The organism is Cryobacterium sp. 10S3, from assembly GCF_034344045.1.
In the GTDB taxonomy this organism is placed as follows: Bacteria; Actinomycetota; Actinomycetes; order Actinomycetales; family Microbacteriaceae; genus Cryobacterium; species Cryobacterium glucosi.
On record NZ_CP133773.1, the window covers coordinates 288,358 to 345,847 of the forward strand.

50 protein-coding genes, 2 pseudogenes and 1 riboswitch (2 of these 53 running past the window's edge) are annotated in these 57,490 nt (G+C 67.5%); of the genes and pseudogenes, 25 read left to right on the forward strand and 27 right to left on the reverse strand.

Going from position 1 to position 57,490, the window contains the following annotated elements; all coding sequences use genetic code 11:
* The 3 genes from RHM57_RS01285 to RHM57_RS01295 form a co-directional block, all read right to left on the reverse strand.
* Positions 1–623, reverse strand: the 5' portion of a protein-coding gene (locus tag RHM57_RS01285; protein WP_322189416.1) for a riboflavin synthase. 10 nt of this gene lie to the left of the window's left edge; 623 of the gene's 633 nt are visible here — the first part of the coding sequence; the start codon lies at positions 621–623; the stop codon falls past the left edge of the window.
* A 1-nt stretch (position 624) separates the two neighbouring features.
* Positions 625–1,683, reverse strand: a complete 1,059-nt coding sequence (gene ribD, locus RHM57_RS01290; RefSeq protein WP_322189417.1) for a bifunctional diaminohydroxyphosphoribosylaminopyrimidine deaminase/5-amino-6-(5-phosphoribosylamino)uracil reductase RibD — start codon at positions 1,681–1,683, stop codon at positions 625–627.
* A 93-nt stretch (positions 1,684–1,776) separates the two neighbouring features.
* A riboswitch (FMN riboswitch) is annotated at positions 1,777–1,907 on the reverse strand.
* A gap of 78 nt (positions 1,908–1,985) precedes the next feature.
* A complete protein-coding gene (locus tag RHM57_RS01295) occupies positions 1,986–2,957 on the reverse strand; it encodes a sugar-binding transcriptional regulator (RefSeq protein ID WP_255454143.1) in 972 nt (323 codons plus the stop codon).
* Between the two features lie 153 nt (positions 2,958–3,110).
* Here RHM57_RS01295 and RHM57_RS01300 point away from each other — a divergent pair, with 153 nt between their 5' ends.
* From RHM57_RS01300 to glpK, 3 genes are all read left to right on the forward strand, one after another.
* The gene (locus RHM57_RS01300) at positions 3,111–4,826 is read left to right on the forward strand and encodes a glycerol-3-phosphate dehydrogenase/oxidase (protein WP_322189822.1); all 1,716 of its coding nucleotides are present in this window, start codon (positions 3,111–3,113) and stop codon (positions 4,824–4,826) included.
* 152 nt (positions 4,827–4,978) lie between these two features.
* Positions 4,979–5,743 (forward strand): MIP/aquaporin family protein, encoded by a 765-nt coding sequence (locus RHM57_RS01305; protein ID WP_322189418.1) that lies wholly within the window; start codon positions 4,979–4,981, stop codon positions 5,741–5,743.
* Positions 5,744–5,856: 113 nt separating this feature from the next.
* On the forward strand, positions 5,857–7,371 hold the full coding sequence (gene glpK, locus RHM57_RS01310) for a glycerol kinase GlpK (RefSeq protein ID WP_322189419.1): 1,515 nt from the start codon (positions 5,857–5,859) through the stop codon (positions 7,369–7,371).
* A 128-nt stretch (positions 7,372–7,499) separates the two neighbouring features.
* On the opposite strand, the gene trpS is transcribed toward glpK, so the two are convergent.
* The 8 genes and pseudogenes from trpS to RHM57_RS01350 all read right to left on the reverse strand — a co-directional run bounded on the left by trpS (position 7,500) and on the right by RHM57_RS01350 (position 15,633).
* On the reverse strand, positions 7,500–8,504 hold the full coding sequence (trpS, locus tag RHM57_RS01315) for a tryptophan--tRNA ligase (RefSeq protein WP_322189420.1): 1,005 nt from the start codon (positions 8,502–8,504) through the stop codon (positions 7,500–7,502).
* A gap of 56 nt (positions 8,505–8,560) precedes the next feature.
* Positions 8,561–9,424, reverse strand: coding sequence for an exodeoxyribonuclease III (locus RHM57_RS01320; RefSeq protein ID WP_322189421.1), 864 nt, complete (start codon positions 9,422–9,424; stop codon positions 8,561–8,563).
* A 9-nt stretch (positions 9,425–9,433) separates the two neighbouring features.
* Complete coding sequence (locus RHM57_RS01325) at positions 9,434–10,516, reverse strand: YihY/virulence factor BrkB family protein (RefSeq protein ID WP_322136429.1); 1,083 nt, start codon at positions 10,514–10,516, stop codon at positions 9,434–9,436.
* Between the two features lie 378 nt (positions 10,517–10,894).
* The gene (locus tag RHM57_RS01330) at positions 10,895–11,653 is read right to left on the reverse strand and encodes a succinate dehydrogenase iron-sulfur subunit (RefSeq protein WP_134449415.1); all 759 of its coding nucleotides are present in this window, start codon (positions 11,651–11,653) and stop codon (positions 10,895–10,897) included.
* The gene (gene sdhA / locus RHM57_RS01335) at positions 11,654–13,468 is read right to left on the reverse strand and encodes a succinate dehydrogenase flavoprotein subunit (protein ID WP_322189422.1); all 1,815 of its coding nucleotides are present in this window, start codon (positions 13,466–13,468) and stop codon (positions 11,654–11,656) included.
* A 16-nt stretch (positions 13,469–13,484) separates the two neighbouring features.
* On the reverse strand, positions 13,485–13,937 hold the full coding sequence (locus tag RHM57_RS01340) for a succinate dehydrogenase hydrophobic membrane anchor subunit (RefSeq protein ID WP_322189423.1): 453 nt from the start codon (positions 13,935–13,937) through the stop codon (positions 13,485–13,487).
* A gap of 11 nt (positions 13,938–13,948) precedes the next feature.
* Positions 13,949–14,364, reverse strand: a pseudogene (sdhC, locus tag RHM57_RS01345) (succinate dehydrogenase, cytochrome b556 subunit).
* A gap of 114 nt (positions 14,365–14,478) precedes the next feature.
* Entirely contained in the window at positions 14,479–15,633 is a 1,155-nt protein-coding gene (locus RHM57_RS01350; RefSeq protein WP_322189424.1) for a glycosyltransferase family 1 protein, read from the reverse strand.
* A 99-nt stretch (positions 15,634–15,732) separates the two neighbouring features.
* Here RHM57_RS01350 and RHM57_RS01355 point away from each other — a divergent pair, with 99 nt between their 5' ends.
* The 10 genes from RHM57_RS01355 to RHM57_RS01400 all read left to right on the forward strand — a co-directional run bounded on the left by RHM57_RS01355 (position 15,733) and on the right by RHM57_RS01400 (position 26,150).
* Complete coding sequence (locus RHM57_RS01355; protein ID WP_322189425.1) at positions 15,733–16,854, forward strand: mannose-1-phosphate guanylyltransferase; 1,122 nt, start codon at positions 15,733–15,735, stop codon at positions 16,852–16,854.
* 185 nt (positions 16,855–17,039) lie between these two features.
* On the forward strand, positions 17,040–18,143 hold the full coding sequence (locus RHM57_RS01360) for a BMP family ABC transporter substrate-binding protein (RefSeq protein ID WP_322189426.1): 1,104 nt from the start codon (positions 17,040–17,042) through the stop codon (positions 18,141–18,143).
* A gap of 108 nt (positions 18,144–18,251) precedes the next feature.
* Complete coding sequence (locus RHM57_RS01365; protein ID WP_322189427.1) at positions 18,252–19,772, forward strand: ABC transporter ATP-binding protein; 1,521 nt, start codon at positions 18,252–18,254, stop codon at positions 19,770–19,772.
* Positions 19,769–21,058 (forward strand): ABC transporter permease, encoded by a 1,290-nt coding sequence (locus RHM57_RS01370; RefSeq protein ID WP_322189428.1) that lies wholly within the window; start codon positions 19,769–19,771, stop codon positions 21,056–21,058. The genes RHM57_RS01365 and RHM57_RS01370 overlap by 4 nt, the downstream gene beginning before the upstream one ends.
* Positions 21,055–22,365, forward strand: coding sequence for an ABC transporter permease (locus tag RHM57_RS01375; RefSeq protein ID WP_416173101.1), 1,311 nt, complete (start codon positions 21,055–21,057; stop codon positions 22,363–22,365). Before RHM57_RS01370 ends, RHM57_RS01375 begins: the two co-directional genes overlap by 4 nt.
* A 50-nt stretch (positions 22,366–22,415) precedes the next feature.
* A complete protein-coding gene (locus RHM57_RS01380; protein WP_322189824.1) occupies positions 22,416–22,829 on the forward strand; it encodes a cytidine deaminase in 414 nt (137 codons plus the stop codon).
* On the forward strand, positions 22,826–24,136 hold the full coding sequence (locus tag RHM57_RS01385) for a thymidine phosphorylase (protein WP_322189429.1): 1,311 nt from the start codon (positions 22,826–22,828) through the stop codon (positions 24,134–24,136). Before RHM57_RS01380 ends, RHM57_RS01385 begins: the two co-directional genes overlap by 4 nt.
* Positions 24,137–24,244: 108 nt before the next feature.
* On the forward strand, positions 24,245–25,363 hold the full coding sequence (locus tag RHM57_RS01390; RefSeq protein ID WP_322189430.1) for an adenosine deaminase: 1,119 nt from the start codon (positions 24,245–24,247) through the stop codon (positions 25,361–25,363).
* 41 nt (positions 25,364–25,404) lie between these two features.
* Positions 25,405–25,881: a PTS sugar transporter subunit IIA gene (locus tag RHM57_RS01395; RefSeq protein WP_322189431.1), complete on the forward strand. Its 477-nt coding sequence runs from the start codon at positions 25,405–25,407 to the stop codon at positions 25,879–25,881.
* Positions 25,878–26,150, forward strand: coding sequence for a PTS sugar transporter subunit IIB (locus tag RHM57_RS01400; RefSeq protein WP_322189432.1), 273 nt, complete (start codon positions 25,878–25,880; stop codon positions 26,148–26,150). The genes RHM57_RS01395 and RHM57_RS01400 overlap by 4 nt, the downstream gene beginning before the upstream one ends.
* Positions 26,151–26,177: 27 nt before the next feature.
* Here RHM57_RS01400 and RHM57_RS01405 read toward each other — a convergent pair whose 3' ends face one another.
* Positions 26,178–27,998: a phospho-sugar mutase gene (locus RHM57_RS01405; protein ID WP_416173113.1), complete on the reverse strand. Its 1,821-nt coding sequence runs from the start codon at positions 27,996–27,998 to the stop codon at positions 26,178–26,180.
* 332 nt (positions 27,999–28,330) lie between these two features.
* Entirely contained in the window at positions 28,331–29,164 is an 834-nt protein-coding gene (locus RHM57_RS01410) for a purine-nucleoside phosphorylase (RefSeq protein ID WP_134560705.1), read from the reverse strand.
* Positions 29,165–29,345: 181 nt separating this feature from the next.
* Here RHM57_RS01410 and RHM57_RS01415 point away from each other — a divergent pair, with 181 nt between their 5' ends.
* Positions 29,346–30,779 (forward strand): NAD(P)H-quinone dehydrogenase, encoded by a 1,434-nt coding sequence (locus RHM57_RS01415; RefSeq protein WP_322189434.1) that lies wholly within the window; start codon positions 29,346–29,348, stop codon positions 30,777–30,779.
* A gap of 100 nt (positions 30,780–30,879) precedes the next feature.
* Here RHM57_RS01415 and RHM57_RS01420 read toward each other — a convergent pair whose 3' ends face one another.
* The 4 genes from RHM57_RS01420 to RHM57_RS01435 all read right to left on the reverse strand — a co-directional run bounded on the left by RHM57_RS01420 (position 30,880) and on the right by RHM57_RS01435 (position 35,288).
* Entirely contained in the window at positions 30,880–32,181 is a 1,302-nt protein-coding gene (locus RHM57_RS01420; RefSeq protein WP_322135197.1) for an ISL3 family transposase, read from the reverse strand.
* A 151-nt stretch (positions 32,182–32,332) separates the two neighbouring features.
* The gene (locus tag RHM57_RS01425) at positions 32,333–32,686 is read right to left on the reverse strand and encodes an MmcQ/YjbR family DNA-binding protein (RefSeq protein WP_322189435.1); all 354 of its coding nucleotides are present in this window, start codon (positions 32,684–32,686) and stop codon (positions 32,333–32,335) included.
* A 54-nt stretch (positions 32,687–32,740) separates the two neighbouring features.
* The gene (locus RHM57_RS01430; protein ID WP_322189436.1) at positions 32,741–34,510 is read right to left on the reverse strand and encodes an acetyl/propionyl/methylcrotonyl-CoA carboxylase subunit alpha; all 1,770 of its coding nucleotides are present in this window, start codon (positions 34,508–34,510) and stop codon (positions 32,741–32,743) included.
* Between the two features lie 109 nt (positions 34,511–34,619).
* Positions 34,620–35,288, reverse strand: coding sequence for a nucleoside triphosphate pyrophosphatase (locus tag RHM57_RS01435; RefSeq protein WP_322189437.1), 669 nt, complete (start codon positions 35,286–35,288; stop codon positions 34,620–34,622).
* A gap of 57 nt (positions 35,289–35,345) precedes the next feature.
* On the opposite strand from RHM57_RS01435, the gene RHM57_RS01440 reads away from it, so the two are divergent.
* The 4 genes from RHM57_RS01440 to RHM57_RS01455 all read left to right on the forward strand — a co-directional run bounded on the left by RHM57_RS01440 (position 35,346) and on the right by RHM57_RS01455 (position 39,824).
* A complete protein-coding gene (locus RHM57_RS01440) occupies positions 35,346–36,659 on the forward strand; it encodes a class I SAM-dependent RNA methyltransferase (protein ID WP_322189438.1) in 1,314 nt (437 codons plus the stop codon).
* A 117-nt stretch (positions 36,660–36,776) separates the two neighbouring features.
* Positions 36,777–37,481, forward strand: coding sequence for a response regulator transcription factor (locus tag RHM57_RS01445; RefSeq protein ID WP_322189825.1), 705 nt, complete (start codon positions 36,777–36,779; stop codon positions 37,479–37,481).
* Positions 37,468–38,784 (forward strand): sensor histidine kinase, encoded by a 1,317-nt coding sequence (locus tag RHM57_RS01450; protein ID WP_322189439.1) that lies wholly within the window; start codon positions 37,468–37,470, stop codon positions 38,782–38,784. The genes RHM57_RS01445 and RHM57_RS01450 overlap by 14 nt, the downstream gene beginning before the upstream one ends.
* Entirely contained in the window at positions 38,784–39,824 is a 1,041-nt protein-coding gene (locus RHM57_RS01455; protein ID WP_322140663.1) for a hypothetical protein, read from the forward strand. The genes RHM57_RS01450 and RHM57_RS01455 overlap by 1 nt, the downstream gene beginning before the upstream one ends.
* Before the next feature lie 254 nt (positions 39,825–40,078).
* On the opposite strand, the gene RHM57_RS01460 is transcribed toward RHM57_RS01455, so the two are convergent.
* Positions 40,079–40,342 (reverse strand): hypothetical protein, encoded by a 264-nt coding sequence (locus RHM57_RS01460; protein ID WP_322189440.1) that lies wholly within the window; start codon positions 40,340–40,342, stop codon positions 40,079–40,081.
* Between the two features lie 9 nt (positions 40,343–40,351).
* The gene (locus RHM57_RS01465; protein ID WP_416172932.1) at positions 40,352–41,965 is read right to left on the reverse strand and encodes an acyl-CoA carboxylase subunit beta; all 1,614 of its coding nucleotides are present in this window, start codon (positions 41,963–41,965) and stop codon (positions 40,352–40,354) included.
* Positions 41,966–42,140: 175 nt separating this feature from the next.
* Here RHM57_RS01465 and RHM57_RS01470 point away from each other — a divergent pair, with 175 nt between their 5' ends.
* Positions 42,141–43,022: a biotin--[acetyl-CoA-carboxylase] ligase gene (locus RHM57_RS01470; protein ID WP_322189441.1), complete on the forward strand. Its 882-nt coding sequence runs from the start codon at positions 42,141–42,143 to the stop codon at positions 43,020–43,022.
* Between the two features lie 7 nt (positions 43,023–43,029).
* Positions 43,030–43,590 (forward strand): PH domain-containing protein, encoded by a 561-nt coding sequence (locus RHM57_RS01475; RefSeq protein WP_322136415.1) that lies wholly within the window; start codon positions 43,030–43,032, stop codon positions 43,588–43,590.
* On the opposite strand, the gene RHM57_RS01480 is transcribed toward RHM57_RS01475, so the two are convergent.
* The gene (locus RHM57_RS01480) at positions 43,546–44,070 is read right to left on the reverse strand and encodes a GtrA family protein (protein WP_322136414.1); all 525 of its coding nucleotides are present in this window, start codon (positions 44,068–44,070) and stop codon (positions 43,546–43,548) included. The genes RHM57_RS01475 and RHM57_RS01480 overlap by 45 nt on opposite strands.
* Before the next feature lie 122 nt (positions 44,071–44,192).
* Here RHM57_RS01480 and RHM57_RS01485 point away from each other — a divergent pair, with 122 nt between their 5' ends.
* The 3 genes from RHM57_RS01485 (at position 44,193) to RHM57_RS01495 (ending at position 47,259) form a co-directional block, all read left to right on the forward strand.
* Positions 44,193–45,329 carry a 5-(carboxyamino)imidazole ribonucleotide synthase gene (locus RHM57_RS01485; protein ID WP_322189442.1) on the forward strand — a complete coding sequence of 379 codons (1,137 nt, stop codon included), beginning with the start codon at positions 44,193–44,195 and terminating at the stop codon, positions 45,327–45,329.
* A 104-nt stretch (positions 45,330–45,433) separates the two neighbouring features.
* On the forward strand, positions 45,434–45,901 hold the full coding sequence (gene purE, locus RHM57_RS01490) for a 5-(carboxyamino)imidazole ribonucleotide mutase (protein WP_322137349.1): 468 nt from the start codon (positions 45,434–45,436) through the stop codon (positions 45,899–45,901).
* A complete protein-coding gene (locus RHM57_RS01495; RefSeq protein ID WP_322189443.1) occupies positions 45,898–47,259 on the forward strand; it encodes an LCP family protein in 1,362 nt (453 codons plus the stop codon). Before purE ends, RHM57_RS01495 begins: the two co-directional genes overlap by 4 nt.
* Before the next feature lie 116 nt (positions 47,260–47,375).
* On the opposite strand, the gene RHM57_RS01500 is transcribed toward RHM57_RS01495, so the two are convergent.
* Genes RHM57_RS01500 through rfbB form a run of 3 tightly spaced genes read right to left on the reverse strand, consistent with a single transcriptional unit; the run spans position 47,376 to position 50,358 of the window.
* Positions 47,376–48,521 (reverse strand): glycosyltransferase family 1 protein, encoded by a 1,146-nt coding sequence (locus RHM57_RS01500; RefSeq protein ID WP_322136411.1) that lies wholly within the window; start codon positions 48,519–48,521, stop codon positions 47,376–47,378.
* Positions 48,518–49,372, reverse strand: a complete 855-nt coding sequence (gene rfbD, locus RHM57_RS01505) for a dTDP-4-dehydrorhamnose reductase (protein WP_322189444.1) — start codon at positions 49,370–49,372, stop codon at positions 48,518–48,520. Before rfbD ends, RHM57_RS01500 begins: the two co-directional genes overlap by 4 nt.
* A complete protein-coding gene (gene rfbB, locus RHM57_RS01510) occupies positions 49,369–50,358 on the reverse strand; it encodes a dTDP-glucose 4,6-dehydratase (protein ID WP_322136409.1) in 990 nt (329 codons plus the stop codon). Before rfbB ends, rfbD begins: the two co-directional genes overlap by 4 nt.
* 74 nt (positions 50,359–50,432) lie before the next feature.
* Between rfbB and RHM57_RS01515 the strand changes: the two genes are divergently transcribed.
* Both RHM57_RS01515 and rfbA read left to right on the forward strand, forming a co-directional pair.
* Positions 50,433–51,041 (forward strand): dTDP-4-dehydrorhamnose 3,5-epimerase, encoded by a 609-nt coding sequence (locus RHM57_RS01515; protein ID WP_322189445.1) that lies wholly within the window; start codon positions 50,433–50,435, stop codon positions 51,039–51,041.
* Between the two features lie 3 nt (positions 51,042–51,044).
* Entirely contained in the window at positions 51,045–51,911 is an 867-nt protein-coding gene (rfbA, locus tag RHM57_RS01520) for a glucose-1-phosphate thymidylyltransferase RfbA (protein ID WP_322189446.1), read from the forward strand.
* Between the two features lie 471 nt (positions 51,912–52,382).
* Here the strand turns inward: rfbA and RHM57_RS01525 are convergent, their stop codons facing one another.
* The 4 genes and pseudogenes from RHM57_RS01525 to RHM57_RS01540 form a co-directional block, all read right to left on the reverse strand.
* A complete protein-coding gene (locus RHM57_RS01525) occupies positions 52,383–52,952 on the reverse strand; it encodes a hypothetical protein (protein ID WP_322189447.1) in 570 nt (189 codons plus the stop codon).
* A gap of 1,546 nt (positions 52,953–54,498) precedes the next feature.
* Positions 54,499–55,248 carry an ATP-binding protein gene (locus RHM57_RS01530; protein WP_322189448.1) on the reverse strand — a complete coding sequence of 250 codons (750 nt, stop codon included), beginning with the start codon at positions 55,246–55,248 and terminating at the stop codon, positions 54,499–54,501.
* Positions 55,245–56,665, reverse strand: a pseudogene (gene istA / locus RHM57_RS01535) (IS21 family transposase). The gene RHM57_RS01530 and the pseudogene istA overlap by 4 nt, the downstream one beginning before the upstream one ends.
* A 313-nt stretch (positions 56,666–56,978) precedes the next feature.
* Positions 56,979–57,490 carry the 3' end of a hypothetical protein gene (locus tag RHM57_RS01540; protein WP_322189449.1) on the reverse strand. 616 nt of this gene lie beyond the right edge of the window, so 512 of the gene's 1,128 nt are visible here — the last part of the coding sequence; its start codon lies off the right edge, out of view — the gene reads right to left on this strand; its stop codon occupies positions 56,979–56,981.

Genomic DNA, 57,490 nt, shown 5'->3' on the forward strand with positions numbered 1-57,490 from the left:
CTCCTTCGTGATCCTGCGTCCGCGACGGCGAGCATGCGCTCGACGTGGCGGGCCAGGATATCGGTTTCGATGTTGACGTGCTCTCCGACCGTTCGTTTTCCGAGCGTGGTGGCCGTGAGGGTTTCGGGGATGAGGGAGACTTCGAACCACTGCTCGGGTTCGGTCGCCGGGCTGATCGTGCTGACCGTGAGGGAGACCCCGTCGACGGCGATCGAGCCCTTGTTCGTCACGAGGGGCGCGAGTTCGGGGGAGAGGCTGAACCGCAGCACCCGCCAGGCGTCGCCAGGGGTGACCGCGAGCAGCTCGCTCGTGCCGTCGATGTGGCCCTGCACGATGTGCCCGCCGAGGCGCCCGCCGACGAGGGCGGCGCGCTCGAGGTTGACCGGTGTTCCCGGCCCCGCCTCGGAGAGGGTCGACATGCGCAGGGTCTGCGCCATCACGTCGGCGGTGAACGTTTCCGGCGTGCGCTCCACGACGGTCAGGCAGACGCCGTCGACGGAGATCGAGTCGCCGATCGCGGCCCCGGACACGGCGAGAGGCCCGCGGACGGTCAGGCGCACCGCATCCGTGCCCTGTTCGACCCGGTCGACGGTGCCGAGTTCCTCGATGATTCCGGTGAACATGTCAGATCCTTGTCTCTGTGTGTGCGGTTTCCGCGTGCGGGAAGTCCAGGGGCCGGGCGATCACGAGCAGGTCCTCGCCGAGGCGCCCGATGCCCTCGACCGCGAGCCGGCGTTGCTGGTCGATCCCGGTCACGCCGATGTCGCCGAGGGCGAGCCGGCCGCCGCCGAGCAGGGTCGGAGCGAGGTAGACGAGGTATTCGTCGACAAGCCCGGCCTCGACGAAGGCGCTCGCGAGTCCCGGTCCGCCCTCGATGGATGCGCTGCGGATGCCGCGGGTGTGCAGGTCCTGGAGGATTCGGTTCAGGTCGGGGCCGGGGTAGAACAGCGGCGGATGCGGGTGGTGCCGGATCGCGGCATCCGCAGGCACCGCGCGGGTGCCGATCACCACGGGGATCGGCTGGTTGGGGAGCAGGCTTCCGTCGGCGGCACGGGCCGTGAGGGCCGGGTCGTCGGCGAGCACGGTGCCGGTGCCGACGAGGATCGCGCCTGCGGCCGTGCGCCGCCGGTGCACGTCGAGGCGGGCATCCGGGCCGGTGATCCAGCGGCTCGAGCCGTCGGCCGCGGCGGTCCGGCCGTCGAGGCTCGAGGCCCACTTGAGCGTCACGAACGGGCGGCCGAGCCGCGCGGCGACGAGCCAGTCGGCGAGGAAGGCTTCTCCCTCGTCGGCGAGCACCCCGCCGACGACTTCGACGTCGGCGGCGCGGAGTCGCTCTGCGCCGCCGGACGACGCGCGGCCGGGATCGGAGACGGCGAAGACGACCCGGCTCACGCCCGCTTCGATCAGGGCGACGGCGCAGGGGCCGGTGCGGCCGGTGTGGTTGCACGGTTCGAGGGTGACGATGACGGTCGCGCCGCGGGCGGATCCGGCCGGGAGGTGCGACAGGGCGTCGACCTCGGCGTGGGCAGTGCCGGCGCCGCGGTGCCAGCCTTCTGCCAGGACGACGCCGTCCGGGTCGACGATGACGCAGCCGACCCGCGGATTCAGTCCGGTGGCCGGGCCATTGGCGGCGAGGGAGAGGGCGCGCCGCATGAGCATGTCACGCTCGGTGTCCTGGATCATTCCCGCCCCATTCGTTTCTGCAACGAACTCCGGGGGTGGACTGTGGGTACGCGTACGCCACAATCCTTCGGCGGGCCCCGAAGGTCCAACCGAATCGTGCGCCTCTCATCCGGACTTTAACCGTCGGTGCTGGAATTTCACCAGCTCAACCGTTTCGCCCTGGGGCGGAACGGGTCGCGGACTTTCACCGCCGGTTCGGATTTACACCGACCCCGGAGCACGTTTCTTGCTTCTAGTTATAGCCCAACGCCACCACTCCCGGATAATTCCCTCCCGGCCCTGTGCAGGATTTGGACGTTTTCTTACGACCCGACCAGGGCCCGGGCGGTGCCCTCGTCGATGAACAGGTCGGTGATGAGGCCGGCGGCCAGCGCGCCGCGCAGGCTGTCCACCTTGGAGGTGCCTGCGACAACGCAGATGCGCCGCGGGGTGCGGCGCAACACCGACAGTTCCGGTCCGGTCCCGCGGTCGTTGAGCGGGATGCCGTCTGTCGAACCGTCCGCGCGGTAGAAGACTGTCGCAACGTCGCCGACGACCCCGGCGTCGCTGAGCGCCGTGAACTCCTCGTCGTCGAGGTAGCCGCCGACATACACGTGACTGGGAACCATGGAGAAGGGCGATCCCACGCTGAAGAGGGCGACATCCATGTTGCCCTGCATTTCCAGCAACCGGCGCAGTCCGCGTTCACGCCAATAGGCCGTGCGTGTGGCCGGGTCGTCGAAGAAGGTGGGAACCGGGAACTGCTCCAGGCGGGCGTCGAACGCGTTGCTGAATCGCCGCAGGATCTCATTGGCGTAGTCGAGGCCCGTGCTGCGGGTGTTTCCGGCGCCGTTCAACTGCACGATCTGCGCGTTGTGGGTGCGCTTCGGTGTCAGGTGGCGGCTGACGGCATTCATCGTGGAGCCCCAGGCGATGCCCATGATCATGTTCGAGTCGAAGAATTCGCCGAGAATCCGTGCAACGGACAGGGCAACTCGCTCCAGCCTGTCGACGTCGCTGGCATAGTCGGGCACCGGCAGAACGTGCGCGGTGACCTGGAACCGGTCCAGGATCAGCTTCTCGACCCGGCTGGGAGCATCGAGCGGAGAGCGGATCTGGATGTCGACCAGCCCGCTGGCCCTGGCCTGGCTGAGCAGGCGTGACACCGACGAACGGGAGGTGTGCAGCTCCTGCGCGATGGCCTCCATCGTGAGGTCCTGCACGTAATACAGCTGCGCCGCGGTGAGGGCGTCCGAGGTGCGGTCGGACAGGGGCGGATCATTCGGATGGATCACGGCGACTCCTTGCACATATGTTCACGGTTCTTGACCGTTTGTGTAGAACTTAGCAGGGTAGGAGAAGTCTCCCGTCCCGCATAGTTTCCCAGCCGCAAAGAAGTGAGCGAATCAGTGCCGTCAACTCCCGATCAGTCATCCTCCGCCCGTCCGCTGTCCGGAGCCGCCGCCCAGGCCGCCCTGCAGCAACTCCCCCGGGCCCAGGTGCTCATCATCGGAGCCGGGATCAACGGCATCGCGACCTTCCGTGACCTGGCGATGCAGGGCATCGACGTCGCGATCGTCGACAAGGGCGACTACGTCTCCGGCGCCTCGTCGGCCTCCTCCCACATGATCCACGGTGGTGTGCGCTACCTCGAGAACGGGGAATTCCGCCTGGTCAAGGAGTCGGTCGAGGAACGCAACAGCCTGCTGAAGATCGCCCCGCACTACGTCAAGCCCCTCAAGACGACCATTCCGATCTACTCCACCTTCTCCGGGGTGATGTCGGCGCCGATGCGCTTTCTCACTCACCGCCAGGCTGCGGCCCAGGAACGTGGCGCCTTGCTGATCAAGATCGGCATGATGCTCTACGACTCCTTCTCCCGCGACGGCGGCACGGTGCCCCGGCACGAGTTCCTCGGCAGGAAGGCCTCGCTCAGACTGCTGCCGCGCCTCAACCCGGGCCTGAAGTACACCGCCACGTACTACGACGCCTCGATGCACGACCCCGAGCGCCTCGCGCTCGACGTGCTGGCCGACGGCCTGGCCGCCGGTGCGCACGCGCGCAGCGCCAACTACATCGAGGCCATCGGCATGGATGCCGCGGGCGTGCGTCTTCGGAACGCGGTCACCGGCGCCGAATTCAGCTTCGAGGCCGACATCGTCGTCAACACGTCCGGGCCCTGGACCGACCTCACAAACACGGCCCTCGGTCAGACCAGTACGTTCATGGGCGGCACCAAGGGGTCGCACATCGTGCTCGACAACCCGGAGCTTCTCGCGGCAACGGGTGGCCGCGAAATCTTCTTCGAGCACAAGGACGGCCGCATCGTGCTGATCTACCCGCTTGCGGGTCGGGTGCTGGTCGGCACCACCGACCTCGAACACGACATGACCCAGCCCGCGCTCTGCACGGAGGGCGAGGTCGACTACTTCTTCGATCTCGTCAAGCACGTCTTCCCGGATGTGGCCGTCAACCGCTCAGAGATCGTCTTCCGGTTCGCCGGTGTGCGCCCGCTGCCCCGGCACGACGACGAGGCGCCGGGGTTCGTCTCCCGCGACTACCGCATCGAGTCCCGTCCACTCGGTGCCCGACCGGGCACCCTGCTCAGCCTCGTCGGCGGCAAGTGGACGACGTTCCGGGCCCTCGCCGAGCACCTGAGCGGTGACATCCTCGCCCTGCTCGGCCGCACCCGGGTCGTGTCGACGGCCGGCCTCCCCATCGGCGGCGGCCGCAACTTCCCGGCGACGGATGCCGCGCACCGGGTGTGGATCGTCGCGAACGGCGACGAGGTCGGCGCCTCGAGGGCCGACGAGCTGCTGACCCGCTACGGCACCCGCGCGGTCGACGTGATCGACTTCATCACCGCGGAACCGGACGCAGTGCTCCAACACCACGCCGACTACTCCCGTCGCGAGATTGAGTTCCTCGCGGCCACAGAATCCGTGGTGCACCTGACCGACCTCGTGCTGCGACGAACGAGCATGGCCTTCCGTGGTGAGCTCAGCCTGGCGCTGCTCGAAGAACTCGCCGGAGTCCTCGCTCCCGTCCTCGGCTGGGATTCCGCGCGCGGGGCAGCCGAGCTCGACCTCGCCGTTGACGTGCTGCGCGACCGGCATGGTGTCGACCTCACCACGGTCGACGCGGCATCCGCTTCACGCGCGTAGGCGACGATCTGCACAAACGTGCACGCGTGGATGCACCATTGGCCGCGCTGAGCCGATAGGTTTCTCGAGATTCGTTTTGCAGCCATAACCGGCCCAAACACTGTCTCATCTCCAGCGTCAACAATTCGGCTTCACTGAACAAGGGTGTCAATGTGGACAATCTCGGTATCGTTTTCCTCTCGGAGCTGGTGGGCACGGCCTTGCTGGTCCTCCTTGGTTGTGGGGTGGTGGCCAACGTGGCCTTGGCCAAGAACAAGGGCCTGGGCGGCGGTTTCCTGATGGTGACGGTCGGGTGGGGCCTCGCGGTCTTCTCCGGCGTCATCGTCTCCTACAACTCGGGGGCGCACCTGAACCCCGCCGTGACCCTCGGCCTGGTCGCATCCGGCGCCACTGAATTCGGCTCCGGGGTCCCGGTGAACTTCCTGTCGGTGCTGACCTACATCGGGGCGCAGCTGCTTGGAGCCATCATCGGCGCCGTCTTCTGCTGGCTGGCGTACAAGCAGCACTTCGACCAGGAACCGAACCCGGCGAACAAGCTCGGTGTCTTCTCCACCGGTCCGGCCATCCGTTCGTACGGCTGGAACCTTCTTACCGAGATCATCGGCACGTTCGTGCTGGTGTTCGTGATCATCGCCTTCGGCGGTGGCCGCCAGGGTGTCAACGGCGGGCTTGCCGCGCTCGGCCCGCTCCCGGTCGCCCTGCTCGTCATCGTGATCGGCACTTCGCTCGGTGGGCCGACCGGCTACGCGATCAACCCGGCCCGTGACCTCGGTCCGCGAATCGCGCACTTCATCCTGCCGATCAAGGGCAAGGGCTCGTCCGACTGGGCGTACTCCTGGGTGCCGGTTGTCGGCCCCATCGTCGGCGGGGTGCTGGCCGGCCTCGTCTCGACCGCGCTCCTGCCGATCCTGGCCTAGCGCGGCATTCGTCGGTGGCGCCGGCGGGGGCGGATGCCTCCCCGGACATTCCCACACAGCTTTCACCTCACCCGCTTAACCTGACACACACACGAATAACAAAGGAGTTATCAATGGCTGACTACGTCATCGCGATCGACCAGGGTACGACCAGCACCCGGGCGATCATCTTCGACAAGGCCGGTTCGATCGTCTCGAACGGCCAGCTCGAGCACGAGCAGATCTTCCCCCGCGCCGGCTGGGTCGAGCACGACCCGATGGAGATCTGGAACAACACCCGTGAGGTCATCGGGCAGGCGCTGTCCAAGGCGAACCTGACCCGGCACGACATCGCCGCGGCCGGCATCACCAACCAGCGCGAGACCGCCGTGGTCTGGGACCGCACCACCGGGCTCCCCGTCTACAACGCGATCGTGTGGCAGGACACCCGCACCCAGCCCATCGTCGACCGCCTCGCCGCCGACGGCGGCGTCGAGCGCTTCAAGAAGCAGGTCGGCCTGCCGCTCGCCACGTACTTCTCGGGCACGAAGATCGTCTGGATCCTGGAGAACGTCGAAGGCGCCAGGGCCAAGGCGGATGCCGGCGAGCTGATGTTCGGCACGACGGACTCCTGGGTGCTCTGGAACCTCACCGGCGGCCTCGAGGGCGGCGTGCACGCGACCGACGTCACCAACGCGAGCCGCACGCTGTTCATGGACCTCGAAACCCTGCAGTGGGACGACGACATCCTCGCCGCCTTCGACGTGCCCCGGTCGATGCTGCCCGAGATCCGCTCCTCCTCCGAGGTCTACGGCATCGCGAGCGGCCACAGCCTGCTGCGGGAGACCCCGATTTCGGGCATCCTCGGCGACCAGCAGGCCGCGACGTTCGGCCAGGCCGCGTTCGACCAGGGCGAGGCGAAGAACACCTACGGCACCGGTAACTTCCTGATCTTCAACACCGGCACCGAGATCGTGCACTCCCAGAACGGGCTGCTCACGACCGTGGGCTACAAGCTCGGCGACGGCGAGACGCACTACGCGCTCGAGGGCTCGATCGCCGTCACCGGAGCCCTGGTCCAGTGGCTGCGCGACAACCTCGGCATCATCGGTTCGGCCTCAGAGATCGAAGCGCTCGCCCTGTCTGTGAAGGACAACGGCGGCGCCTACTTCGTACCGGCGTTCTCCGGCCTGTTCGCGCCGTACTGGCGTGCCGATGCCCGTGGTGCACTCGTTGGACTGACCCGCTTCGTCAACAAGGGCCACATCGCCCGGGCAGCACTCGAGGCGATCGCGTACCAGTCGCGTGAGGTTCTCGACGCGGTCAACGCTGACTCTGGCGTTCCGCTCACCGAGCTCAAGGTCGACGGCGGCGCGGCGGCCAACGACCTGCTGATGCAGTTCCAGGCCGACATCCTCGGAGTCTCGGTGGTGCGCCCGGTCGTGGCGGAGACGACCGCCCTGGGCGCCGCGTATGCGGCCGGCCTCGCGGTCGGCTTCTGGAACGACCTCGACGAACTCCGCGCCAACTGGCAGGAGGACGCCCGCTGGGAGCCCCAGCTCGACGTCGCCGAGCGTGACCGCCTCCTCCGCAACTGGAAGAAGGCCGTCACCAAGTCCCTCGACTGGGTGGACGAGGACGTCCTCTAGCTCACTGCGCTCGAGCGATACCGGCGTATGTGGCCGATTCGGACAGTTGCGGCCCGCGGGCCGGCAACAGTTGTCCGAATCGGCCACAGTCGTCTCGGCCGTGTGCCTCAGGGCGCGCGGGCGGGTGGTCAGCGGGGCGGGAGCAGGCCGACGCGGTCGTACGCACGGGCGAGGGTGGCATCGGCAACGGATGCCGCCCGCGCGGCGTTGACGGCCAGCAGGCGGTCGAGCTCGGCCGGGTCGTCGAGCAGCTCGATCACCCGGGCGCGGATCGGACCGAAGGTACCTGTGACGACCTCGGCGAGGCCCTTCTTGAGGTCCCCGTAGCCGCGGCCGGCGTATTCGTCCTCGAGGGACTGGACCGTGCGCCCGGCCATGGTCGAGTAGATCGTGAGCAGGTTGGCCACGCCGGGCTTGTTCTCCCGGTCGAAGACCACGCCGCCATCGGCATCCGTCACCGCGCGCATGATCTTCTTGGCGGTGACCGAGGGCTCATCGAGCACCCAGATCACGCCGGCGTGCGACTCTGCCGACTTCGACATCTTCGACAGCGGGTTCTGCAGGTCGTAGATCTTGGCGGTCTCCTTCTGGATGGAGGCCTCCGGCACCACGAACGTGTCGCCGAATCGCGCGTTGAACCGCGCCGCGATGTCGCGGGTCAGCTCGACGTGCTGGCGCTGGTCCTCGCCGACGGGAACGACGACCGTGTCGTAGAGCAGGATGTCCGCGGCCATCAGGATCGGGTACGCGAACAGTCCGACCGTGGTGCCGTCGGAACCCTGCTTGGCAGACTTGTCCTTGAACTGGGTCATCCGGCTGGCCTCGCCGAAACCGGTGATGGTGTTCAGCACCCAGGCGAGCTGCGCGTGCGCGGCAACGTGCGACTGCACGTAGAGCGTCGAGGCGTCGGGGTCGATCCCGCTCGCGATGTACTGCGCCGCGGTGCGGCGGGTGTTCTCCCGCAGCTTGGCCGGGTCCTGCGCGACGGTGATCGCGTGCAGGTCGACGATCGAGAAGAACGCGTCATGCGTCTCCTGCAGCGACTTCCAGTTCAGCAGGGCGCCGATGTAGTTGCCGATCTGCAGCGATTCGGCCGACGGCTGCATGCCGGAGTAGAGACGGGGCTTGTCCATGATTCAGATCTTTCGTAGCGTGTGGCCGCGGGCCGGAGCCGGAGGCGTGAAATGGGTCAGAGCGCGTAGTCGACGACGACGGGGGAGTGGTCCGACCAGCGCCGGTCGTAGGCATCCGCGCGGTCGACCGTGTAGTCGACGACGGATGCCGCCAGGAGCGGGGTCGCGAGCTGGTAGTCCAGTCGCCAACCGGTATCCGTGTCGAAGGCCTTGCCGCGCTGCGACCACCACGTGTACGGCCCCTCCACCTCACCGGCCCACTTGCGGCCGACGTCGACCCAGCCGAGACCGGCGCCGGCGTTGTAGCCGGCTTCGTCCTCCGCGCCGAGGATGCGGTCGAAGTACGCCCGCTCCTCCGGCAGGAACCCGGCGTGCTTGCGGTTGCCGCGCCAGTTCTTAATGTCGAGGGTGCGGTGCCCGACGTTGAGGTCGCCGAGCACGACCGCGCGTTCACTGTGCGCCGCGAGCTCGGGCAGCCGAGCGAGCATCGCATCGAGGAACTTGTACTTCTCGACCTGCTTCGGGGTGTCGGTCTCGCCGGAGTGCACGTAGGTGCTCACGACGGTCACGATCGTGCCGTTCACCTCGTAGTCGGCCTCGAGCCAGCGCCCGGCGCTGTCGAAGTCCTCCGCGCCGAGTTCGACCCGGTGAATGGATGCCGTCGACCGGCTCGCGAGGGCGACCCCGGCCCGTCCCTTGGCCGTCGCGGCATCGTGGAGAATGCTCCACTCCGGCCCGAGCAGGCCTTCGAGGTCCTCGGTCGAAGCGCGGACCTCCTGGATGGCGAGGATGTCGACGTCCCGTCCGGCCAGCCAGTCGCCCATCCCCTTACGGTAAGCAGCGCGCACCCCGTTGACGTTGATCGAGGCGATGCGAAGCGGCTGGGCAGACGGCGTTGAAGCTGCAGGCGTAGACGGCATGAACCAAGTCTAGGTCGGCGGGGCGAAGGGGGCTGCGCGCTTCTCGGCGGCGCGCAGCCGGCGAGCGGATGCCCAGCGCCGGCCCCAGGAGGACGCCTCGTGGGCCGCCCTGGCATCCCGCAGCTCCGCGAGCGCGGCGATCCGCCGCGCCTCGAGCTCGCGGGCTTCCGCCGCCGCCGCGGCCTCGTCCGGGTTCACCGGCTGCGGCGGGATGCCCGCGTCCTGCATCCCGACCGAGATCCAGGAGGCGGTGAGGAGGATCACCGTGTTCATGAAGTTGAACCAGATCAGCAGCCCGATCACGACGGCGAAGGTCGCGAGCAAGGGGTTCTTGCCCGCCCCACCGAGGAGGGCGCCGCCGAGCACCTTGAGCCCGCCGAGCGCGACCCCGCCGAGCAGGGAGCCGGACACGAGCTTCCGGAACGGGATGTGCACCCGGCTCAGCACCCGGAACAGCACGGCGAGTGTGACGGTGTCGATGAGGAGCACGACGAGCAGCCCGATCGTGCGCGCCCCCACGATGAACCCGAGCGAGTCCCGCGAGACGCCGAGGAAGCCGAGGATGCCGCCGAGGGCCTCCGTGCTCGCGAGGGAGATCAGCGCGGAGACGATGAGCGCGAGCCCGAAGCCCGCACCGAGGCCGAGCTCCCTGAGCTTGACGAGCAGGAAGAAGGTGCCGTCGCGCGGCATCCCGAAGATGCTGCGCACGGCCTGCGCGGTCGTCGAGAGCCAGCCGAGGGTCGTGCCGATCAGGCCGACGAGGGCGATCGCACCGGTCCAGGTCAGCGCCCCCGGGCTCGCGAGCTGGGTCGGGTCGATCACTCCACCCTTGCCGATCAACCCGGGGATGGACTGGTTGATCAGGGAGTACAGCTGGTCGAGGAGCGCCGGGTTCGAGGTCAGCCAGAGCCCGGCGATCGAGAAGCCCACCCAGACCGCCGCGAAGATCGCGAAAATAGCCTGGTAGGTCATGCCCCCGGCGAGGATCGCACCGCTGCTTTCCCCGAAGTGCGTGAATGCACGCACGGGCCGCCACTGCATGATGCGCTTGGACAGGGTCGTCAGTCGGTTCACGAATGCGGGCGGTTTCACCGCATAAGCCTAACGATTTCCGCAAACGCCCACGAATACCCCCAGTTCGGGGGCGCAATCACTCGTGAGACTCCCTCACCTCTTGCGCCCGACCGCCCGGATCTGCGACGATCCGAGAGTCCACCCGTCCAGACCGGTCATCCGACACCCGAAGCGGATGTCCCGGCCGGGCCCGATCGCCTCGCTCCGGCGCGGCGCTCCCGGGTCCAGAACGGCTCGTTCGGCACTGTCCGAGCCGGGTCGATCTGGCTCGTGGACTGAGCGACGGTCACTCGACCCGGCCAGCCGCCGGCTCGCGCGACCAGCCGGTGGCGACGAAACCCGAGTCGGCGCCACCGGCTACTCCGGATGAGATTCGTGCGTGTGAGACTCCTGCGCTCAGGCCTTGCCGCGCAGGATCGCCTGCTTGACCTCGGCGATCGCCTGCGTCACCTGGATGCCGCGCGGGCACGCCTCCGAGCAGTTGAAGGTCGTCCGGCAGCGCCAGACGCCCTCCCGGTCGTTCAGGATGTCGAGGCGAACGGCTGCGTTCTCGTCGCGTGAGTCGAAGATGAAGCGGTGCGCGTTCACGATCGCGGCCGGGCCGAAGTACTGCCCGTCCGTCCAGAACACCGGGCAGCTCGAGGTGCACGCCGCGCAGAGGATGCACTTCGTGGTGTCGTCGAAACGCTCGCGCTGGGCGACGGTCTGGATGCGCTCCTTGCCGCCGACGGGCGCGGTGTTGGACACCAGGAACGGCTGAACGGCCCGGAACGATTCGAAGAACGGCTCCATGTCGACGATGAGGTCCTTCTCGAGCGGAAGTCCCTTGATCGCCTCCACGTAGACCGGCTTGGTGATGTCGAGGTCCTTGATCAGCGTCTTGCAGGCCAGGCGGTTGCGGCCGTTGATGCGCATCGCATCAGAGCCGCAGATACCGTGCGCGCAGGAACGCCGGAACGACAGGGAGCCGTCCTGCTCCCACTTGATCTTGTGCAATGCGTCGAGCACCCGGTCGGTCGGGTACATCTGCACGTCGAAGTCTTCCCAGTGCGGCTCGTCGTCGACCTCCGGGTTGAAGCGTCGGATGATGAGCGTGACGGTGAAGGACTGAATCTCCTCGGGCACGACCGGGGCGTCTGCGAATGCGGTGCTCACTCAGTACTTCCTTTCCATCGGCTGGTAGCGCGTGATGGTGACTGGCTTCCAGTCCAGCGCAATGTGGTCTGCGGCATCCGCTGAGAGCGGGTCACCGGTGAGGTACGCCATCGTGTGCACGAGGTAGTTCACGTCGTCGCGCAGGGGGTAGTCGTCGCGCATGTGGCCGCCGCGGCTTTCCTTGCGGTTGCGGGCGGAGTACACGACGACCTCGGCGAGGTCGAGCAGGAAGCCGAGTTCGACGGCCTCGAGCAGGTCGGTGTTGAACCGGCGGCCCTTGTCCTGCACGCCGATGTTCTTGTACCGGTTGCGCAGCGAGTGGATCACCTCGGTGACCTCGGAGAGCGACTCGTCGGTGCGGAAGACCTGCGCCTTCGCATCCATCGTCTCCTGCAGTTCCTTGCGCAGCACGGCGATGCGCTCTGTCCCTGTCGACGAGCGGATGCCCTCGAGCAGTTCGCGCACCGTCCCGGCCGGGTCATCGGGCAGCGGGGTGAACTCCGCGGTCTTCACGTAGGCGACGGCGTTGTTGCCCGCGCGCTTGCCGAAGACGTTGATGTCCAGGAGCGAGTTGGTGCCGAGCCGGTTCGAGCCGTGCACCGAGACGCACGCGCACTCGCCGGCGGCGTAGAGGCCGGGAACGACGGTGGTGTTGTTGCGCAGCACCTCGGCGTTGACGTTGGTCGGGATGCCGCCCATGGCGTAGTGCGCCGTCGGCATCACGGGCACCGGTTCGGTGACCGGGTCGACGCCGAGGTAGGTGCGGGCGAACTCGGTGATGTCCGGCAGTTTGGTCTCGAGCACTTCGGCGCCCAGGTGGGTGCAGTCCAGGTACAGGTAGTCCTTGTTCGGTCCGGCGCCGCGGCCCTCCGCGACCTCCTTGACCATGCAGCGCGCGATGATGTCGCGCGGGGCGAGGTCCTTGATCGTCGGGGCGTACCGCTCCATGAAGCGCTCGCCTGAGGCGTTGCGCAGGATCGCGCCCTCACCACGGGCTCCCTCGGTGAGGAGGATGCCGAGGCCGGCGAGGCCGGTCGGGTGGAACTGGAAGAACTCCATGTCCTCGAGCGGAAGGCCCTGGCGCCAGATGATGCCGACGCCGTCACCGGTGAGGGTGTGCGCGTTCGAGGTGGTCTTGTAGATCTTGCCGAAGCCGCCGGTCGCGAAGATGAAGGCCTTGCCCTGGAAGACGTGCAGTTCGCCGCTCGACAGGTCGAGTGCGACGACGGCGGACGGCTGGTCGACACCGTCGACCGGGGTCATCACGAGGTCGAGCACGTAGTACTCGTTGAAGAAGTTGATGCCGCGCTTGACGCAGTTCTGGTACAGGGTCTGCAGGATCATGTGGCCGGTGCGGTCGGCGGCGTAGCAGGCGCGGCGCACGGGCGCCTTGCCGTGGTCGCTCGTGTGGCCGCCGAAGCGGCGCTGGTCGATCTTGCCCTCCGGGGTGCGGTTGAAGGGCAGGCCCATGTTCTCGAGGTCGATGACCGCGTCGATGGCCTCCTTCGCGAGGATCTCAGCCGCGTCCTGGTCGACGAGGTAGTCGCCGCCCTTGACGGTGTCGAAGGTGTGCCACTCCCAGTTGTCTTCCTCGACATTGGCGAGCGCTGCGGCCATGCCGCCCTGGGCGGCTCCCGTGTGCGAACGGGTCGGGTAGAGCTTGGAGATGACCGCGGTGCTTGCCCCTGGTCCGGCCTCGATGGCTGCGCGCATCCCTGCGCCGCCTGCTCCCACGATCACGATGTCGAACTTGTGGTAGTGCACGCCGTCGATCACGGTGGATTCGGTCGGTGCGGTGTTTGATACATCCGTCATGTGCTGGTGTGAGCTCCTAGATGGCCGGGCAGAACGTGGGAAGAAGGTCGGCGGGCGAACCGGCCGGGCAGGGGTCGAAGGTGAAGACCACGAGCGTGCCGAGCACGATCAGGATCACGACGGCGGCGAGGATGGCCCACTTGAAGATGCCGCGGGTGACCCGCTGGGTCGCGTAGTCGTTCACGATCGTGCGCATGCCGTTGCCGCCGTGGATCAGGGCGAGCCAGAGCATCGCCACGTCCCACCACTGCCAGAACGGGCTCGCGAGCTTGCCGGCGACGAAGCCGAAGTTGAGGGCGTCGACGCCCTTGCCGATCATCAGGTTCACGAAGAGGTGACCGAAGATGAGCACGATGAGCACGACGCCGGAGCCGCGCATGTAGATCCAGCCCCATTTTTCCCAGTTGGTGCCGCGCTTGCCCGTCGGGCGCGCGTATGGGCTCCTGGGGGAGTCGAGTGTGGTTGCCATGGCTGCTCCTCCTAGTGACTGAAGACGTTCATGAGGTGGCGGGGGCGAAGCCCAGCATCGTGACGACCCAGAGGCCGATGACGACGTAGAACATCACCTTCTGGTACTTCGCGCTCCAGAAGTCGATCAGGATGATCCGGATCCCGTTGAACGCGTGGAACACGATCGCCGCGACGAGCGCCGTCTCGCCGAGACCCATGATCGGCGTCTGGTAAGTCGAGATGACCGCGTTGTACGCCTCGGGGCTCACGCGCACGAGCGCCGTGTCCAGAATGTGGACCAGCAGAAAGAAGAAGATCGCAACACCGGTGATCCGGTGGAGGACCCACGACCACATACCCTCGCGGCCCCGGTACAGGGTTCCTGCGGGGCGGCGTGACGTGGTCTTCTGCTGGGATGTCAATGTCCGTGCCGATTGCTGAGGCATGACCAACCTTCCCTGGCTGAATGAGCGGCCTCGAATAGTGCAGGCCGGCACTGCGCTGGTGCGCGTGCAACCATCCTAAGTGTCTCTAGGCCGAGATATTATCCGCGAGGGCCCTCAGCGCTGCATTGACAGCGGAACCGCCGTCATCACGCGGATGGCGGCACGTTCGTCGATGACTTTGTCGTAGTAACCGACAAGGGTTTCACAGACGTTCTCCCACGAGCGGCCGAGCACCGCCCTCCTGCCGGATTCGCCCATCCGCAGCCGGAGCGGCGCGTCATCCACGAGCCGCGTGACACAGCGCCGCAGATCGCGTTCGTCGTCTGGAGTGAAGAGGAATCCGTTGTCGCCGTGCGCGACGAGGTCGATCGGGCCGCCGGCGTGCGGGGCGACGACGGGGAGCCCAGCCGCGTGCGCCTCCTGGATCGTCTGGCCGAAGGTCTCTTCGGTCCCGGCGTGCACGAAGACGTCGAACGCGGCGTAAGCGTCGGCGAGGGCGGACCCGGAGAGCCGGCCGAGCCACGTCACCGGCACGCCGGCGAGTTCGCGCTGGATGAGCGGCACGGACGGCCCGTCGCCGACGAGGGCGACACGGATGCCCGGAACGCCCCTGAGGGCACGGAACCGTTCGACCTGTTTCTCCGGCGCCATCCGGCCGACGTAGCCGACCACGACCTCACCGTTCGGGGACAGGCGCTTGCGCAGCTCGGCGACGGCCGGTTCGCTCCTCCGGTTCGGGTGGTAGCCGACGAGGTCGACGCCGCGCGTCCACCGGGCGAGCCTGCGCACGCCGACCCGTTCGAGGTCCGCCATCGAGGCAGAGGAGGGCACGAGGGTGAGGTCGGCGCCGTCGTGGATCCACTTGACGAGGCGCCAGGCGACCTTCGTCGCCTGGCCGAGCCGGTTGCGCCTGGCGTAACCGGCGACATCCGTCTGGAAGATCGCGACGCTCGGGATGTCGAGGCGGTTCGCCGACGCGATGCCTTGGGCGCCGAGGAGGAACGGGGAGGCCGCGTGCACGACGTCCGGGCCGAAATCGGCGAGCAGGCGCTGCACGTGCGGGCTCGGCATCCCGACAGGGAACTGGCGGTAGGAGACGGCGGGGACGCTGAACACCGGGAAACCCGCGTATTCGGAAGGAGCACCGGCGGGGGCGATGACGATCGCCTCGTGCCCGGTGCGCTGCAGGTGCTCGAGCACCTTGCAGACGCTCGTGGTGACCCCACTGACCGTGGGGAGGAAACTTTCACTGACGACAGCAACCCGCATGTTTCGAGCGTATGCACCCCTCGAAACAAGCACGTGAATACCCGGAACCACTGCGTGAATACCCGGTGAACAGCCCCCGGCGGCCTGTAGTCTGGCCGAATGACCCAGGCACCTGACCCACTCGAGCGCTTCTACAGCGTGATCCCCGCCGGCGGCATCGGATCCCGCCTGTGGCCGCTCTCCCGCGCGGACGCGCCGAAGTTCCTGCACGACCTCACCGGGTCAGGCCAGACCCTGCTCAGGGACACCTGGGACCGGCTGGCCCCCCTCGCCGGCGACCAGCGCATCATGGTCGTCACCGGTCGCGCGCACCGCGCCGCCGTCGAGGCGCAGCTGCCGGAGCTCGCCGACCTCAATGTCGTGCTCGAGAGCGAGCCGCGCGAGTCGACGGCGGCCATCGGCCTCGCCGCCGCCATCCTCGAGAAACGCGAACCCGGCGTCATCATCGGGTCCTTCGCGGCCGACCACGTCATCAAGGGCGCCATCCTGTTCCGCCAGACCATCGTCGAGGCCGTCGCGGCAGCGGATGCCGGGTACATCGTCGCGATCGGCATCCGGCCGACGGAGCCCGCGATCGGATTCGGCTACATCAAGACGGCCGCGCCGCTCGATATCCCGGGGGCGCCGAACGCGCAGTCCGTCGACTCCTTCGTCGAGAAGCCCGACCTCGCGACGGCGGAGGCGTACGTCGCGAGCGGCCACTACCTCTGGAACGCGGGAATGTTCATCGCCAGGGCCGATCGCCTGCTCGAAGAGATCGGCGCTGCGGAGCCCGAGCTGCTCGCCGGGCTCCTCGAGCTCGCCGATGCCTGGGACACCCCGCGTCGCGGCGCCGTCGTCGACAAGGTCTGGCCGAAGCTCAAGAAGATCGCCATCGACTACACCGTCGCGGAGCCGGTCGCGGCCCGCGGCCAGCTCGCCGTCATCCCCGGCCAGTTCGACTGGGACGACGTCGGCGACTTCGCGTCGATCGCCAAGATCCACGCGAACGGGCGGAAGCGCGACCTGGCGATCCTCGGTGAGGGCGCACGCGTTCTCGCGGACTCGTCGAGCGGAATCGTCGTGAGCCACACCGGCCGGATGATCGCGCTGATCGGCGTCGAGGACATCGTCGTCATCGACACGCCGGACGCTCTGCTCGTGACGACGAGCGCGAATGCGCAGAAAGTGAAGGCCGTCGTCGACGCCCTCAAGCTCTCCGGGAGCAGCGACGTGTTGTAGCCGACACCGTCTGAATCGTTTGTGCCGGTCTCCGGCTAATTGTGCACGGATTTGTTTCGTACAGGTAGCGGGTTGATAACGCTTAGCGCACCTATCGAGTTTGCTCAACTGAGCAGTGAAACATTGGGTAACCTGATTGCACACAGCCCCGTCGAACCCGCGCCGGGCCAGCAATGGAGGTCATCTTGACAATCACCAAACGAAGGGCCGTTTTCAGCGGACTCGCCACCCTGGGCGCCGTAGCCCTGCTCGCCGGTTGTGCGGCGGCGCCGAGCACCGGCGGCGCCACGTCGACCGCTGCGGTCACCGACTTCACCCCCTGCATCGTTTCCGACGCCGGCGGCTTCGACGACAAGTCCTTCAACCAGTCGAGCTTCGACGGAATGACCCAGGCAGCGGATGCCCTCGGCGTCAAGTTCAAGCAGGCGGAGTCCAAGACGACCGACCAGTACGCGGGCAACGTCAGCAGCATGGTCGACCAGAACTGCAACTTCATCCTCACGGTCGGCTTCGCGCTCGCGAACACCACCCGCGACGCGGCCAAGGCCAGCCCCACGACCGACTTCGCCATCATCGACTCCGCACTGTCGAATGACGACTTCAGCCCCCTTGCCCTCGACAACGTCAAGCCGGTGCTCTACGACACCGCCCAGGCCGCCTTCCTCGCCGGTTACCTCGCTGCGGGCACCACCAAGACCGGCATCGTCGGCACCTACGGCGGCAAGCAGTTCCCATCCGTGACGATCTTCATGGACGGCTTCGCCGATGGCGTGACGTACTACAACACCCAGAAGTCGAAGTCCGTCAAGCTCCTCGGCTGGGACAAGGCCGCCCAGGCCGGAACCTTCGCCGGCAGCTTCGACGACATCAACCAGGGCAAGGCGCTCAGCACCAACCTGATCGACCAGGGCGCCGACATCATCCTTCCGGTTGCCGGACCGCTCTTCCAGGGCACCGCGCAGGCCATCCAGGACTCCGGCAAGGACGTTGCCATCGTCGGCGTCGACAGCGACCTCTACGCGACCGCACCGGCCACGAAGGCGCTCTACCTCACCTCGATCATGAAGCAGATGGCGGATGCGACCAAGGCGATCGTCGTTGACGCGGCGAACGGCAAGTTCAGCGCGACCCCGTACATCGGCACCCTCGAGAACAAGGGCGTCGACATCGCGCCCCTGCACGACTGGGAATCCAAGGTCGACCCCGCGCTCGTGAAGGAGGTCGACGCGATCAAGGCCGACATCATCAGCGGCAAGCTCACGGTCACGTCGCCGTCCACCCCGAAGTAACACACCAGGAAGTGCCATCGCGGGGAGGCCAGCGAGAGCTGGCCTCCCCGTGTGCTTTAACCCCCGGCCGCTGACCCCCCGGCCGGCTGCTCAATAGAATCGGGAAGTATGAAGCTCGAACTTCGCGGCATTACGAAGAGATTCGGTGCCCTGGTCGCCAACGACCACATCAACCTCACTGTCGAGGCCGGCGAGATCCACGCGCTGCTCGGCGAGAACGGTGCAGGGAAGTCCACCCTGATGAACGTGCTCTACGGCCTCTACCGGGCCGAAGAAGGCGAGATCCTGCTCGACGACGTCGTCCAGCACTTCTCCGGACCCGGCGACGCCATGGCCGCCGGCATCGGCATGGTGCACCAGCACTTCATGCTCATCCCCGTCTTCACCGTCGCCGAGAACGTCATGCTCGGCCACGAAGAGACCGGGTTCGGCGGCCACCTCGATCTCCCGGCCGCCCGCCGCCGGGTGACCGAGATCTCGGCCAGGTTCGGGTTCGACGTCGACCCCGACGCCCTCGTCGAGGACCTCCCCGTCGGAGTGCAGCAGCGGGTCGAGATCATCAAGGCGCTCTCCCGCGATGCGAAGGTGCTCGTCTTCGACGAGCCGACCGCGGTGCTCACCCCGCAGGAGACCGACGAGCTGATGGGCATCATGCGCCAGCTGCGCGACTCCGGCACCTCGATCGTCTTCATCACCCACAAACTCCGGGAGGTGCGCGCCGTCGCGGACCGGATCACCGTCATCCGCCTCGGTGCCGTCGTCGGCCAGGCCTCGCCCACCGCGAGCAACGAGGAACTCGCCACGATGATGGTCGGCCGCGCCGTCGACCTCACCGTCGACAAGTCCCCGGCCGCGCCCGGTGCCCCTGCCCTCGTCGTCACCGACCTCACTGTGCTCGACCCGCGCGGGCAGGTGCTCGTCAACAACGTGAGCTTCACCGTGCACGCCGGCGAGATCCTCGCCATCGCCGGAGTGCAGGGAAACGGGCAGACCGAGCTGACCGAGGCCCTGATGGGCCTCCAGCCGCGCGTCTCCGGCGACATTACCCTCGACGGTGCCTCGCTCCGCAACCACACCGTGCGCCGGATCCTCGACGCCGGCGTCGGCTTCGTGCCAGAGGACCGCACAGAGGACGGCCTCGTCGGCGAATTCACGATCGCAGAGAACCTGATGCTCGACCGGTCGCACCAGCCGCCGTTCGTCAAACGCTTCAACGTCCAGCTATCCTTCCTCGCCCGGTTCGCCGAGGACAAGGTCAAGGAATTCGATGTGCGCTCCCAGGGCATCGACACACTCGTCGCCCGCCTCTCCGGCGGAAACCAGCAGAAGGTCGTCCTCGCCAGGGAGCTCAGCCGCGACCTGCGCCTCTTCATCGCCGCCCAGCCGACCCGCGGCCTCGACGTCGGTTCGATCGAATTCGTGCACGAGCGCATCATCGCGACCCGGGATGCCGGCACCCCGGTCATCGTGATCTCGACCGAACTCGACGAGGTCGCCGCGCTCGCCGACCGGATCCTGGTGATGTTCCGCGGCCGCGTCGTGGGCATCGTCCCCGGCGACACCCCCCGGGCCGTACTGGGGCTGATGATGGCCGGCGAAACGCCGACCGAAGAAGGAGCGGCAGCATGAGCGAGACCCTGCAGACCCCGCCGGTTTCCAGCGGGAAGCCGGTCGGGCCGGACCAGCCTGACCAGCCGAGTCGCGCGTACCAGGTCTTCCGTGAGATCACGACCGGGAACGCCATCATCTCCGTCCTCGCCGTCGTCCTCGCCCTGCTCGTCGGCGCGATCCTGATCGCCTTCACCAACGAGGACGTCCAGAATGCGTCGGTCTACTTCTTCTCCCGACCGGGCGACACCGTCGTCGCGGCCTGGAATTCCGTGTCCGGCGCGTACTCCGCCCTGTTCCAGGGGTCGATCTACAACTTCCGCAAGCCGGATTTCGCGTCCGGGATCAAACCGCTCACCGAGACCCTCACCTTCGCGACCCCGCTGATCGCGGCCGGCCTCGGCGTTGCGCTCGGCTTCCGTGTCGGGCTGTTCAACATCGGCGGTCGCGGCCAGATGCTCATCGCGGCCGCGCTCGGCGGTTGGGTGGCCTTCGCGCTCGACCTGCCCGCCGGCATCCACCTGGTCGTCGCCCTCGTCGTCGGTGTCGCAGGCGGCGCACTCTGGGGCGGCATCGTCGGCCTGCTCAAAGCACGCACCGGTGCGCACGAGGTCATCACGACGATCATGCTGAACTACGTCGCCTACTACCTCGTCAGCTACCTGCTGCGCGACGGCTTCCTGAAGACGCCGGGGTCCAACAACCCGCAGAGTCCCGCGAGCAAACCGACGGCCGTGTTCCCCGACCTGCTCGGCCCCGCGTACAACCTGCACCTCGGGTTCATCCTCGTGATCATCGCGACGATCTTCACCTGGTGGCTGTTGTCGCGCTCGAATCTCGGCTTCCAGTTCCGCGCCGTGGGGCTCAACCCGCACGCGGCCCGGGTGGCCGGGATCAGCGTCGACCGGATGTACGTCTACGCGATGCTGTTCTCCGGCGGCCTCGTCGGCCTCGCAGGCATCAACCAGGTACTCGGCACGTCGACGAGCGGTTTCGACGCCGGCATCGACTCCGGCATCGGGTTCGACGCGATCACCGTCGCGCTGCTCGGCCGCTCACGCCCGTGGGGGGTCTTCGCCGCAGGCATCCTCTTCGGCGCCTTCAAGGCGGGCGGGTTCTCGATGCAGGCAGCAGAGGGCGTCCCGATCGATATCGTGCTGATCGTGCAGTCCCTCATCGTCCTGTTCATCGCGGCGCCGCCCCTCGTGCGCGCCATCTTCCGGCTGCCGACGCCGGGCCAGAAGACCCCCGGTGCGAAGACGCCCCGGAAACGCACCACGACACCCACGGAGGTGGTGGCCTCGTGAGCACTCCGACAACCGTTTCACCGGCCGGGTCCACCGGACCGGGCGCAGCAGTCACTGCCGCAGGGCCCGACTTCGAGCAGATCAAGAGCTGGAAGACCCCGATCGCCCTCGCGATCTTCACTGTGCTCGGCTTCCTGCTGCTCGTCGTCTTCGGTCGTGACGGCGAGAGCACCATGCGCCTGTCCACCACGACCGACCTGATTCAGCTGCCCGACGTGGTCCTGCCCACCCGGCCGACCGGCATCGCGGTCGTCGCCCTCCTGCTCCTGATCACGGCGGCGAGCGGATGGCTCGTGCGCTCGAAGGCGAAGGTGCCGATCTGGCTCGTCACCGTGTTCGCGGTGTTCCTGCTGGTCGGCTTCCTGGCCTGGGCCTCCGCCGACCACACGATCCCCGTGCCCGGGCTGCTCTTCGGGTCGCTGAGCCTCGCCGTCCCGCTCATCTTCGGTGCGCTCGGCGGCGTCATCTCCGAACGGGTCGGCGTGGTCAACGTCGCGATCGAGGGCCAGCTGCTGGCGGGTGCGTTCACCTCGGCGATGGTCGCGTCGATCACCCAGCAGCCGCTGCTCGGGCTTGTCGCGGCGATGGTCGCCGGCGTGCTCGTCTCCTTCGTGCTCGCCGCGTTCGCGATCAAGTACTTCGTCGACCAGGTCATCGTCGGCGTCGTGCTCAACGTGCTCGTCTCCGGGGTCACCGGCTTCCTGTTCTCCCAGCTGCTCGCCCCGAACGCAGGGACGCTCAACAGCCCGCCGAGGTTCGAGAACATCAACATCCCGCTGCTGAGCGAGATCCCGATCATCGGCCCGGTCTTCTTCCGGCAGACCCTGATCGTCTACATCATGTACGTGGCCGTGGCGTGCGTGTACTTCGGCCTCTTCCACACCAAGTGGGGCCTCCGCCTGCGCGCCGTCGGCGAGCATCCTCAGGCCGCGGACACCGTGGGCATCAACGTCGCCCGCACCCGGTTCTGGAACGTCTCCCTCGCGGGCGCGATCGCCGGTCTCGGCGGGGCGTACTTCACCCTCGGCTCGGTCGGCGCCTTCGGCAAAGAGATGACAGCCGGCGCCGGGTTCATCGCCCTCGCCGCCGTCATCTTCGGCCGCTGGGACCCGATCAGGGCCACCCTCGCCGCGCTGCTCTTCGGCTTCGCGAGCAACCTGCAGAACGTGCTCAGCATCATCGGCTCCCCGGTGCCGAGCGAATTCATGCTGATGCTGCCCTACCTCGTCACGATCTTCGCCGTCGCCGGCCTCGTCGGCCAGTCACGGGGGCCAGCGGCCTCCGGAAAGCCGTACATCAAATCGTGAGCTCCCGAAAGAACGAACCCGCGCGAAAGAACGAACCGGAGTCCGGCCACGTGGCTCCCGCCATCGACTGGGCGCTCCTCCGCAGCACCGCGACCGAGGCGATGAGCCTCGCGTACGCGCCGTACTCGAAGTTCCCCGTCGGCGCGGCGGCCCTCGTCGACGACGGCAGGGTGATCAGCGGATGCAACGTGGAGAACGCCTCGTACGGCCTCACGCTGTGCGCGGAGTGCGCCCTCGTCTCCGTGCTGCACCTCACCGGCGGCGGCAGGTTCCTCGCTTTCAGCTGCGTCGACGGCAACGGCAACCTGCTGATGCCGTGCGGCCGCTGCCGCCAGCTCCTCTACGAACACTCCGCACCCGGCATGCTGCTGGAAACAGTCTCGGGCCTCCGCACCATCGACCAGGTCCTGCCGGACGCCTTCGGGCCCCGCCAGCTCGCCGACTACCGGGAAGAACACCAGTGAACACCCAGACCCACCTCGAAGCCTTCGACGCCGTCGACCTGATCCGCACCAAGCGCGACCACGGCGAACTCGCCACCCCCCAGATCGACTGGCTGATCGACGCGTACACCCGCGGCTACGTCGGCGACGAGCAGATGGCCGCGATGACCATGGCGATCTTCCTGAACGGCATGACCCGCCGGGAGATCAAGGACCTCACCCTCGCCATGATCAACAGCGGCGAGCGGATGAGCTTCGCCGGCCTCGGCAAGCCGACAACCGACAAGCACTCCACCGGCGGCGTCGGCGACAAGATCACCCTCCCGCTGATGCCGCTCGTCGCGGTCTTCGGCGCGGCCGTTCCGCAGCTTTCCGGCCGCGGCCTCGGGCACACCGGCGGCACCCTCGACAAGCTCGAGTCGATCCCCGGCTGGCGCGCCCACCTCAGCAACGAGGAGATGTTCGCCCAGCTCCGCGACCACGGCGGCGTGATCTGCGCGGCGGGCGGCGGCCTCGCCCCGGCCGATGGCAAGCTCTACGCCCTCCGCGACATCACCGGAACCGTCGAGGCGATCCCGCTGATCGCCTCCTCGATCATGTCGAAGAAGATCGCGGAGGGCACGAGCGCGCTCGTCCTCGACGTGAAATTCGGGTCCGGCGCATTCCTGAAGGACATCGAGCTCTCCCGGGAGCTCGCCCGCACGATGGTCGCGCTCGGCGAGGATGCCGGGGTGGCGACATCCGCCCTGCTCACCAACATGAACGTGCCGCTCGGCTTCGCGATCGGAAATGCGAACGAGGTCCGCGAATCGGTCGAGGTGCTCGCCGGCGGCGGGCCTGCAGACGTCGTCGAGCTCACGATCGCCCTCGCGACCGAGATGCTCGAGCTCGCCGGGATCACCGGCGTCGACGTCGCCGCTGCCCTCACCGACGGGCGGGCCATGGACAAGTGGCGCGAGGTCATCCGCGCCCAGGGCGGCGACCCGGATGCCGCACTGCCGGTCGCGAAGGAAACCCACATCGTCACGGCAGACCGTGACGGGGTGCTCGTCGAGCAGCAGGCGCTGCCGTTCGGGATCGGCGCCTGGCGTCTCGGGGCGGGCCGTGCCCGCAAGCAGGACCCCGTGCAGCACGCCGCAGGGATCGACCTGCACGCCAAGCCGGGCGACACCGTGCGCGCAGGGCAGCCGCTCTTCACCCTCAGCGCCGACGAGCCGGAGCGTTTCACCAGGGCCCTGGAGGCCCTCGAGGGCGCATACCGGATCGGCGACCCCGGCGAGCCCGTGCTCGACGGCGGCCCCCTCATCGCCGAGCGCATCGGTCGCTGAGCACTGCTCGATCTCCGCACGGAACCGGTGTGTTGCCGATCACAATAAATTACGGGAGATATGCCTGGGGAGGAGCCGGGGGAGGCCGGGGCCGGTAGATTGGTGAGCGTGAATACGAGCCTTGAGGAATTCCTGCTGCCCGGTGGTACGAGCATCAATGCGCTGCCCAAAATATCGCTGCACGACCACCTCGACGGCGGCCTGCGCCCCCAGACGATCATCGAGCTCGCCGAGGCCATCGGTCTCGCCCTGCCGTCGACGGAAGCTGCCGCCCTCGGCGATTGGTTCGCCGACCAGGCCAACTCCGGCTCGCTCGTGGATTACCTCAAGACCTTCGATGTGACGACGGCCGTGATGCAGACCCGTGAGGGCCTCACCAGGGTCGCCCACGAATTCGTGCTGGACCTCGCAGCAGACGGTGTCATCTACGGGGAGATCCGCTGGGCACCCGAACAGCACCTCACCCGCGGGCTCACCCTCGACCAGGTTGTCGAGGCCGTGCAGGAGGGGCTCGAGTCCGGCGTCGACGAGGCGGCAGAATTCGGGTCCACCATCCGGGTCGGCCAGCTCATCACCGCGATGCGCCACGCGAACCGCGGCCTCGAGATCGCCGAACTCGCCGTACGCCACCGCGGCAACGGCGTCGTCGGCTTCGACATCGCCGGAGCGGAGCTCGGCTTCCCCGCCCGCAACCACATCGCAGCATTCGACTACCTCGCCAAGGAGTTCATGCCGGTCACGGTGCACGCCGGAGAGGCCGACGGGCTGGGCAGCATCCGCGGCGCCCTCTTCGACGGCCGCGCACTGCGCCTCGGTCACGGCGTGCGCCTCGCCGAAGACATCGTGATCGGCCGCGAGGACGACGACAACACCTACGTCACCCTCGGCCCGGTCGCACAGTGGGTGCGCGACCGCGAGATCGCCCTCGAACTGAGCCCGTCGTCGAACCTGCAGACCGGCGCAATCGCCGCCTGGGGTGACGACCTGCTCGACCACCCCTTCGACCTGCTCTACCAGCTCGGCTTCCGGGTCACCGTCAACACCGACAACCGGCTGATGAGCGACACGAGCCTGAGTCAGGAACTCGCGCTGCTGAGCGACGCCTTCGGCTACGACATCGACGACCTCGAGGTCTTCCAGCTCAACGCCGCCCAGTCCGCGTTCCTCCCGCTCGAAGAGCGCGAAGAGCTCGCCGACGCCATCGTCGCGGGCTTCGAAGAGGCCTGAGAGTCCGCAGACCCCGCCACGCAACCCCAGTGAAAGAACCTATGCAACTCCCAGACCTGCCTCTTACCGCCATCGCGATCGGCATCCACGTGGCCGACTGGCGCACCGCCGTGACCGCGGCCGGCGACGGTCTCGAGCGCTCGGGGTCGACAGGCCCCGGCTACACGAAACGGATGATCGACGTCATCGAAGAGTTCGGCGCCTACGTCGTGATCGCCCCCGGCCTGGCCCTCGCCCACGCGCGCCCAGGCCCCGATGTCCTCGCAGAGGGCCTGAGCATCGTGACCCTCGCGGAACCCGTCGCCTTCGGCCACCCGCACAACGACCCGGTCAGCGTGGTCCTCGGCCTCGCCGTGACGACGGGCGATGAGCACGTGCTGCTCGTCGCCGAACTCGCGAACCTCTTTAATGACCCGCGGGTCATCCCTGCGCTTGCGGCCGCGACGGATGCCGCCGGCATCCGTTCGCTGCTCGGCGTGACGGCACCCGCCGGAGAAGCCAGCGGGGTCCAGGAATGAAGATCGTCGCCCTGTGCGGGGTCGGAGTCGGCACCTCCGCGATCCTGAAGATGAACGCAGAACGGGCTCTCGCCCGGCTCGACATCGACGCCGAGGTGACGGCGACCGACGTTGCCTCCGTGCAGACCGTCGGCGCGGACGCGCAGGTGATCCTGACCTCATCGGAGCTCGTGGCCCACATCGGCAAGACCAACGCGGACATCGTCGTGATCGACAACTATTTCGACGTCGACGAGCTCACCACCAAGCTCGAGGAAGCGCTCGGCTGAACCCGGAGCGGTGCGGAGGTTCTAGCCCTACGCGATGAGCTCGCGCATACCGCGCTCGAGCTCGGCGAGCACGGCGTTGGCGGCGACCTGGCGCTCCACCACCGTGCCGACGACGCTGCTCGTGTCGAGGTAGACCTTGAGCTTGGGCTCCGTGCCGCTCGGGCGCACCATCACGCGGGCGCCTCCGACGAGTCGGATCCGGAGCACATCGCTCGGGGGCAGGCCGAGGAAGCCGCCGGCGAGGTCGTCGATGTGGTCGACGCGGATCCGGCCGATGAACACCGGCGGGTTCGAGCGCAGCCGGTCCATCACCCGGGAGATCGACGACAGGTCGGTGACGCGCACCGAGATCTGGCTCGACGAGAAGTGCCCGAAACGGCCGCTGAAGTGGTGCAGGTGGTCCGCGAGGGTGAAGCCCTCGTTCTTCAGGTCGCTCACGAGGGAGAGCAGCGCGAGGGCCGCGGAGATGCCGTCCTTGTCGCGCACGGTCGTCGGATTCACGAGGTAGCCGAGGGCTTCCTCGTAGCCGAAGACGAGACCGGGGGCGCGGGAGACCCACTTGAACCCGGTGAGGGTCTCTTCGAAGCGCATGCCGTAGGCATCCGCCACGGCCTTCAGCGCAGGCGACGAGACGATCGAGCAGGCCAGGGTGCCGTTGCGCGGGGCTGGGGCGGAGGTTTCCGCGTCGTCGTCCGTGGCGGCGTCGTCGGCGAGGGGCGCCAGTTCTGCCCGTTCCGCTGCACGCCAGCCGAGGATCGCACCGACCTCGTTGCCGGTGAGGCGACGGTAGCCGCCCGCGGCGTCGGCGTCGGGGATCGCGATCGCGAGGCGGTCGGCGTCCGGGTCGTTCGCGATGACGAGTTCGGCGTCGATCTCGCGGGCGGTCGCGAAGGCGAGGTCGAGGGCGCCCGGCTCCTCCGGGTTCGGGAACGCGACGGTCGGGAAGGTCGGGTCCGGGGCGATCTGCGCGTCGACGAGGGTCGGCAGGTCGTAGCCCGCAGCCTCGAGCACGCGGCGGGTGGTGTCCCAGCCGACCCCGTGCATGGCCGTGTAGACGGCGTTGACCTGGGCGCGCGGCGGGCCGACGGTTGCGGCGGTCGCGGCGATGTAGGCCTGGACGACGGTCTCCTCCGCGGTCTCGTAGGCGCCGCGCGGCAGGTCGGGGATGGTCGTGTGCGTCGCCACGCGGTGGATCTCCGCCGCAATGAACGCGTCGTCCGGTGAAACGATCTGGGACCCGCTGTTCGCGCCGCCGAGGTAGACCTTGTAGCCGTTGTCGGCCGCGGGATTGTGCGAGGCGGTGACCATGACGCCGGCGCTCGCGTCGAGGTGGCGGACGGCGAAGGCGAGGACGGGCGTCGGCAGCAGGCGGGGCAGCAGGATGGCGCGGACGCCGGCACCCGCCATGATCGCGGCACTGTCGGCCGCGAAGACCTGGGAGTTCTTGCGGCCGTCGTAGCCGATCACGACGGAGGGGGTCTGGCCGGGAAGGGCGGTTCCGATCAGGAACGCGGCGAGGCCGGCCGCGGCCTGGGACACGAGGACGCGGTTCATCCGGTTGGAGCCGGCGCCGATCGCGCCGCGGAGGCCGGCCGTCCCGAAGGCGAGGCGCTCGTCGAAGCGGGCGTGCAGCTCGGTGATTGCTGCCTCGTCCGCGGACTGTGCCCCGCGGAGCAGGGCGCGCAGCTCGGCCTGGGTCTCGGGGTCCGGGTCCTGGGCGAGCCAGGCGGTGGCCGCGGCGAACGTGGTGGCGTCGTCGGGCGCAGGGGCCGGTGCGGACGTCGTCGATGCCCCAACGGGGTGGGCGAGCGCTGCCGGGACGAAGGCCGCCGCGACGGTGGCGTCCATTTCCGCGGTGACGGGGGCCTGCTCGTCCGCGGCGGATGCCGGGTGGGCCGTCAGTGGGGCAGCGGCGGGTTCCTGGGCTGCCGCCGGAACCACCGGCGATGCCGGGGCTTCCGGGGTGGGCGGAACGGGCTCCGCTGATTCGGCTGCTGCCGCTACCGGAATCTCCACGATCTCGAGCGCGAGGGTCGGGGGCAGTGCGGAAGCGGGAGCATCCGGCAATGCCCGGTGACGCCCGCGCGCGCGGACCTCACCGGTGCCGGTCAGCCCGGCGTCGACGGGCCCTGTGCTCGTGGGCCCCGTGTTCGTGGGCCCTGTGCCGGTCTCGGTCGCGCTCACAGGGCGGCCACGATCCTGGCGAGGAGTGCGCTGATCACGGGTTCGGCCTGCTTGCCTGCGACGAGCACTTCGGCGTGGCTGAGCGGCTCCTTCTGGATCCCGGCCGCGAGATTGGTGATGAGGGACAGGCCGAGGATCTCCATGCCGGCCTGGCGGGCGGCGATGGCCTCGAGCGCCGTCGACATGCCGACGATGTGGCCGCCGATCGCCTTCGCCATCTGCACCTCGGCGGGGGTCTCGTAGTGCGGTCCGCGGAACTGGCAGTAGACGCCCTCGTCGAGCCCGGGGTCGATGGTGCGGGCGAGGTCGCGCAGCCGCTTCGAATAGAGGTCGGTCAGGTCGATGAAGGTCGCGCCTTCGAGCGGCGAGTCCGCGGTGAGGTTGATGTGGTCGCTGATCAGCACCGGCGTTCCGGGGGTCCAGGTCTCGCGGATGCCGCCCGCCCCGTTGGTGAGGATCATGGTCGTCGCGCCCGTTGCCGCAGCGGTGCGTACGCTGTGCACGACCCGGCGGACGCCGTGGCCTTCGTAGTAGTGGGTGCGCGCGCCGATGACGAGAGCCCGCTTGCCGTTCGGCAGGAGCACGGAACGCAGGGTGCCGACGTGGCCTTCGAGCGCGGGGGCGCTGAATCCGGTGATCGACTGCGCGGGGATCGTGTGCGTGGTCTCGCCGATGAGCTCCGCGGCCTTGCCCCACCCGCTGCCGAGGGTCAGCGCGACGTCGTGATGGGTGACGCCGGTCAGCTCGGCGATTTCCTCCGCCGCGATCCGGGCGATCTCGAATGGATCGGTTTGTGGCTCGTCCAGCGGGTTTGCGTCGATCGTCGGCATCCCCCCACTCTATTCGCCCGAACCAATTCGACGGAGATTTTGGGCATTCGGGGCCCAAAGTGCCCTCTCACGCGCGGAAATCTCAGAAACTTCGTCGAATTCGTCCGGCGCGGGCGTTGGGGCGGGCGGATGCCCCCTGCCGGGATTGGTGGCGAAGGGCGGCGGACGGCAGAATGTCACCATGGCCTACGAGTTCGAACGCAAGCAGCAGATCGTCATTCTCGGCGGAGGGCCCGGCGGATACGAAGCGGCGATCGCCGGAGCACAACTCGGGGCGGAGGTCACCCTCGTCGAAGAGGTCGGCGTCGGCGGGTCGGCGGTCATCACGGACGTCGTGCCCTCGAAGTCCCTCATCGCCACCGCTGAGGCCACCAACTCCATCGGCGACGCGACCGAGCTCGGCGTCCAGCTCTACGTGCGCGGGGCCGACGGCAAGCCGAGCCGCCCCGAGGTCGCGATCAACCTCGCCGCCGTCAACAAGCGCCTCCTCGCGCTCGCCCGCCAGCAGTCCGAGGATATGCGGGCCACGCTCGTCACCGCCGGAGTACGCCTCGTGCAGGGCCACGGCCGCCTCGACGGCACGAGCGGCGTGATCGTCGCGACCTCGGAGGCCTCCGGCACCGATTTCGACCGGATCAGCGCCGACACCATCGTCGTCTCCGTGGGCGCGAGCCCGCGCATCCTCCCGACCGCGGTCCCCGACGGTGAGCGCATCCTCACCTGGACCCAGCTCTACAACCTGCGGGCGGTGCCCGAGCACCTGATCGTCGTCGGGTCCGGCGTCACCGGCGCCGAGTTCGCCTCGGCGTACCGGGCCCTCGGTGCCCGCGTCACCCTGATCTCGAGCCGCGACCAGGTGCTGCCCGGCGAGGACGCCGACGCCGCCGCAGTGATCGAGAACGTCTTCAAGCGCAATGGGATGGTCGTCCTCAGCAAGTCCCGCGCCGAATCCGTCGTCGTCACCTCCACCGGGGTGCTCGCGACCCTGTCCGACGGCCGCAAGGTCGAGGGCAGCCACTGCCTGATCGCCGTCGGCTCTGTGCCGAACACCCGCGGGATCGGCCTCGAGGAGGCCGGAGTGCAGCTGACCGACTCCGGGCACATCCGGGTGAACCGGGTCGCCCGCACCTCGATGCCGAACATCTACGCGGCCGGAGACTGCACGACCGAGCTGCCCCTCGCATCGGTCGCCTCGATGATGGGCCGCACGGCGGTGTTCCACGCGATGGGCGACGCGGTGAACCCGATCGAGATCCGCAATGTTGCGGCCAACATCTTCACCCAGCCCGAGATCGCGACCGTCGGCTGGACGCAGAAGCAGATCGAGGACGGGCTCGTGCGCGGGACCATCTACAAGCTGCCCCTCGCCGCGAACCCGCGGGCGAAGATGATGGGGATCAAGGACGGCTTCGTCAAGCTCTTCGCGACCACGACCACCGGCACCGTCATCGGCGGCGTCATCGTCGCCCCGAAGGCGAGCGAACTCATCTTCCCGCTCGCGCTCGCCGTCGAGCACCGGCTCACCGTCGATGAGGTCGCCAGGGCCTTCCCGGTCTATCCGTCGCTGACGGGCTCGATCACGGATGCCGCCCGGGCGATGCACATCGTCCTCTAGTCCCGAACGGATCCCCACACACCCCGCCCCGCGTCCTCGCGAGAGTGCACTTTCGGCCCTTAAAGCGCGGTTTTAAGGGCTCTCCTGACTCTTCCGTGGGTTAGTCCCGGCCGGGAAGCACGGGTTTGTGCCCGCCGAGGCTGAGCATTGCGAGGGCGATGAGGGCCTCGGGTGATTTGAAGCCGAACGCGATGCGGGTCATGAGGCGGATCTTGGTGTTCATGGATTCGACGCGGCCGTTGGAGAGGCTGTGCTCGATGGAGGCCAGGATCGCGGTGCGGTGTTTCACGATGCTCTTCTGCAGTTTCACGAAGGACGGGATGCGGCAGCGGCGAGCCCAACCAACCCATTTGTCGAGAGCTTCGGTCGCTTCCTCGAGAGGCAGTTTGAAGATCACACGGAGGCCTTCCTTCAGGTAGTACGCCCGAGCCAGCCGGGGGTCGGTCTGCACGATCCAGGCGAGCTTCGTTTGTTGCTTCTCGGTCAGGTTTTCCGGGTTCTTCCAAAGCGCGTATCGGCAGTTCTTGATGCCCGTCGCCCGGGCGCTGTCTGGGCGTGCCGGGGCGTCGGCTGGGGGCCGGCCGCGAGTGCGTCGGGCATCGTTGTGCCGGGCGGCTTTGCGGGCCTCGTTCCACGCGCCCCGGCGGACTTCATCGAGGGCCTCGGTGGCCCATTTCACGACGTGGAACGGATCAGCGCAGCGAACAGCGTTCGGCGCTCGTTCCGCGACAACACTGGCGATCCAGGCCGCACCGTCCGCGGAAACATGCGTGATCAGTGCCGAACGCTCCGGCCCCAACGCATCAAAAAACGTCTCGAGGGTGGCCTTGTCCTGGCCTGGTGCCGCCCAGACGAGACGGCCAGAATCGTGGTCCACGACGCAGGTCAAGTACTTGTGGCCGCGCTTGTAACTGATCTCGTCAATCCCGATCCGGGTGAGGCCCGCGAACTGGTCGAACTGCTTCTCCGTATCTGCCCAAACCCGGGTGATGATCGCGCCCACGGTGCGCCACGCGATGCGCATCAGCACGGTGATGGCGGACTTGGATGTTTGCGTGGCCAGCCACGCGACCTGGTCATCGAAGAACAAAGTGTGCCCGCTCTGATGCCGGGCCCACGGCACGGCGGCGACCGTCACGCCATGCACCCGGCAGCTCACCCGCGGCGCCGCAGCTTCTAAGTGGATTTGCACCGAGCCGGCGTCCAGGGATCGCCAGCGGCGCCGCCCGTCACCGGCGTCGTAGCGCGGGCAGCGCTTCCGGCAGGCCCCGCACCGGTTCCGCATCGATGCCGTTGGGCGCACCGACGCGACCAGCATGCCCGTATCCGCGTCGAGATCGACCGCTTCGACGATGGTTTTGTCGACTCCGAGCAGAGTCCGCCATAGTGTTGAGTTTTGCACGCCGTTTTCTCGTCCCTGTGTTTCTTGCCTTTGTCAGTTAGAAACCTAGACGGAGAGCGGCGTGCACTCGTTAAGGCGCTCGGAAACCACCCACGGTAACGTCAGGAGAGCCGTTTTAAGGGCCGAAAACGTACTCTCGCGGGACGGTGGGTCAGCCCTGGAGGGACTGGCGGATGGCGCGGGGGAGAGCGGCGACGATGATCGCGTGCGACTCGGTGATCAGCTCGCGCACGTGGCCGGCGGGCACGGAGCCGTCGAGTCTCACGGTCACCCAGTGCCGCTTGTTCATGTGGTACCCGGGCTCGATGCCGGCAACGCTGCGGATCAGCCGCGGCACGTTCTCCGGGAGCGCCTTGAGCGTGATCGACCGGCGCGGGGCATCCGGCTGGTCGACGGAGAACATCTTGCCCGCGACCTTCATCACCCGGGCCTCAGGCCCGAACGGGTACGTCTCGACGGCGCCGTTCAGGTCGAGCAGGAACGCGGTCAGTTCGTCCGGATCCACGACGGTCCCCTTTCCCGGCCGACGATGTGCGAGCGGATGCCTGCCGTGCGGTGCCTAAGCGGCGTCGGTCACGGCGAGCAGCAGATGCCCGCTCGACACCGTGGCACCGACGACGGCGCCGATGCTGCCGATCACGCCGTCCTTGTGCGCGGTGAGCGGCTGTTCCATCTTCATGGCTTCGAGCACGAGCAGCAGGTCGCCCTTGACGACGACGTCGCCTTCAGCGACGGCGAGCTTGACGATCGTGGCCTGCATCGGCGCGACCACGGCGTCGCCGATGGCCGTGTTCACCGAGTGGGCCACGCCACGGCGACGCGGGGCGGGACCGGCGGTGCTTTCGGCGGTGCCGGGCAGGAGACGCACGGGGAGGCTGACCTCGATGCGGCGGCCCTCGACCTCGACGACGACGTTGTGGCGCTTCTCGGCGGTGCCCTCGTCGGTGAGGGAGCCGTTCCACGGTTCGATGTCGTTGACGAAATCGGTTTCGATCCACCGGGTGTAGATCGAGAACGGCTCGCCGTCCGAGGGTGCGAACGCGGGGTCGCGCACGATCGCGCGGTGGAACGGAAGCACGGTCGGGAGGCCCGCGATGTCGAACTCGTCGAGGGCGCGGCGCGAACGCTCGAGCGCCTCCTCGCGGGTCGCGCCGGTGACGATGAGCTTGGCCAGCAGGGAGTCGAAGGAACCGGAGATGACGTCGCCGGCCTGCACGCCGCTGTCGACGCGCACGCCGGGGCCGCCCGGCGCCCTGAAGACGTGCACGGGGCCGGGAGAGGGCATGAACCCGCGGCCGGGGTCTTCTCCGTTGATCCGGAATTCGAAGGAGTGCCCGCGCGGGATCGGGTCGTCGTAGTCGAGGCGACCGCCCTCGGCGAGGCGGAACTGTTCGCGGACGAGGTCGATGCCCGTGACTTCCTCGGAGACGGGGTGTTCGACCTGGAGCCGGGTGTTGACCTCGAGGAAGGAGACGGTGCCGTCCTGGCCGATCAGGAACTCGCAGGTGCCTGCGCCGAGGTAACCGACCTCCTTGAGGATGGCCTTGGACGCGCGGTACAGCTCGTCGTGCTGAACGGTCGTGAGGAACGGTGCCGGTGCCTCCTCGACGAGCTTCTGATGGCGACGCTGCAGCGAGCAGTCGCGGGTGGAGACGACGACGACGTTGCCGTAGGCGTCCGCGAGGCACTGGGTCTCGACGTGGCGGGGCTTGTCGAGGTACTTCTCGACGAAGCACTCGCCGCGACCGAAGGCGGTGACGGCCTCGCGCACGGCCGAGTCGAAGAGCTCAGGGACCTCTTCGCGGGTGCGGGCGACCTTGAGGCCGCGTCCGCCGCCGCCGAAGGCCGCCTTGATCGCGACCGGAAGCCCGTACTGGTCGATGAAGTCGAGGACCTCTGACGCGCCCTCCACCGGGTTGAGCGTGCCTGGGGCCATCGGAGCGTTCACCCGCTCGGCGATATGCCGCGCGGAGACCTTGTCTCCGAGCTGCTCGATGGCGTCGGGAGACGGGCCGATCCAGACCAGGCCGGCGTCGATCACGGCGCGGGCGAAATCGGCGTTCTCGGCGAGGAAACCGTAGCCGGGGTGCACGGCGTCGGCACCCGAACGGCGGGCGACCGAGAGGATCTTCTCGATGACCAGGTAGGTTTCTGCGCTTGTCGTACCGTCGAGCCCGTACGCCTCATCTGCGAGGCGGGCGTGCACGGCGTCACGATCCTGGTCGGCGTAGACGGCGACCGAGAGAATGCCGCTGTCTTTCGCGGCTCGAATCACCCGGACGGCGATTTCGCCCCGGTTGGCGATGAGGACCTTCGTTATGCGGGACACAGTGCCTGAGCTTATTGGAGATCGCGCCCGAGACTTTGGTTCTCTTCAACAAAAAGAACCCCGAAAAAGGTATGGATGCCTACAAGGCGCCCTCGAAACCCGCTGCGCGTCAGGCTTTCGCGCGGTTCCAGAGGCTCGGCCAGGAGTGGCCGAGCCTCAGCACGAGCCGGCGCAGCGTCGGCAGCGACAAGCCGACCACGGTCGAGGGATCGCCCTCGATGTGGGTGATGAAGGGGGCTCCCAGACTGTCGATCGTGAAGGCCCCCGCCACGAACAGGGGCTCTCCCGTCGCGATGTACGCGTCGAGCTCTGCGTCGTCGATGTCGTCGGCGAAGGTCACGTCGGCGACCGCGACGGCCCCGACGGCTCGGCCGGGCACGCCGGCCCTGTGTTCGATGAGCCAGTGGCCGGAGTAGAGCTGCCCGGTGCGGCCGCGCTGCAGCTCCCAGCGTTCCCTGGCCCGCTCGGCCGTGTGCGGCTTGCCGTAGATCACGCCATCGATGACGAAGACGGAGTCCCCGCCGAGCACAAGGTGCACGTCGTCACCGTCTGCGGCCTCGGCGTCCAGGGCGACGATCGCCCGGGAGACGTCCTCCGCCTTGGCGCGAGCGAGCAACTCGACCGTGTGACGGGGCGTCAGCGGTGCGCCCAGCGTCCGGGCGGCATCCGCTGCGACCTCGTCTTCGTCGACGCCGGGCGCGATCGTGACCGGCTCGATGCCCGCGGCACGCAGGAGCGTGAGCCGGGCCGGAGAGGTCGAAGCCAGATAGAGGCGCATGGTTCCCTTTGTGCGGCGAGATAAGCGGCGATAGAAGCGATGTGGGATGCTCGAACAATGGCCACCAGCAATGACACACCGGCGAATCTCCCCGCACCCGCAGCCGAGGTGGGTACTGAACTCGAACTCCTCGTCACCAACGTAGCTCACGGCGGTATCTTCATCGCCAGGCACGAAGGCCGCGTGGTCTTCGTGAGCGACACCCTGCCGGGGGAGCGCGTGCGCGCCCGGCTCACCTCCGCGAACCACAAGAGCTTCTGGCGCGCGGAGACCGTCGAGGTCCTCGACGCGGCCCGCGAACGCCAGCCGCACATCTGGGCCTCCGCTGCCGTCGAGCGCGACCCGGACGACCGGGCCGGCGGCGCTGAGTTCGGCCACATCGAACTCGGCTTCCAGCGCGAACTCAAGCGCCAGGTGCTCGCAGACTCCCTGAAGCGCATGGCGAAGATCGAGTCCGACGTTGTCGTCGAACCCGTGCCGCTCGGCCCAAACGCCTCGCCAGGCGACGCGGCGGACGGCACAGGCTGGCGCACCCGGGTGCGCCTTCACGTCGACGAAGACGGCACGGTCGGCCCATACGCGGCCCGCTCCCACCGGGTGATCCCCGTCGGCGATCTTCCCCTCGCCGAGCGGATGCTCGAAGCGGCCGCCCCGCTCGACCAGCGTTTCCCCGGAGCGGCTTCAGTCGACGTCGTCTCCCCGAGCCTCGGCACCGTGCAGATCCTCGTCTCGGAGCCGGACGCGCGCGGTAAGCCCAAGGCCACCCCGCGCACCCTGATCCGTGAGGTCGTCGGTGACCGGGAATTCCGTCTCGACGCCGGCGGGTTCTGGCAGGTGCACGTCCGCGCTGCGGACACCCTGTACCACGCCGTCCAGGACCTGATCGATCCCGAGCTGTTCGACCCCCGTGCCACCAACCTCGACCTGTACGGCGGCGTCGGGCTGCTCGCTGCGGCCGTCGGTGACAAGTTCGGCAGCACTGTCCGGATCACCTCCGTCGAGAGCGACGCGCACGCGACCGACTTCGCCGCAGAGAACCTCGCGGAATGGGTCGGAGCGAGCGTTCGCACCGACCGGGTCGACCGCTTCCTGGCCGGCCTGGTCCGGGACGCGAGCGCCGCCGAACGGGCGAAGCACCAGGCGGCGACCGTCGTCCTCGACCCGCCGCGTTCCGGCGCAGGCCACGAGGTCATCGACCAGCTCGCGGTGCTGTCCCCGAAGCAGATCGTGTACGTGGCCTGCGATCCCGTCGCCCTCGCCCGCGATATCGCCCTCCTCAACGGGCACGGATACGAGCTGCGGAAGCTGCGCGCGTTCGATCTCTTTCCGAACACTCATCACGTCGAAGCCGTCGCCCTGCTGTCCAAATAGCTATCGTTGACGTGTACGTGCAATGGAAGAATGTAGGAACAAGTGACGCACCCGACAACACCCGCGACCTCTCCGACCACGACGGCGGATGCCCCCGCCGGCCCTGCCGGTGCGACCCTGGGTTCGACGCACGCCGCTGAAGCGCGTACGCCGCTCGACCACCCGGTCCGGGTGGGCATCGCCGACGATCACGAATCCGTCCGCCTCGGCATCCAGGCCGCCTGCGAGAACGTCGGTTACGAGGTCGTCGCAACCGCGGCGACCGTCCAGGGACTCGTCGACGGGATCGGCGGACGTCCCTGCGACGTGATCGTGCTCGACCTCTCCCTCGGCGACGGCTCCCTCGTCACCGACAACGTGCACCTGGCCCAGAGCACGGGCGCATCGGTGCTCGTGCACAGCATCGCCGACAGGGTCGCCCTCGTTCGCGAGGCCCTCGCTGCGGGCGCCGCCGGCGTCATCCCGAAGTCGTCGCCGACGACGACAGTGATGGCCGCGGTGGCCTCGGTCGCACGCGGCGACGTGCTCAACAACCTCGAATGGGCGACCGCGATCGACGCCGACCGCGATTTCGCCAAGGCCCAGCTCGGCCGCAGGGAACGGGACGTGCTGCACCTCTACGCCTCCGGCCTTCCGCTCAAGATGGTCGCCATGCAGCTCGGCATCGCGCACTCGACCGCGCGGGAGTACCTCGACCGGATCCGCGTGAAGTACGTCGAGGTCGGGCGTCCCGCGCCGACGAAGGTCGACCTGCTGCGCCGGGCCGTTGAAGACGGAATCCTGCCGGGGCTGGACCCGGATGGCGGAGATGGCCGCGGCTGAAGCAGCGGGCACGATCCCGCAGCTCCCGACACGGTTGCCTCCCGACCGCCTGGAACTCGTACCCGTCGCGGCGGAGGGCATCCGGGCGCCCGGCATCCGCCAGCCCCGCAACCCGATCAGCCGGTCCCGGATCGAGGTCGTAATCTCCCGGTCCGTCGCCGGGGTCGCCGTCGTCTTCTCCCTGCAGGCCCTCCCGGCGATGCTGCAGCAGATCCCGTTGCGGCTGCCGGTCATGGGCGTCGCGATGCCGGTCGCCCTCGCCGTGGCGGTCGCAGCCGTCGTAGTGGCCTCGATCACCAAGGTCGGAGTGCGCATCACGACCGGCGCCGTTGCACTCGTGTATTTCGTCGCCCTGATCGGGTGGCCGTTCCTGATGCGGGACCCGGCGGCCGTCCTCGACGGGAAGCCCTGGCTCTGGTACGTCTGCACGGTCGCGACCTCGTGCGCGGCCATCTCGTTCCCGCTCGGCTGGGCGTGCGCGTACACCTTCGCCGCCCCGCTCGCCTACGGGATCGTGCGTTCGCTGCCCTCCGGCGGTGACGCGGATGCGCTGCTGGCTTCCCTCGACGCCGTCTACGCGACGCTCCTCGGCCAGGTCCTCCTGATCATAATCTTCATGCTGCGGCAGACGGCAGCCTCCGTCGACGCCGCGCAGACGAATGCGCTCAACAAGTACGCGAACGCCGTGCGCCAGCACGCCACCGAGGTCGAGCGCGTGCAGGTGGACTCGATCGTGCACGACAGCGTGCTCGCGACGTTCCTCGCCGCGGCCGCCGCCGGCAGCCCGAAGGCCGCGCAGCTCGCCTCCGGGATGGCCACCGACGCCCTCCAGCGCCTCACGGACGCAGCGATCACCCCGGCCGTCGACGACAGCACGGTGAGCTTCTCCGAGCTCGCCGGGCAGATCCGCCTCGCGGCCTCCCGGCTCGCCCGGCCGTTCACGATCGTCGAGTGCTCCATCCCGAAGCTCGCCGTGCCCACGCACGTCTCCGAGGCGATCCTCGCGGCCTCCGTCCAGGCCATGGCCAACAGCGTGGAGCACGCCGGCGCAGGCCCAGGTGCGCCCGATCCCGAGCGGGTGCTGACGATGAGTGCGAACAGCCAGGGCGGATGCACCATCCAGATTTCCGACACCGGCGTCGGCTTCGACCCGGCCCTCGTCCCGAGCGCGCGCCTCGGCCTGCGCATCTCGATCGCGGAGCGGATGCAGAGCGTCGGCGGCTCCGTGTCGGTGTGCTCCACGCCGGGGCAGGGCACCACGATCACCATCGAGTGGCCGAAGGACGGCGGGGTGACCCCCTGATGATCACCGTCCCGCGCGGGCTCGTCCTGTTCCTCGCCGGCCTCTTCTCGGCGTACCACGTCGTGCTCGGCATCTACTCCATCGACCTGCCGCGCACCCCGGGACCGACGATCATCGCGCTCGCGCTCTACGCACTCGCGACGGTCCTGAGCCTCTGGCCGTCGAGCCCGATGCGGATGGGCCTTGCGCTCGCCTTCTTCAACGTCGCGGTCTGCGTCGTGATCCCGCTCCTCGTCGGCAGCCAGCTCGACGGCTCCGCAAGGAACGGCTACGCGACCTGGTACGTCGCCGCCGTCGGCACTCTCATGACGATCACGGCGACGCGCCGCCGAACGGCGCTCGCCTGGGTCGGTGTCGGCGCGCTCGTCGTGCACACGATCATCTGGGCCGGCCCGGCCCAGCTGCTCGACATGGGCGTGATCGGGAGTGTCGTCTGGGTGACCGTTGCCGTCCTCCTCGCCCGCGCCCTCGCCAAGGCGGGGCGTGACGCCCGCCAGTATGCGCTCGCGGAGCGGGAGGCGACGGAGTGGCAGGCCGCCCAGGAAGCGCACTTGTTCGAACGCCAGGTGCGCCTCGCGCAGACGCTGCGCCTCGCGTCCCCCATGCTGCGCCGCATCATCGACAAGCGCGGCGAGCTCGACGCGGAGGACCGCCAGGAGTGCCGCTACCTCGAAGCCGCCGTGCGGGACGAGATCCGCGGCCGCAAGCTGCTCAACGACGCCGTGCGCGAGCAGGTGATGACGGCCAGGCGCCGTGGCGGCATCGTGACGCTTCTCGACGAGGGCACGATCGACGACCTCGACGGTGCCGAGCTCGAAACCGTCCTCAATCAGCTCGCCGCCGCCATCGGCGAATCGACGGCCGACACGATCATCGCACGCACCGCGGGGGAAGGGTCGGCGACGGCCGTGACCGTGGTCGGCCTCAGCAGTGCTGATGCCCGGCTGAGCGCCCTGGGACAGGACTCACCGGAGCCCGAGGTCGACCTCTGGCTCGAGATCCCCAGAGACCCGGCCACGGCATCCGCCCTCGGCGCCTGAGGGCCTGCGGGGAACGGACCGGCCCGGAACGCAAAAAAAAGGGGACCAACCCGAAGGCTGGTCCCCTTTTTACGTTGTGCCAGGGCGACAACCCGAATGTCACCCTGACGTGCCCCCAGAATTCGCCTGCTTACCCTAGTCGACGAATTCTGGCTGTGTAACTCAGTGAGCGACACCTAGCAATATCTATAGTGGTCGAGCCGTTCGCAATTCAAAAGTCGGCATTTAGGGGGACCGGCCAGGACCCGGACGGTTCAGGCCCGGAACTCGCCCCAGCTGCTCTGCCCGGACACGAAGGGCGGCCGGATGGCCCGCTGGCCGGCCTGCCAGCCGCTGCGGGCGCCGGTCGGCTTCTTGTGCAGGCTGCCGGTCTCCTCGCGGAGCAGGCCGTGCAGCACGGCGGACACGGCCGCGGCCTCGACCGGGCTGATGCCGCGGGTCAGGAACCGCAGGTGCGCCGGAGCATCCGCGGGGGTGTCCTCCGGTGCGTCCGGTCGGGCGTTCTCTTCGTCTGCCATGGTCGCTCCCTACAGCGGGATGTTACCGTGCTTCTTGGGCGGCAGGCTCGAGCGCTTGGTGCGCAGGGCACGCAGCGCCTTGGTGATGGCGACCCGGGTGGCTGCCGGCTCGATGATCCCGTCGAGCTCGCCGCGTTCGGCGGCGAGGAACGGGCTCGCGACGTTGTAGGTGTACTCGTTGGCGAGGCGGGTGCGCACGGCGTTGACGTCCTCCTCCGCGGCTTCGGCTTTCTTGATCTCGGCGCGGTAGAGGATGTTCACGGCGCCCTGGCCACCCATCACGGCGATCTCGGCGGTCGGCCAGGCGAGGTTGATATCGGCTCCGAGCTGCTTGGAACCCATCACGATGTATGCGCCGCCGTACGCCTTCCGCAGGATCACGGTCACGAGCGGCACCGTCGCCTCTGCGTAGGCGTACAGCAGCTTCGCGCCGCGGCGGATGACGCCGGTCCACTCCTGATCGGTTCCGGGCAGGAAGCCGGGAACGTCGACGAGGGTGAGGATCGGGATCGAGAACGCGTCGCAGAACCGCACGAAACGGGCGGCCTTCTCGCCGGCCTGGATGTTGAGCGTCCCGGCCATGGCGTTGGGCTGGTTGGCGACGATGCCGACGGACCGGCCCTCGACGCGGGCGAAGCCGACGACGATGTTCGGGGCGAACAGCGGCTGCGTTTCGAGGAAGTCGCCGCGGTCGACGATGTGCTCGATCACGGTCTTGACGTCGTATGGCTGATTCGGCGAGTCAGGGATGATCGTGTTGAGCGCGCGGTCGGCATCCGTCGTCTCGAGCTCCACGTCGCTGTCGAAGACCGGAAGCTCGGCGAGGTTGTTGTCGGGCAGGAAACCGAGCAGGGTGCGGGCGTAGTCGAGCGCGTCGGCCTCATCGCTCGCGAGGTAGTGCGCGACACCGGAGACCTTGTTGTGGGTGAGCGCGCCGCCGAGCTCCTCCATTCCGACGTCTTCGCCGGTGACGGTCTTGATCACGTCGGGGCCGGTGACGAACATCTGGCTGATCTTGTCGACCATGATCACGAAGTCGGTGAGTGCGGGGGAGTAGACCGCGCCACCGGCGGCGGGGCCGCAGATGATCGAGATCTGCGGGATGACGCCGGAGGCTGCGGTGTTGCGGCGGAAGATCTCGCCGTACTTGCCGAGGGCTACGACACCCTCCTGGATGCGCGCTCCGCCGGAGTCGAGGATGCCGATGATCGGCACGCCCGTCTTGAGGGCGAGGTCCATCACCTTGATGATCTTGTCGCCGGCCACCTCGCCGAGCGATCCGCCGAAGATGGTGAAGTCCTGCGAGTAGACCGCGACCTGGCGCCCGTGGATCGTGCCGGTGCCGGTGACGACCGCGTCGCCGTACGGCCGCTTCTTCTCCATGCCGAAGCCGTGGGTGCGGTGGCGCACGAACTCGTCGAGTTCGACGAACGAGCCCTGGTCGAGAAGGAGCTCGATACGCTCGCGCGCGGTCATCTTGCCCTTGGCGTGCTGTTTTTCGATCGCCGCCTCACCGCTCGCGGTCACGGCTTCGTGATAGCGAATCTTGAGGTCGGCGAGCTTTCCAGCCGTCGTGTACAGATCTGGTCCCGAAACGGGCGAATTGTCACTCACGCCGTTCACTCTACCGGCCAGCCCTCGGCCCGGACCGTTGACGAAACCCTACAAAACCCGGCCCGATCGCTGGCCGTTCTGTTCCCCCGGGCGGGCATAACTCCTGCAGATTCCGCAAATTCGGTTCAAAATGTGGCATCGGGGGCATCTTCCGGGAGAATTGCAGGAAGCGGAAGTAGGTCAGATGCAGTTTCCACTCAGCCGTGAGGCGGTGAGCCGGTTCGACTACCTCGACGAGGCCGGGTCCACGAACGACGTGCTCGTCGGCCACGCGACGGGGGCGGATGCCGCCGGCTGGCCGCACCTGTCGACCGTCGTCACCGACAACCAGACCCGCGGCCGGGGCCGGCTCGGCCGCACCTGGCTCGCCCCCACCGGCAAGTCGCTCGCCATCTCCGTGCTGCTGCGCCCGCTCGTCGGAACAGGCGCCGGCGAGGGCACCCCGCTCCCGGTGGATCGCTTCGGCTGGTTCCCGCTCCTCGCCGGCGCCGCGATGACCATCGCCGTGCGCGCAGAGGTCGAGGCGAGCCTCGTCGCGGGCGCCCCGTCCGCCGGCACGTCGGCCGCCGGCCCCGACGACGGTGAACACCCCGCCCACGAGGTCACCCTGAAGTGGCCCAACGACGTGCTGATCGACGGCTACAAGGTGTCCGGCATCCTCTCAGAGCTGCTGCCGGACACCCGCGGGCTCGTGATCGGCACGGGCCTCAACCTCTCGCTCGACGAACACGACCTGCCCACGCTCACCTCGACCTCGCTGCTGCTCGTGACCGGCCGGGCCCCCGAGGCGGATGCCGTGCTCGCCCGCTACCTCATCGAACTCTCCCGTCTCACGGCCGAGTTCCTCGCGGTGAACGGGGACCCGGTCGCGAGCGGTCTCCTTGGCACCGTCACGGCACTGTGCGGCACCCTCGGCTCGAAGGTGCGGGTGCAACTGCCCGGCGGTGACGACCTCGTCGGGGTCGCGATCGCGCTCGACGAGTCGGGCCGGTTGATCGTGGAGAACCAGGCCACCGGCGAGCCGCAGGCCGTCGCGGCGGGCGATGTGACCCACCTGAGGTATTAATAGGGTCATGACGAACAACAGGGGGACGGGCCCGGCAGATCCGGGGGCTCCGGCCGAACGGGTCGTGGCCGCGCTGCGCCCGCACGGTCGCGTGCTGCTCTGGCCGACCCTTGCGCTGGTCGGCGTCTGCACGGCAACCGGGTATTTCTACGGCAACCTCGCGGAGCCGTGGCAGGACAGCGCCCTGCTCTGGGTCGCGGCTGCGGTCGTCGTGCTGGTCTGGCTCCTGCCGCTCGCGTCCTGGCTGAACCGGCGGTACACGATCACGACCCGGCGCATCATCTTCCGGCGCGGTTTCTTCGTGCGGACCCGGCAGGAGCTGCTGCACAGCCGTGGCTACGACGTGAGGGTGCGGACGACCTGGCTGCAGACCCTGAGCGGTTCCGGCGACGTGATCATCGCCTCCGGCTCCGAACGGCCGCTCGTGCTGAAGGACGTTCCCAATGCGACCCTGGTGCAGCGCGTGCTGCACGACCTCATCGAGCAGTCGCAGACCGGATTCGATTCGCGGCGGCGCGAGGAATCAGCGTTCGCTGCCGACCAGACGACCATCTGGAATGGTCGCTAGGCTCGCCGTCACCGGAGCGACAACGCGACGGTGCGGGGCGAAGACCCAGTAGCGGTAGAGCACGAAGCGGAAGATCGCGCCGAGGATGAGGCCGATCACGTTCGAGGAGATGTTGTCGGCGACGACGCTGGTGTGGCCGAGCACGTAGTGGCTCACCCACAGGCAGGCGAGTCCGATGCCCATACCGACGAGGCTGACGCCGAAGAATTCGATTCCTTCGCGGAGGGTCTGGGACTGGCGGCTCTTGCCGAAGGTCCAGTACCGGTTCCCGATCCAGTTCACGGCGATGGCGAGGATGGTCGAGACGACCTTGGCGTAGATCGGCCCGGCGTGGACCAGGTGCGGATCGAAGACCGTGGTGCGGAGCAGATTGAACACCGAGAAGTCGACGGCGAAGCCGACGAGTCCCACGGCGCCGAAGCTCGCGATCTGAATCGCGAGGGCGACGAGCCGTGCTGATTTTCCCGAGGTAATCGGCATACATCCATCCGGTCTATGGGCGAAGATAGAACAACAATCCACGAGTCTACGGCGCGTACACCGCCTCAGACTGAAAATCGGTGCGTCCGAAAATGAAGGGTCGCACAGAAATCGGTGACGAAATGAGCACGACAGTCGGCGTAATCGGGGGCGGCCAGCTGGCCAGGATGCTGATCCCCGCTGCGGTGAACCTCGGGATCGACCTGCGTGTCCTGGCCGAGGCCGACGGCATGTCGGCCGGCCTCGCCGCGACGAGGGTGGGGGACTATCACGACCTCGACACGGTCCTCGCCTTCGCCGAGACCGTCGACGTGATCACCTTCGACCATGAGCACGTGCCCCAGGCCGTGCTCCGTGAACTCGTCGCCCGCGGGGTCACCGTGCGCCCGGGACCGGAGGCCCTCGTCTTCGCCCAGGACAAGATCGAGATGCGCCGGCGCCTCGGCGAGCTCGGGCTCCCGGTTCCGGACTGGGCGGCTGTCGAGAACACGGCTGAGCTCGCCGTCTTCATCGCCGACCACGGCGGCCGCGCCGTTGTCAAGACGCCGCGGGGCGGCTACGACGGCAAGGGCGTGCGGGTGGTCACGCACAAGCACGAGGTCGACGACTGGTTCATCGCGCTCGCCGAGGACGCCAACGGCGGCGCCCTGCTTGTCGAGGAGCACGTGCCGTACACCCGGGAGCTGGCCCAGCTCGTGGCCAGGCGCCCGTCCGGCCAGGTCGCCGTCTGGCCCGTCGTCGAGACCGTGCAGCGCGACGGCGTCTGTGCAGAAGTGATCGCCCCCGCGCCGCTGTCGAGCGGACGACTCGCGGCGGTCGCCGCCGACATCGCCGTCAGGGTCGCGGAGGGCATCGGCGTGTGCGGCGTGATGGCCGTCGAGCTCTTCGAGACGACGGATGAGCGCCTCCTGATCAATGAGCTGGCGATGCGCCCGCACAACAGCGGCCACTGGTCGATCGAAGGATCGACCACGAGCCAGTTCGAACAGCACCTCCGTGCCGTCCTCGACCTCCCGCTCGGTGCGACGACGCCGCGCGACGAGTGGTCGGTGATGGTGAACATCCTCGGCGGACCCGCTGAAGGCACGCTCGCCGATCGGTATCCGGCGGCTTTCGCCGCGCATCCGTCGGCGAAGGTGCACAACTACGGGAAGGACCCGCGACCCGGCCGCAAGGTCGGCCATGTCACCGTGGGAGGGGCGGATCTGGACGACGTCGCCTATGAAGCGCGTGCCACTGCGGCGTTTTTTCAGGACTGACACCTAAGATCGACTGCGTGCCCGAGAACCCCATAGCAACCACCCCGCTGTCGGAGAACCGAGAAACGCCCCCGGTGCCGCACGCGCCGCTCGTCGGCGTCGTCATGGGCTCCGATTCCGACTGGCCGGTTATGAGCGACGCCGCGCAGCTCCTGCGCGACTTCGGGATTGACTACGAAGTCCAGGTGGTGTCCGCGCACCGCACGCCCAGGAAGATGATCGCCTATGGCGAAGACGCCCACGGGCGCGGCCTCAAGGTCATCATCGCCGGCGCCGGCGGTGCAGCGCACCTCCCCGGCATGCTCGCCGCCGTCACCGCGCTTCCCGTCGTCGGCGTTCCCGTTCCACTCAGCCGGCTCGACGGCCTCGACTCCCTGCTCTCGATCGTGCAGATGCCGGCCGGAGTGCCCGTCGCGACCGTCTCCATCGGCGGGGCCCGTAACGCGGCGCTCATCGCCGTGAAGATCCTGGCCCTCGCCGACGCCGGCCTGCACGACAAACTCGTCGCCTACGCACTCGACCTTGCCGCCCAGGTCGAACAGAAGAATTCGGATCTCCAAGCCAAGCTATGAGCATCGCCACCAATCCGATCAGGAACCCGGAATCCGGGTCCGCCCGTGTGATGACAAAACGGGCCTGGTGGCTCGTGCTGCTGAACGTCGTCCTGCCCGGCTCGGCGCAAGTGCTCGCCGGCAGTCGCAGCCTCGGCCGGTTCGGCCTGCGCTGCACGTTCACCCTGATCGGCCTTGTCGTGATCGTGGGGCTCGCCTACCTGTTCTGGCCTGAGTTCGTGCTCACGGCTTTCACCAACTCGATCGGGCTCTGGGTCGCCGCAGCGGTACTGGTGTTCTACGGCATCGTCTGGGTCGTGCTGACCCTCGACACCCTCCGGCTCGTGCGCCTCGTCAAGGCGGGCCCCGGTGCCCGCCCCCTCATCGCCGGATTCGCGACCGTGATCATGGTCGTCATCGCCGGAACGGCCGGCTACGGCGCCTACGTCGCCGCGACGGCGAGCGACTTCCTGTCCTCGGTCTTCGTGGCCGGGCCGACGGTCCCTCCGGTTGACGGGCGCTACAACATCATGCTTCTCGGCGGCGACGCCGGAGCCGACCGGTCTGGTCTCCGCCCGGACAGCATCACCGTGGCGAGCATCGACGCGACCACGGGCCAGGTCACCATGATCGGCCTGCCCCGCAACCTCGCATACGTGCCCTTCGTAGCGAATTCCCCGCTCGCCGCCGAGTATCCCAAGGGATACGGATACCACGACACCTGCCGGGTCGACGCGTGCATGCTCAACTCGATCTACACCGAGGTCGAGCTGAAGAGCCCCGAGATGTACCCGAAGGCCATCGATGCCGGCAGCGAGCCCGGTATCGAGGGCATGCGGGACGCCGCAGAGGGCATCACCGGGCTGACCATCCAGTACTACGGGCTCATCGACATGCAGGGCTTCTCCGAGCTCATCGACGCGCTCGGCGGCGTCGACATCAACGTGACCGAACGCGTGCCGGTCCACACCGACGACACCTTCACCACCGTGCTGTTCTGGTTCGAGCCGGGCATGCAGCACATGGACGGCTACCACGCACTCTGGTACGCCCGCTCGCGGCACGGCACGAGCGACTACAGTCGCATGGAGCGCCAGCACCAGCTTCAGGAGGCGATCCTCGCCCAGGCCAGCCCCGCCAACGTGCTCGCCAAGTTCGAGTCCGTGGCCTCAGCCGGGTCCCAGGTCGTGAAGACCGACATCCCGCAGAGCATGCTCGGCTACTTCGTGACGCTCGCCGCCAAGACCAAGACGCACCCGATCAACACGGTCGAGCTGACCCCGGCGAACAACGTCGACCCGGAGAATCCCGACTACACCGTGATCAGGTCACTGATCAACGCGGCCCTCACCCCGGCCACCGCGACGCCCACCCCGTAGCCCCGCGCCCGTAGCCCCGGTTGAGATGCCGGGAAAACGCCCTCACCGCGCCCGGACGGGCCGCAATTCAGCACGGGGCAGGGCGATACTGCTCGAGTGGATGCCTCGCTCGGCCCCTACAGGTCTGCGTGCAGCTGCCAGACACGCTCGGCGGAATCCCGCCAGCTGAAGGCCTTCGCCCGGTCGCCGCCGTAGACGCGCAGCCTCTGCACGAGGGCCCGGTCGGTCAGGACCCGGGCGATGGCCTCGGCGAGGCGTTCGGGGTACCCGGCGGCATCCTCGCGCTCGACGACGAGACCGGCATCGCCGCCCGCCTCGAGGAGAGCGGGAGCGTCGGAGTGCACGACCGGGGTGCCGACGTGGAAGCCCTGGATGATGGGCAGCGCGAACCCTTCCTCGAGGCTCGGGACGACCAGCACGTTCGCGCGGGCGATCACGACGGCGAGTTCCTCGTCGGTGAGCGCGGGCATCGCCCGCACCCGTCCCGGCGTGAGTCCGGCCTCCTCGGCGACGGAACCGAGGTCGACTTCGCCCCAGGTGTCCGGTCCGACGACGATCAGCGGCAGGTCAGGAGCGCCCGGCAGGCCGAGGGCCGTGATGAGGGCCGTGACGCCCTTACGCGGCTCGAGCGTTCCGACGGTGACGATGTATTCGGACGGCAGGTCGAGGGCCGTGGCAAGCAGCTCAGTGGCCGAAGAGTTGGACGGCAGCCGGAAGCCGGTGCCGACGGCGCCCCCGATGACGCGCACCCTGTCGCCGAGGTCGACGATCTCGGCGAGTTGCGCTGCGACGGCATGGCTCGGCACGACGATCGCGTCCGCGTGCTTCCGCGCACGCTTCATCCGCGCCTTGGTCCAGGCAACGGTCGTCGGGGTCAATGCCTCAGGATGCGTCCACGCGAGCACGTCGTGCACGGTCACGGCGACCTGCGTGTGGTCGTTCACCCGGTCGTGACGGCGCAGCGGAGCCATCAGGCCCGGCGCGTGGATCATGCCGGGCCCGGGGGACGTGGTCACCCCGAGCTGCCAGGCCGCGGCGAGCTCGCGGCGGGGGAGTGCGGTCTTGTAGAGCCCGGCGAGCCCGGGCAGGGCCGCCTCGATGGCGGCGTACTGCTCGGGCTGGGACGCGGAGACGATGCCCTCAACCTCGCAGTTGAGCGGAGCGCTCGCGATGAGCGCCCGGGTCAGCTCCTCGGTGTATCGACCGATCCCGCCGGGAACCGGCGCGATCATCTGGTCGACGATAACCCGCAGTGTGATCATTCGGTTTTGAGGACTCCTTCGGCCACGGCCTGGGTGAGGGCGTCGTGCCAGTCGCGCATGGGGGTGAGTCCGGCGTTGGCCCAGGCGTCGTGGCCGAGTACGGAGTAGGCCGGGCGGGGTGCCGGCCGCACGAAGGAGGCCCCGTCGGTCGGGTGCACCCGGGCGGGATCGAGGCCGTTGGCTTCGAGCACGGCCTGGGCGAAGCCGAACCAGCTCGTGACACCGGAGTTGGTGCCGTGGTAGATCCCGGCGGGGGCATCGGCGTCGAGCAGGGCGACGATCTGCGCGGCGAGGTCCACGGTCCAGGTGGGCTGGCCGACCTGGTCCTCGACCACGTTCAGGGTGGGGTGGGTGGCGGCGAGTTTCAGCATGGTTTTAGGAAAGTTCGGACCGTTCTTCCCATAGAGCCATGCGGTGCGCACGATGTAGGTCTTGCCCGGGTTCTCGGCGAGGACGAATTCCTCGCCGGCGGCCTTGGTCCGCCCGTATGCGGAGATCGGTGCGGCGGGTGCGTCCTCCTGGTAGGGGGACTCGGCGTTGCCTGCGAAGACGTAGTCGGTGGAGATCTGCACGAGGCGCGCTCCGGTTGCTTTCGCGGCGCGGGCGAGGTTCCGCGGTCCGACCGCGTTCAGCAGGTAGGCGGCGTCCTCGTTCGCTTCGGCGTCGTCGACCTTCGTGTACGCGGCCGCGTTGATCACGACGTCGAACCCGGTCACGGCCGCCTGAACGGCGGCTTCGTCGGTGATGTCGAGTTCACCGCGGTCGAACGCGGTCACGTCTCGCCCGGTCAGGGCTTTCTGCAGGTCGCGGCCGAGCATCCCGGCAGCGCCGGTGATCAGGTACCGGGTCATGAGCCGAGTGCCGCGCGGGCCTTGAGGGGTTCCCACCAGGCGCGGTTGTCGCGGTACCACTGCACGACGTCGGCGAGGCCCTTCTCGAAGGGGACCTGCGGGGCGTAGCCGAGTTCGGCCTGGATCTTGCTGATGTCCACCGAGTAGCGCAGGTCATGGCCGAGACGGTCAGCGACCCGGTCCACGTAGGACCAGTCCTTGCCGGTGGAATCCAGCAGCAGCTGGGTCAGTTCGAGGTTGGTCAGTTCGGTGCCGCCGCCGATGTTGTAGATCTCACCGGCACGACCGCCGACGAGGACCATCGCGATCGCGCGGGTGTGGTCGTCCACGTGCAGCCAGTCGCGGATGTTGTTGCCCGCCCCATACAGGGGAACGTGCTTGTCGTCGATGAGGTTCGTCACGAACAACGGGATGACCTTCTCGGGGAAGTGGTACGGGCCGTAGTTGTTCGAGCAGCGCGTGATCGACACGTTCAACCCGTGGGTGCGGTGGTACGAGCGGGCAAGCAGGTCACTGCCGGCCTTGGACGCCGAATACGGGGAGTTGGGTTCCAGGGCGCGTTCCTCGTTCCAGGAGCCCTCCGCGATCGACCCGTAGACCTCATCCGTGGACACGTGCACGAACCGGGCCAGGTTGTGGCGCAAAGCGGCGTCGAGGAGCTGCTGGGTGCCGAGAACGTTGGTCTCGACGAAGATGGAGGCGTCGCGCACGGACCGGTCCACGTGCGACTCGGCCGCGAAGTGCACAACTGCGTCCAGGGACGGGAAGATCGTGTCGAGCAACGCCGCATCGCGGATGTCGCCGTGCACGAACGAGTACCGGGGCGAATCGGCGATCGGCGCAAGGTTCGCCAGGTTGCCCGAATACGTCAACGCATCCAGGACGACGACCTCGGCCCCTTCCAGACCCGGGTAGGCGTCTTCGATGGTGCGACGAACAAAGTTGGAGCCGATGAAACCGGCGCCGCCGGTAACGAGGATCTTCATATAAGAGGTGACCATTCCGTTTGCTGAAAGTATCGCTTCAATGCTACCGGTACGTGCTTGGTAGACTTCTGCGCGTGCAGATCCGCGAACTCTCCATCCCCGATTCCTACGAGATCACTCCGAAGCAGTTCGGTGACGACCGGGGGGTGTTCCTGGAATGGGGCAGGTTCGACCGCCTCGAGGAAGCGATCGGCCACAAGCTCAACGTGGTGCAGGCGAACACGAGCGTCTCCAAGCGTGGCTCGGTGCGCGGAATCCACTTCGCGGACATTCCGCCGAGCCAGGCCAAGTACGTCACCGCGACCAATGGCGCGGTGCTCGACTACATCATCGACATCCGAGTCGGCTCGCCGACGTTCGGCCAGTGGGACAGCGTCCTCCTCGATGACACCGACCGTCGTGCCGTGTACATCGCCGAGGGTGTCGGGCACTGCTTCGTCGCCCTCACCGACAACGCCACCGTCAGCTATCTCGTGACGGCACCGTTCAACCCGGGTCGCGAACACGGCATCAACCCCCTTGACACCGACATCGGCCTGGTCTTCCCGCCCGAGGCCGGCGAGCTCCTGCTCTCCCCGAAAGACACCGACGCCCCCGGGCTCGCCGAGTCCGCCGCGAACGGGCTTCTCCCGACCTGGGCAGACGCGAAGGCGTTCTACGCTGCACTGAATGAAGGAAAGTAGCCCATGCGCGGAATCATCCTCGCCGGCGGCTCCGGCACGCGCCTCTGGCCGATCACCAAGGGCATCTCCAAGCAGCTGATGCCCATCTACGATAAGCCCATGATCTACTACCCCTTGTCGACGCTGATGATGGCAGGCATCAAGGAGATCCTCGTCATCACGACTCCGGAATACAACGACCAGTTCCGGGCCCTGCTCGGCGACGGTTCCAGCCTCGGCATCCGCATCGAATACGCCGTGCAGGAATCCCCGGACGGCCTCGCCCAGGCCTTCATCATCGGAGAGGAGTTCATCGGCGACGACAGCGTCGCCCTCGTGCTCGGCGACAACATCTTCCACGGCGCGGGTCTCGGCTCAGCGCTCCGCAACAACACGGAAATTGACGGGGCACGCATTTTTGCCTACCACGTGAGCAACCCCACCTCGTACGGCGTCGTCGAATTCGACGACAACATGACTGCCATCTCCATCGAGGAGAAGCCAGCCAAGCCGAAGAGCAACTACGCAGTCCCCGGCCTGTACTTCTACGACAACTCGGTCATCGAGATCGCAAAGTCTATAGAGCCGAGCGCGCGCGGCGAGCTGGAGATCAGCACCGTCAATGAACGCTATCTCGAGGCGGGGAAACTACAGGTTCAGGTTCTCGACCGTGGCACCGCGTGGCTCGACACGGGCACGTTCAAGTCAATGATGCAGGCGTCGGAGTATGTGCGCGTGATCGAAGACCGCCAGGGCCACAAGGTCGGCTGCATCGAAGAAATCGCCTGGCGTGCTGGCTGGATCGACAGCAAGCAGCTTGCCGTGCTCGCAGCACCGCTGCAGAAGAGCGGCTACGGAAAGTACCTGAGCAGCCTCGTCGCCACCGTTTAGGAGTGCGGGCTTCGAAGCATTCCCAGATCTGGACCAACGGATAGCAGTTCGTCGTAATCAGACTGCGTACGCAACAAGTCTCGCAAAGAGGGGCGTTGACTTCGATTGGCCTTCGCTCAATGCGCATTGTGGAATTCTCGAGTGGGAGACCCCGGCACCAATCGCTCTGGGGATGCTTGGTGAACGCCCACACGTGGACGACTCCGAGATCCTCGCCCGGGGACTTTGTTACCAGCCTATGGTGCCCTGTGGCGATGGTGTTGAAGCGATTGGAGCTGGTGCGACCCACCCGCGAAGAGAAGCGATGTTAGTTTCGCCGGCGAGTGCTGAGTTCGTGACTCTCCAGGGGAATAACGCGTCGAGATCCTGAGCTATGGGCGTCTCCGAATCGACATACAAGTCTTGTCAGCCACCGATTCATCGTGAACAGAGGTCCCGGTTGCCGCCCCCCGTCTCGGCTGTCCGCGTCGCTTAGCCGCAGAGCTCCCTGGCGATGACAGGCAATGGGCGAACGACAATGTGCTTGACCAGACCCTCAAGTACGTCAAAATTCATCCAATTCCCGTGGCCGTCGGGCAGTGCGTAGTGGTCGTCCTGATAAGTGATGTCTGGGTATGCGGACTTGAGCTGATCAAGAGTGGCTCCGATCCCGATTCCAGTGCGTGTTCTCGGAGACGTGGTTAGGTATTCCGAGGAATCTCCCGTTCCCTCCAACACGATCTGCTCTATCAGGCCGTCGCCCTTGTTCTTCTCGGTGATGAAGACACTGGGATATCCAGTTTTGTCGAAGGAGAGGATGGAGTGCGAGGGGCAGCTCCCCAGACCGGTGCCGCTTGCGAAGGCGGTCATCGTCCGCTTCGCCGCCTCCAAATCGGCCCCGATCGCAAGCGGCCCAACACTGGTGAAGTCGATGATCCATGAACTGGGTTCAGCCAGGTCGACTGTGGTCGTGGTCGTGGTCGTGGTCGTGGTCGCGGTCGATGTCGATCTCGGTTGGATTGCCGATTCGGTCGGACCCGCGGAGGGGGTCGGGCTCTGCACCTGCGCATTCTTTGCTTGACCTGCGCAACCGGACAACACCAAGACCAAGAGCAGCAGTCCAGCTATCGGCAGGAGTCTGTGATTGGAAGCGTGATGGACGATGATGGTTTTCCCCTTCGTCCTGGGCAATTCTTGTCAGGAACTAGTTGAGCCCGGAATGTATCTTCCATAGAAGATGGCGTTCGTGCACGGTCCCGGAATAGTGCCAGAGCGATCTCGCCACGAAATGCCCCCGCCTCCGTGGACGAGAGCGGAGCTTGGGCGTGGAGCCTTCGAAATCTTGTCTAAGAAGGAGACGCAGGTATCCAGAGCACGATTTGGGCCGGGGAAGGGTGACGGACATCCGTCTCGACCGGTTGGGGAATGATGTATCCGGTCGGGACACCGAGCACCGTGGTGCAGTGCACCCCGGCTAGCAGCGAGAAGCTGAAGCTTCCGTCTAGCCATCGACTCGTGGATGTTACGTTCTGCCAGACTCCTCGACCCTGGCCCGGGCAGGCCCCAAGTCTCACGAGCGCGTTCACTCCATCGATTCGGGCGCCCCAGGCATCTTTGGCGACCACTGACCCCACAACGGCGCCGTACGGGAGCCACGCCGTAAACCAGTTTCCGGGACCTTGCACCACATCGAACGTGGAGGAGCTTGCGCCCATGTAATCCGCTGGCACTCGGTGCGTCAGAACACAGTATCGACCGACTTCCAGAGTGATTCCAAAGGCTCCGTAAGCATCGGGCGTGCTGCCTGTGGTGGTGAACCATACCGTTTGTCCTGAGCAATCGCCCTGGCGAATTTCAACTTCCGTTCCAGGGACAAATTCTGAATTCGGACCCTTGACCGCGACGGCGCCCGTGCCGTACGCCGTCGCGCTTGCCGGTGAGGCAGCCGATATGCCTACGCTCAGAGTCATGACAACCGTCGCGGCAAGGGACAACAGTCGGATGAGAGGTCCTCGACGGCCTCTTTCTGTACTAGCGAATACTTCTCGAGCACTCATGTTCCCCCGGTCCTGGCTGAGCGTGAACTGAACGCCTGCTATCCGTAGCATACCTACGTGAGCGGCCGTCGGCGCACTGACTAGACCACCTCGGTTGTCTTCGAAATAGTCCGTCCAGTACCGGTCTGAACAAGCCGATGTCTATCGGCTGAGTATTTGATGCTTTGAGAGCCACCCGATCGTGCGGTTCAGAGCCACCGATCGTGCGGAAGAGAGCCAGTGGTGGTGTGGTTCAGAGCCACTGGCCCTCTCCGCCGGGTGTTAGGTGCGTTTCGTCACCATCGAGCCGGCCATTTCGGCGCTAAGAAACCTGCCATTGCGGCGCGGTTTCCGACCACCCCCAGGTCAGAACGGCGGGTTGACGCGATCCTTATCGGCCGAAGTGCCCTCGCGGGCAACAGCGTTGCCCGTGCTCCATCCTGCGTCGGGATCGAGGAAGTCCTCGGGCCAGGGCGCTGGGTGTCCGGCGTCGTCCCACCATCCCGTTTCGCCGCCAGCGGCAAGGAGAGCGAGGTCCTGGTCTCGGGTGCGTGGTCCATGGCGCCTCGTCATCAGGTGCTGGCGAGAGCGGTGTGCTCGCGCATGTTGTAGGTGCCGGTCTCAACCCAGACAGTGTTGTGGATGATGCGGTCCATGATCGCGTCCGCGTGAACGCCGGAGGCGAGGCGCTGATGCCAGTCCTTCTGCTGATACTGGGTGCAGAACACTGTCGACGTCTCGCCGTAACGACGCTCCATCAACTCCAACAGCATCGTCCGCATCGACTCCGTCGGCTTGTCCAGCAGCCACTCGTCGATAACGAGCAGGGTGAACGCCGCGTATTTGCGGAGGAACTTGCCCGCGCCTCCGGTGGTGTCCTGCGCGGCAACCCAGGCCTCCTCCAGGTCGGGCATCCGGACGTAGTGCGCGCGGATCCGCTGTTCGCAGGCGCGTTTGGCGATCGCGCAGCCCAGATACGATTTCCCCGACCCGGTGAAGCCCTGGAAGACCACGTTCTGCTGCCGGGTGACGAAGGAGCAGGTGCCGAGCTGGGTCAGCAGCTGCCGATTCAGTCCGCGTTCGTCGAGCAGGTCGATGCGGCGCAGATCCGCGTTCGGATACCGCAGTCCCGCCCGCCGGATCAGACCCTCGACCTTGGAGTGCATGAACGTCGAATAGGCGTCATCGACAACCAGCCGGACCCTCTCCTCGAAGGCCAGGCCGATCGACAGTGTGTCGTCCTGGATGTCGAGCGCCTGCAGCAGCTCGCCGGCGTTCATCTCGCGCAGCTTGCGTTTGGTCTCCCCATCGAGGGCGCTCATCGGGTCCCTCCGGCGTAGTAGGCGCCGCCGCGAACATAGCCGCCGCCGTCACTCTCGGGCTGATCGGGGACGTGTCCGGTCTTGTCCTGCCCGGTGTCGAGGATCGGCCGCAGATGCGCGTAGCGCGGGGAGCGGACCGGACCCCGCAGCGCCAGCGCGCAGGCGCCGCCCACTCCTCGATCCGGGCCCGGTCCCAGGCCTGGAAACTGCGGCCCTCGGGCAGGTCCGCCTCGTTCGTTTGATACTGGTTCACCGTCGTGGCCGGCAGTAGCACATGGCTGGTCAGGCGCTCGTCGCGCCGATAGACCTCCAGCATCGTCTCCGTGACACGCAGGTCCACCAGCGCGCCGATGTGGGTGAAGGGGACGGAGTAGAAGTTCCGCGCCCAGACCACGTGGGCGTTCTTGCCGACCTTGCGCTTGTAGGCCCAGGTGCTGATCTCGAACGGGACCGCGGGCAGGGCCTGCAGCAGCGGTTTCTCCTCCAGGGTGAATACGCTCAGCCGGGACCCGTCCCGCTTCTGGAACGGCTGCCGGTTGTAGGCCTCGATCCGTTCCCGGATCCGCAGGCGCAGCTGAGCCAGCGAGGTAAATGTCTCCTGCCGCAGCCCGGCGATGACCCAGGTCGCGACATGGGAGACGGTGTTCTCGGTGCTACTTTTGTCGCGCGGGTGGCGAACTCGACCCGGCAGCACCGCCGCCGAGTAGTGCGCCGCCATCTCCCGGTAAGAGTCGTTCAAAACGACCTCGCCTTCCTTCGGGTGGGAGATGACCCCGGTCTTCAGGTTGTCGGGCACCAGGCGCGGGACGCTGCCGCCGAACGCCGCGAACATCGCGGTGTGGGCGCGCAGCCACGACTCCTGCTTCATGTCCAGGCAGGCTTCCACGAACGCGTAGCGGCTGAACGGCAGGCAGGCGACGAACAGATACACCTTCGACATCTCACCCGTCGTGGGGTCCAGCAGTTGCATCGTGGGCCCAGACCAGTCGACCTCGATACTGCGCCCGGCCTTGTGGCCGACCCGAGACGTCGCACCCGAGACCGCGGCGTGCTCGCCATAGAGGCGGCAGAAGCGGTCGTAGCTCATCGTTGCCTGCGCCATGGACGTCGCGTCGACATACTCCTGATGGAGCAGCTTCAGCGTCACCCCGACCCGGGCCAACTCGGTGTGAATTCGAACCCAGTCCGGCTGCGCGAACACACTCTCGTGCACCCCGCGGCCCGGGAACAACGCCGCATACACCTCGGCTTCCGACTTCTCCTCGACGTCGTCCCAGCCGAGGCCGAGGCGGTCCGCAGCATCGAGCACTGCCTGGACGCTGTTGCGGGCGATGCCCTGCGCCGAGGCGATCGCCCTGCCCGACAACCCCTGGTTTCGTAGCTGCAAGACAAGTTTCGCCTTGATCTTCCGTACCATTACCGGTACTCCTTCCACCACGTGTCCGTCACATGGTGGGAGGAGCTTTTCAGGTGGCTCTCAACCACACCAATCGTGGCTCTGAACGACACGATCCATGGATCGGCGAGGTGGCTCTGACACGCACCACAGGTGGCTCCCCTGGAAGCCAATATTCAATCGGCAATGCACCCTTCGAAATGCCGAAGTGGCCTCCTCGCACGCTGAGTTCGGTCCGCGACGGCAGCGCGCGAGGAATTGGCCGGGCTCACCACGGTGAACCCGGCCCTGTGCAGGACTGCAGGACGTTAGTCGGCGGAGTCGTTCACAGGCGTCACCACGTCGTAATGGTCCATGGTCCGTCAGAGGTGATCTGTACGACGGATGGAGACGTCATTGGAACTGTTCCCCAGTAGTCTCCGATCACATTGACCTTGAGGTCAATGCCATAGGTCGGATCCGTCGCCCACACGACAAAGTTCGAGGTCCCATGGTTTGAGAATGTTGCGACGACCCCAGGGGTATCCATATACACCACATCATCGCCGGTGCCCGAGATCGTGGATCCCGCTTGTCTGATCATGTCCAGGTCGAGAATTCTCAGCGTCCAATGTCCACTTGCGTGAACCGAAATCTGATTGTAGTTGGAGTCTGTCCAATCGAGGAAACCGACCAGCATCCTTCCCGAGGGGTAGGAGCCGATTCGATTGATCAGAAGATCAAACGTTTGGTTCGGGCCGACCGCTTCGACGATGACATTCGAGGTGCAATCGGCGCAGGTGAACTCGACAATTTTCTGTCGGGACTGCGTCGCAATCGAAATTACTGAGTCGCCCTGTCCCTGAA

Coding starts and splice junctions, on each gene's coding strand:
- ribD (WP_322189417.1), bottom strand. CDS start 1,683: ATGATCCAGGACACCGAGCGTGACATGCTCATGCGGCGCGCCCTCTCC.
- glpK (WP_322189419.1), top strand. CDS start 5,857: ATGGCTGACTACGTCATCGCGATCGACCAGGGTACGACCAGCACCCGG.
- trpS (WP_322189420.1), bottom strand. CDS start 8,504: ATGGACAAGCCCCGTCTCTACTCCGGCATGCAGCCGTCGGCCGAATCG.
- RHM57_RS01320 (WP_322189421.1), bottom strand. CDS start 9,424: ATGCCGTCTACGCCTGCAGCTTCAACGCCGTCTGCCCAGCCGCTTCGC.
- sdhA (WP_322189422.1), bottom strand. CDS start 13,468: ATGACGGATGTATCAAACACCGCACCGACCGAATCCACCGTGATCGAC.
- RHM57_RS01340 (WP_322189423.1), bottom strand. CDS start 13,937: ATGGCAACCACACTCGACTCCCCCAGGAGCCCATACGCGCGCCCGACG.
- RHM57_RS01350 (WP_322189424.1), bottom strand. CDS start 15,633: ATGCGGGTTGCTGTCGTCAGTGAAAGTTTCCTCCCCACGGTCAGTGGG.
- RHM57_RS01355 (WP_322189425.1), top strand. CDS start 15,733: ATGACCCAGGCACCTGACCCACTCGAGCGCTTCTACAGCGTGATCCCC.
- RHM57_RS01365 (WP_322189427.1), top strand. CDS start 18,252: ATGAAGCTCGAACTTCGCGGCATTACGAAGAGATTCGGTGCCCTGGTC.
- RHM57_RS01370 (WP_322189428.1), top strand. CDS start 19,769: ATGAGCGAGACCCTGCAGACCCCGCCGGTTTCCAGCGGGAAGCCGGTC.
- RHM57_RS01395 (WP_322189431.1), top strand. CDS start 25,405: ATGCAACTCCCAGACCTGCCTCTTACCGCCATCGCGATCGGCATCCAC.
- RHM57_RS01400 (WP_322189432.1), top strand. CDS start 25,878: ATGAAGATCGTCGCCCTGTGCGGGGTCGGAGTCGGCACCTCCGCGATC.
- RHM57_RS01405 (WP_416173113.1), bottom strand. CDS start 27,998: ATGGACGCCACCGTCGCGGCGGCCTTCGTCCCGGCAGCGCTCGCCCAC.
- RHM57_RS01410 (WP_134560705.1), bottom strand. CDS start 29,164: ATGCCGACGATCGACGCAAACCCGCTGGACGAGCCACAAACCGATCCA.
- RHM57_RS01415 (WP_322189434.1), top strand. CDS start 29,346: ATGGCCTACGAGTTCGAACGCAAGCAGCAGATCGTCATTCTCGGCGGA.
- RHM57_RS01435 (WP_322189437.1), bottom strand. CDS start 35,288: ATGCGCCTCTATCTGGCTTCGACCTCTCCGGCCCGGCTCACGCTCCTG.
- RHM57_RS01440 (WP_322189438.1), top strand. CDS start 35,346: ATGGCCACCAGCAATGACACACCGGCGAATCTCCCCGCACCCGCAGCC.
- RHM57_RS01450 (WP_322189439.1), top strand. CDS start 37,468: ATGGCCGCGGCTGAAGCAGCGGGCACGATCCCGCAGCTCCCGACACGG.
- RHM57_RS01455 (WP_322140663.1), top strand. CDS start 38,784: ATGATCACCGTCCCGCGCGGGCTCGTCCTGTTCCTCGCCGGCCTCTTC.
- RHM57_RS01460 (WP_322189440.1), bottom strand. CDS start 40,342: ATGGCAGACGAAGAGAACGCCCGACCGGACGCACCGGAGGACACCCCC.
- RHM57_RS01470 (WP_322189441.1), top strand. CDS start 42,141: ATGCAGTTTCCACTCAGCCGTGAGGCGGTGAGCCGGTTCGACTACCTC.
- RHM57_RS01475 (WP_322136415.1), top strand. CDS start 43,030: ATGACGAACAACAGGGGGACGGGCCCGGCAGATCCGGGGGCTCCGGCC.
- RHM57_RS01480 (WP_322136414.1), bottom strand. CDS start 44,070: ATGCCGATTACCTCGGGAAAATCAGCACGGCTCGTCGCCCTCGCGATT.
- RHM57_RS01485 (WP_322189442.1), top strand. CDS start 44,193: ATGAGCACGACAGTCGGCGTAATCGGGGGCGGCCAGCTGGCCAGGATG.
- purE (WP_322137349.1), top strand. CDS start 45,434: ATGGGCTCCGATTCCGACTGGCCGGTTATGAGCGACGCCGCGCAGCTC.
- RHM57_RS01495 (WP_322189443.1), top strand. CDS start 45,898: ATGAGCATCGCCACCAATCCGATCAGGAACCCGGAATCCGGGTCCGCC.
- RHM57_RS01500 (WP_322136411.1), bottom strand. CDS start 48,521: ATGATCACACTGCGGGTTATCGTCGACCAGATGATCGCGCCGGTTCCC.
- rfbD (WP_322189444.1), bottom strand. CDS start 49,372: ATGACCCGGTACCTGATCACCGGCGCTGCCGGGATGCTCGGCCGCGAC.
- rfbB (WP_322136409.1), bottom strand. CDS start 50,358: ATGAAGATCCTCGTTACCGGCGGCGCCGGTTTCATCGGCTCCAACTTT.
- rfbA (WP_322189446.1), top strand. CDS start 51,045: ATGCGCGGAATCATCCTCGCCGGCGGCTCCGGCACGCGCCTCTGGCCG.
- RHM57_RS01530 (WP_322189448.1), bottom strand. CDS start 55,248: ATGAGCGCCCTCGATGGGGAGACCAAACGCAAGCTGCGCGAGATGAAC.